Consider the following 55021-nt stretch of genomic DNA (forward strand, 5'->3'; position numbering starts at 1 on the left):
AAAGCCATTTCATTGCAGGCTGATTATGAAACAGCTCCTTGTAATTTCCGAGATATATATACTTAGGAAACCAGTCAGGCGGCATTTTATATATATCTGCCGATGTTTTTACGGAATTTAGTATCAGCCATACCAATGGCATAATGGCAGCTATTGCCAATACGAATACTGTAACATTTGCAATCACATCATAAATACCCATTCTTTTTATTTTAGCTTTTAAGTTTATCATTCCAAGCCTCCTTATTTTTTATTTCCAAATGCTTTAAACTGCGGTATCGACAACAATACTGCAAATATAAACATCAGTACTCCCACTGCCGCTGCTGCTCCTCTATTGTTATAAACAAAGGCATTCTGATAAAGATAATACATCATAGTAACCGAGGCATTGTTCGGTCCTCCGCCTGTCAGCAACTGGATTACTACGAATATTTTCAACACTGCGATTATATTTATGACTGTCAGATAAAGAGTCGTAGGCTTTACAAGAGGGATTAATATTTTTGTTATTCTCTGCCATCTTGATGCACCGTCTATTTCAGCAGCTTCAAAGTAATCAGCAGGAATTCCTATCATTGCAGCAATATACAATATTATCGATTGACCGACATTTCCCACAAAGGTTACGAATATTATCGTATATATTACAATTTTAGCATTTCCCAATAAATTCACATTTTTTATTCCTACTTCATTCATGAGATACGTTATAAGTCCATTGGCAGGATTTAGTAAAAAGTTCCATACCATACTCATTACAACCATTGAAACCATTACAGGTAAATAATAACTTCCCCTTATAAAGGAAATATATCCGGGATTTTTGTCATAAACCGTGGTTGCTACAAAAAGTCCGAAAATAATTGTTAAAAATACTATTCCTATTACAAATATCACAGTATTTATTATGGATTTTATAAATACGGGGTCTTGAAACAGTTCCCTGTAATTTTCAAAACCTACAAAAATTTCATCAGCATAAGTGGCTCTGAATAGACTCATTTTAAATCCTTCAAATATCGGATATAGTATAAACACTATAAATAATAGTAATTGAGGCAAAATGAAAAGATATCCCGTCAATGGATTTTCAATGCCTTTTGATTTTTTTAAAATTCCGCTTCCAACTTTTGCCATTAATAAACCTCCTTCAATTTTTCGGTGATTTTTAAAATTATTTATTTTAGAATTTTGAATAATTCATTACTGATTTACAGTGTCAATCTCTTTTACAAATCTTTGGGCTATTTCAAGCGGTCTTGTTATCGCTCCTCCCACAACTACTGCAAATGCTCCTAATTCCAGCATTTTTTTTGCCTGTTTAGGCTCATGAACTTTTCCTTCGGCAATCACGGGAATACGGAGTGTTTTAGCTAAATTTTCAACTAAATTGAAATCAGGTCCGTCAGATTTTTTGCTGTAAGGAGTGTATCCGCTGAGAGTCGTTCCTACAAAATCCACTCCCGCTTTTTCGGCATTTACTCCCTCTTCAAAAGTCGATATGTCAGCCATTAACAGTATATCGGGATACTTTTCTTTTATTTTTTTTATAAACTCATTTATTGTCTTTGCTTCGGGTCTTTCCCTCATCGTACAGTCAAGAGCAATGATGTCGGCTTTTGCTTCGACCAGCTCATCAATCTCTTTCATTGTAACGGTTATATACTGGGGAAATCCGTCATAACTCTTTTTTATCAATCCTATAATCGGCAAATCTACAACCTTTCTTATTTCTTCCACATCTCTTTTACTGTTTGTTCTTATTCCCACAGCTCCTGCCTGTTTCGCAGCAACAGCCATAAGAGGCATCATCGTCCCGTTTTCAATATATAGAGGTTCTCCCGGTAATGCCTGACATGAAACAATCAGTTTTCCTTTTATTTTTTTTAATAATTCTTCTTTGTTCATTGCTACACCTTTTAAACCTTTCAGTTGTAAAATCTTATATAACTATTTTACCTCATTTTTTTAATTTGTAAATAGCTAAATGAAAAAAAATTTTATTTTTTTTATATTTTTTGAAATTTTTTTTATTTTGCTATCAGATATTGTCTATTTTCAAAATCGTGTTATACTTTATTAGGGATTGTTTTAAAAGTAAAAAAATAGACACATAAAAAATTCTGAATTAAAAAATAAGGGAGATATTGATTATGGAAAAAACTGAAAACAAGAAAAAAACTTTTTGGGAAAATTATTCTTTTCCTATCCTTTTATTATCGGGAATAGCTGTAGGAAGTATTATCGGAGTTATTCTAAAAGAAAAAGCTACTGTTTTAAAACCTTTTGGGGATATTTTCATCAATCTTATGTTTACTGCCGTAGTTCCTTTAGTTTTTGTAACAATTTCAAGTGCTGTGGGCAGTATGATTAATATGAAAAGACTTGGAATGATTTTAGGATATATGCTTCTGACTTTTGTCGTAACAGGAGCCATTGCTTCAGTAATAATCATTATTGTTGTCAAGATTTTTCCTCCTGCTGCAGGGACAAATATAACTATTCCCACTCCTGAAGCTGTAGAACCTGTAAGTCTGGGAGAACAGTTTGTAAAAGCCATTACAGTTTCTGATTTTTCAGGCTTATTTTCAAAATCCAATATGCTTCCTCTAATAGTTTTCTCGGTGTTATTCGGAACATGTGTAAGTTTGGTTGACGATGAAAACAAATCTATAGCAGCAGGACTGGAAAAATTGTCAAAAGTTATGATGAAATTCATTGAAATCATTATGTATTATGCTCCTATAGGTCTCGGTGCCTATTTTGCCTCACTTATAGGGGAATTTGGTCCACAGCTGCTCGGTTCCTATGCCAAAGCTATGGTTATTTATTATCCTATATGTATATTCTATTTCTTTGCGGCATTTGCAACTTATTCCTTTTATGCGGGAGGAAAAAAAGGAGTCGGAACTTTTTTCGGAAATATTTTAAATCCTTCCATTACTTCTTTGGCAACTCAAAGTTCTATCGCCACTCTGCCTGTAAATTTGGAAGCTGCTAAAAAAATGGGTGTGCCTAAAGATATAAGAGAAATTATATTACCTATCGGTGCTACAATGCATATGGACGGAACCTGTCTTTCTTCCATACTGAAAATATCTTTTCTGTTCGGTATTTTTGGAAAAGATTTTTCAGGAATAAGCACATATTTGATAGCTATCGTCGTTTCAGTGCTGGGAGGCGTAGTTATGTCAGGTGTTCCCGGCGGAGGACTTATCGGAGAGATGCTTATTATCAATTTATTCGGGTTCCCTATGGAAGCATTTCCTATTATCGCTACTATCGGATTTTTAGTAGACCCTCCTGCCACATGGCTGAACTCCACAGGAGACGCTGTCGCTTCAATGATAGTTACAAGAATGGTAGAAGGGAAAAAGTGGATGGATAAAGCGTTTGAAAATAAGGAATAAATTTATATTTTATATTCAAATCTTTCCAAAAATAAGTTATAATAAAATAACAAGTTATAATATAGTTTGATAATTTATAATAGTATAATAGAATGATGAGTTATTATAAATTACAAAAAATAATTATATTAAATATTTTATTAAATTCTAAAAAAGGAGAACCTATACAAAATGAACTTTCCAAAGCCTTTAAAAAAAGGGGACAATATTTTTCTGCTATGCCCTTCTTCTCCTATTGTTCCCGAAGAAGATATTGACAGGTGTATCAAAGCTATAAAATACTTAGGGTATAACCCTGTACTTGGAAAAAGTCTTTATGAAAATTACGGCGGATATATGGCAGGAAGCCTTGAAATCAGGGTAAATGATATACACAGAGCCTTTTCGGAAAAAGATATTAAAGGAATATTCTGTGTTAAAGGAGGCTATTCCTCTTCACAACTTTTAGACAAGATTGATTATGAGCTTATCAGACAAAATCCTAAAATTTTTGTAGGTTACAGTGATGTTACAAATCTCCATATTGTTTTCAATCAAAAATGTGATTTAGGGACTTATCACGGACCTATGGTAAAATCCAATATGTTTGATGATTTCAATGAATATACTGAAAATTCTTTTTTTGAAGCAGTTCAAAAAGAGAGTTGGGATTATAAAGAGCCTGAAAACAGCAAGCTTTCCATATTAAATCAGGAAATATTAAATCAAAAAATATCTCAACTAAACAAAGAAAATCATAAAAAGTTAAAAACAGAGATTAGCGGTACTCTCATTGGCGGAAATTTAGCTATTATCGTTACTACTCTGGGTACCGAATATGAGATAGATACTAAAGGAAAGATGCTTTTCTTTGAAGATGTGGATGAGCAGATAGGCTCTCTCAACAGAATGCTTACTCATTTAAAATATGCAGGAAAATTTGATGATTGCAATGGAGTTATACTTGGAAATTTCGCCGACTGTAATAACAGATATATTACTTCGGATAAAAAAGATTATGGAGTAATCGAATTGCTGACGGATTTTTTTAAAAGTTATGAAAAACCCGTTATTTCAGGAATAGAATCAGGTCACGGTAAACCTTTTATGGCGACACTCCCTTTGGGAGCTGACTGTACAGTGAATATTGAAACAAAAAAAATATCATTTAAAAAAAACTGATATAATTTTGACAAATAAAAAATTTGTAATAACCAAATTTAAAATAATTAACAGAAAAAAAGAAAGGTGATGAACATTTATGTTTTTTGATATGCACTCTGATTTATGGACCGACAATCTTTGGGAATATGAAAAAGGTTTAAATGATGTAATCAGAAGAAAATATAAAGATAAATTTATAAAAGGAGGTCTTTTTGGAGCAATTTTCGTAATTTATCTTGATGCTTTCAAAGATCCTAATCCCGAAGAAACTTTTTTTAGAAGCCTTAGAGCCATGAGTGAAGAGCTTTATCATTCGAGAGATTTAGTACATATTATAAAAAATCTTGAAGATTTTGAAAAAGCAAAATCGGAAAATAAATTTGCTACTCTTTTAGGAATAGAGGGACTTCCCGGTATAGGTTCAAATCTTGATTATATATACCTTTTGGAAAGACTGGGAGTAAGACATATAGGAATGACTTGGAATGAAGAAAATGCTTTTGCTACAGGACAGAAAGGTGATATAAATAGAGGACTGACAAATTTAGGGATAAAAGCAGTGGAGATTATTGAAAATTTAGGTATATTGCTTGATGTTTCCCATGCCAACGATAAGACTTTTTGGGATATTGCCAAATATTCCAAGAAACCTTTTTTTGCTTCCCATTCAAATGCAAGAACTCTTTGCAGCTCAATGAGAAATCTTACAGATGATCAAATTTTATGCATAGGAGAAAGAAACGGTATGGTCGGACTGAACAGCTGCCATTATTTTGTCAGTAGGGAAGAAAAAGAAAAAAATCTGGAAATGCTTATAAATCATCTGGAATATATTGCCGAAAAAATAGGACTTGATAAAGTAGGTTTCGGATTTGACTTTGCAGAATATTACAGTACTCCTGACGATGAAGATGAGGGATTGGAAGGTATTCACGATGTAACGGAAATTCCTAATGTAAAAAAAGCTCTCGAAAAACGCGGATATTCCAAAGAAGAAATTGAAAATATTTCATATAAAAATTTTATTTCTTTTTTTGAAAGAGTGAGAGGAAAGTAGTAAATTTATTTTATTTTTGACTTTATTTTTTTATGTCATTTAAGATTATAGACAGATGAAATGATACAAAAAATGTAATTATGAGTTATATTTTTTGTATCATTTTGTTTATTTTTCTTACAACATTATTCTTTTCATATGTTATCATCTCGAATTTATTAATTTAGACAAAAAAAACTACACCCTCTATCTTGTATCCAAGATTTTGGGTGCAGTTCACTTTGTCTTTTTTAAAATTTATTTATTTTTAGATAATACTGCCTGTGCTGTATTATGTTTCATTTTTAATGCTTCTTCCTTGTTTTTCAGTGCATACCCTGTACATAAAATATCAGCAACATACAGTTGGGATATTTTGGCAATCAACGAACCGCCGTCAAGCAAAGTTTCTCTTCCTGCTGTAAGCAGTACATAATCCGCGAGCTGAGCGACGGGAGATAAAATATGATTTGTAATGGCTATTATTTTTGCCTTATTATTTTTTGCCACTTCCAAAGATTCGATGATATCATTTGTTGAGCCTGACAAGCTGATAGCTATTATTACGTCTCTGCTTGTAGTTATTGCAGCATTCATTATCTGAAAATGACTGTCTGTATACGCCGTTCCCGCTTTACCAAATCTCAGAAATTTATTTTGCAGTTCCCTTGCTACAATTCCGGAAGCTCCCACTCCATAGAAAAAAAGTCTTTCACACTTTCCTATGGCTGAAATGGATTTATCAAGATATTTTCTGTCAATAAGTGATTTTGTATTCGTTATTGCGCTGTTTATATTTGCCTGTATATTATCTATATAGTCCTCATATCCCGTTTCTATTATGGGGAAATCTTCTTTGGCAATATGCAGCTTCAAATCCTGAAATCCGTTAAATCCTATTTTTTTTACAAATCTTACTATTGTCGCCTCTCCGACTTTTATCTGCTTTGCAATTTCCTGTAACGACTGGTAACTGATTTGACCTTTTTTTTCAAAAATATAATCAGCAACCTTTTTTTCCTGTTTACTCAAAGACGGATAAAATGATTCTATAATATTAATATATTTCATAAGTATCCCCTTCTATGAGACTTTCTCAAAAGAGAGAAAATACAGTCTCATTTTTCTAATTCTATAAACTGATATTTTCTTCAGTTTCAGTATCAAATATATGCGCCTTCTCAGTATCAAATCTGAATACTCTCTGACCTTTCTTCGATACCGAATCTCCTACATGCTCTATATTTATTCTGCATGTCATCTGATGTCCGTTTAGTGTGAAATATATATATTCCTCATTTCCCATCTGTTCTACTACACTTATTTCCCCTACTTTTGATACCTCATCTTCATTCTCTGCTACACTTATATTTTCCGGTCTTATTCCGAATGTTACCTTTTTTCCTAAATGTCCTTTTACTTTCTCTCCTTTTTCCTTAGATAACCTGATTTCCGCTCCGTCTATATCTATGTATACACTTCCCTCTTTCTCTTTCAATACTCCGTCTATCAGGTTCATCGTAGGCGACCCAATAAATCCTGCTACAAATTTATTCGCAGGATAATGATAAAGATTTAGAGGTGTATCTACCTGCATTATTCTTCCTGCTTTCATTACTGTTATCCTGTCTCCCATTGTCATCGCTTCCACTTGGTCGTGCGTTACATATATCATCGTTGTCTTTAGCTCCTGATGTAACTGTGTTATCCTTACACGCATTGATACCCTAAGTTTCGCGTCAAGGTTCGATAGAGGTTCGTCAAACAGAAATACTTCAGGCTTTCTTACTATCGCTCTTCCCAGTGCTACCCTCTGTCTCTGTCCCCCTGACATCTCTTTTGGCTTTCTGTCCAGCAGCTCTGTTATTTCAAGTTTTTCAGCCGCTTCTCTTACTCTTTTATCTATTTCGTCTTTTGGTGTCTTTTTCAGTTTCAGTCCGAATGCCATATTCTGATACACTGTCATATGAGGATATAGTGCATAGTTCTGAAAAACCATTGCTATCCCTCTGTCTTTAGGAGGCACATCATTTACAAGTTTATCTCCTATATATATTTCTCCGCCTGTTATTTCTTCAAGTCCTGCTACCATTCTCAATGTAGTGGATTTTGCACATCCTGACGGTCCTACAAATACCATAAATTCTCCGTCTTTTATTTCCAAATCGATTCCATGCACCGCTTTAAATCCGTTAGGATATTGTTTTTCAACTTTTTTAAGTACCACTTTAGACATTTTTGCCCTCCTCAATTATCTTTAATTTTTTCGACAAACTTATTTATTATAAGTATACTTCAATTTTTCCTTTTGTCAATAAAGCCATTAAAAATTTTATTTTATTTTTTCAGTTTCTAGATATGTATATCTCGTTGCATTCTGTTTTCATATGTTTTTTATTAATATATTTTTTCAGCTCTGTTTATGTCTGATTTTTATATTTCTTAGCTGACTTTTTTAATTAAACTCAATATTTTATCATTTAACCCTTTTAAAAATTCTTTTGTCTTATCGTCTGTTATCGGCAACATAGGCAGTCTCGGAACACCTGTTTCTACTCCTCTCAAATGGAGAATATATTTACATGCACCATACAGTGAACCTACAGAAAGCAGTCCTTTTATAATTTCATTTACTTCATTTTGTAATTCTCTCGCTTTGTTGAGTTCCTGATTATTTATATATTCATTCAGTTTCATAAACAGTTCCGGCATTACTCCGTAAGTTCCTCCTATTCCTGCATCTGCTCCTATAGCTCTTCCTGCCACAAACTGTTCGTCAGGTCCGTTAAATACTAAAAAGTCTTTTCCTCCTACTGCTTTAAATTGCTGTAATTCAAATGTACTTTCAGAAGAACATTTTATTCCTATCACTTTTTCCTGTTTCGCCATTTCTTCAAAGAGACTTATAGGCAAGTTAAATCCTGTTGTCTGTGGAATATGATAAATTATAAAAGGCAGATTTGTACTGTCTATCATTGCCTGCCAGTGGGCTTTTACTGATTGAGGAGACAGTCTGTAATATACTGCGGGAATTGACGACACTGCATCTGCTCCCACTTTTTCCGCATGTTGTGCCAGTCTTACGCTTTCAGGTGTCGAATTTGCTCCTACATGGACGATGATTGTCAGTTCTCCTTTTACTTCTTCCATTACCGCTTCAACTACCTGTTTTCTTTCTTCCTCGCTCTGAAGAACTCCTTCTCCTGAGCTTCCTCCGACATATAGTCCTTTTACTTTTTTATCGGCATAATATCTTGCCAGCTTTTTTACTCTTTCCTTATCCACATTTCCATTGTCATCATAAGCCGAATACATCGCCATAAATATTCCTTTAAATTTTTCCAGTTCTTTTCCCATTTTTCTATCCTTTCATTTTTTATTTATTTAAATTATTTATTTAAATTTATTTCTTTTTGTCAGGAAATGATATAATGCACCTAACATTCCTGCCTGATTTCCTTGTTGTGCCAGTTCTATTCTCGTTTTTCTGAATATTTCACTTATCATATTATCATTTATTTCTTTTCTCATTTTTTGTTCGAGATATTCTTTCTGGGCAGTTATTCCTCCACCTATTACTATTATTTCAGGATTTAAGAGATAAATTATATTTCTTATTCCTACGGAAAGATTTTTTATCATTTCATCTATAGCATTTATACAAATTTTATCGCCCTGTTTTGCCAGCTCGAAGATATTCAAGCCGTTTATCTTTCCTTCTATTCCTTCTTTTTCCTTTTTTTCTTTCTGAACTTTCTGTACTAAATATTTGGATGAAGCAATATTCTGAATGTAGTTGCCGTTCACATCCATATATCCTATCTCTCCTGCCGTATATCCTATTCCGTTCAGCAGTTGTCCGTCCAGTATTATTGAACCTCCAATTCCTGTACCTATAGTTATGCAGACCATAGATTTTGAGTTTTTTCCTGCTCCTTTCCAGTATTCTCCAAGACCTGCACAATTCACATCATTTTCTACTTCACAGGGTAGGGAAAATTCCTTTTCCAGTTCTTCTTTCAATTTAGTTCCCGTATATTTAGGAATAGTAGGTCCCGAGTAAATTATTTCTCCTTTTTTATTATCCACAACTCCCGCAGAAGAAATACATATTCCCTCTATAGTATACATACTGTACTGTTCAAGAATATCTCCAATCATTTTTTTTATATCTGTAAGAATATAATTTTCCTTAGAAGTAACCCTTGTTATAATTGTACCGTTTACCACAGTATCGCCGTCTTTGGTCAGAACTCCGTATTTTATTGATGTTCCGCCTATATCTATACATATATAATACATTAACAGTTCACATCCGCCCTTTTCTGAATTTTTCTCACTATAAAAATTATAGAATTATAAAATATACTTGCCATAACTGTAGGAATATAATTAAAATACATTGCATAAGTCATATTTTTCATATTCAGTCCAATTCCTACAAACAGTAATATTATGCTTACTGCATTAATTATAAGAGGAGGAATATAGAGTTTGTTAAAAACTTTATTTAGCATTGCGGTTACTATTATTGAACCTAACATAAATACCGCTCCGTAATAAAACCAACCTATAATCATTACTCTAAAATTTTCAATCATTTTATCCCGACTCCTATCCTTTTACAGCTCCCATTGTTACTCCCTGCGTAAAGTAATTCTGGAACATAAGAAATACTATTATCATAGGTAATGAAGCCAATAATGCTCCTGCCATCAGCAGTCCGTAATTCAATGAAAATTCTGCACTCTGTGCCATTGCGGCAACCCCCAGAGGTAATGTTTTCATCATTTCACTGTTTGTAAATATCAACTGTGAAAAATAGTCATTCCAGCTGGCTATAAATGTAAATATTGCCAAAGCTCCTATTCCCGGTTTTATAATAGGCAAAACAATATTGATAAATGTTTTTAGTTCTCCACATCCGTCTATTCTTGCAGATTCCAACAGTTCATTTGGCACGGATTGGGAAAACTGTTTCATCAAAAACACTCCAAAAGGCCAACCTACAGCTGGAAGTATGAGTGCCTTATAACTATCTATCCAACCCAATTCGGTAATGAATTTTAGCAACGGTATCAATATTACTTGCTTAGGAAGTGCCATTGCCGCTACAAAAGTTATAAAAATAATCCCCGCTCCGGGAAACTGCTTCTTAGCCAGAGCATATCCCGCCAGTGAGGCAGTTATGCATACAAGTACGGTCGTCATAAATGATACAAATACCGAATTAAAAAACCACCTCGTTGTCAACGGTACTAAAAGTTTATCAAAATTTTCCAGTGTCGGTTTCAGAGGGAACCACTCAGGAGGTATACTTATTGCTACTTCCTGTATTTTAAATGCTCCTGTCGCTATCCAGTAAAAAGGAAATATAAAAAATATTGTAAACATTATTAATATCGCTATGAAAATACTCGAAAATATTGATCCTTTCTTGTTATTTTTCATGTCTCCCCTCCTCCTAATCTATATCTTTTGATAAAAATTTAAACTGTAATACTGATATTATACCTATTATAATTGCAAGGACTATCCCCATTGCCGATGATACTCCGAAACGACCTTCCGTTATTGCAGTCTGATAAACGAGATACATAACTGTAGAAGTGCTGTAATTCGGTCCTCCGTGAGTAAGCAGCTGTATTAATGCAAATATCTGGAAACTATTTATAGTCGTCACAACTACTATATATAATGTTGTCGGCATTATCAGAGGCCATGTAACATCCCTGAAAGTATGCCACTCATTAGCACCGTCTATTCTTGCTGCTTCCATTAAATCCTTAGGCACATTTCCCAGTGCAGCTACATATAAGATTATCGGCTGTCCTACGCTCGTAGTTATAAGTATGGCTATAATTGCAAATATTGCTGTTTTAGGGTCTCCGAGCCAGTCTATCGGCTTGGAAATCAAATGTGTCTTTTGAAAAACATAATTTAATATCCCGTATTTAGGATGATATATCCAGTTCCATACAACAGTAATGGAAACTACCGAAGATATTGCAGGAATGTAAAAAATTCCCCTGAAAAATGACCTCACAGTAGCATTTTTCTCATATATTACATAAGCTACAAATATAGAAAATATCACTACTACAGGTAAGGCAACAAATGTTATGAATACTGTATTTACAGCTGATTTTAAAAATATATCATTTTTAAATAAGTCTATGTAATGTTTCAGCCCTACAAAAGTTGTATTTCGTCCCCTAAATCTATATAGAGATAAATGTACCCCCTTTATCATAGGATACAGAACAAAACTCAGAAAAAATATCATTACAGGTAAAATAAACAGATATGCACTATAATCAACTTTTTTCCAGTTCCATTTATATTTTCCCGCAATGCTGTTACTACTGCTCATTATTCTTTCACCGTTCCTTTTAGAAACTGCCTTAAACCAATAAATTTCCATATATGATAAACTGAAAAATATTTTTTAGTTTATATCAAATAATATTTATGACAATTTCTTTATTATACAATATGATTATTATTTAGCGTCGGATATTGTTTTATTTGCATCTTCTACAAATTTATCCAGCCCTGCTTTAGGAGCTGTCTGTCCGTTCAATATAGCCTGAACCATATTAAACCACAGAGGTCTCATCTGAGCAAATCCGTCTATTGTATTATAATATGACCCGTAAAACTGAGACAATGATTCCAAATACTTAATTTCAGCATCATTACCGTATAATCCTGTCTTACCTACAGGTGAGAAGTTATTTGTAGCTTTCAGATTTCTTTCTCCCCACACAGGGTCATTTACTACAAAGTCTACAAATTTTTGTGCTGCTGCGATTTTTGCAGGGTCTCCATTATCAAATACTGCTGCTCCTGCCAATAAAAATTCAAATTTTGCCTGTCCCGAATTGTTAGGCAGAGATACAAACACAGGTTCAAACTCTCCTTTTGCGATTGTTTCCTTATCCTGACCTTTTAGTCCGGGAGAATAAAGTATTGTTGCTACAGCTTTTCCGCTTCTGAATGCTTCGAGGGCATCTTTAGCTTCAGCTGAAACTCCTTTTCCCAGTAATCCGTCATCGTACGCTTTTTTTATCCATTCCATTGCTTTTACGCCATTCTCATCATTTATTATATATTTTGTTATTCCTTCGTCTGTTATCCATGTATTATATAGATTTGAAACAAATGCTCTCGGTCCTTGGTCTCCCGCCTGACTTTTTGTATAAAACAGTACAGGGTCGACAGAAGGGTCTTTAGCTTTTACTGCTCTCAGAAATTTTTCAAATTCTTCAACAGTCCAGTTTCTACCGGGTTTATTTAGCGGCAACAAATCAGTTACTCCAAGTTTATCTGTCAGTTTTTTATTTACTGCCATTACGAAAGGTGCTGTTCCCAAAGGGTACAGATATAATTTTTTATCAAAGCTGCTTGCTTCTGCTATGACTTTGGAATATTTTGACAAATCCGCATTTTCAAAAGGTGCTAAATATCCTTTTTTAGCCCAGTCTATAATCCTTCCCGGAGCATCAATTACAACGTCAGGATTTGATTTTGCCTGAATTGCTGTCTCAATTTTTGCAGGCCCGTCAGTAAAATCTATTTTTTGATATTCAACTTTAATATTAGGATATTTTTCTTCAAAAGCTTTAATTAGAGCTGCATCATATTCTTCGGGTGTTTTAAATTCTCCGTCCGAAGTAAAATTGGGAAATGACCAGTATTTTATAGTTACTTTTTGATTAGGATCCAATTTTTCTCCATTAGATTTTCCATTTTTACCTCCACATGCCACTAAAACAAAAGCGAATAATACTCCAATTAAAAATTTCTTCATAAAATTTTTGTTCATTACATTACCTCCGTTTTCTATTTTTTAAATATTATTGAAATTTTTTATTTTTTTCTCAGCAATATATTGTACCTCATTTTTTCAAATTGTAAATAGGTAAAAATAAATTTTTTTTTATTTTTTTTCTTGTTTTTAAAATTTTTTTTCATTTTTTATTTTAAAATAAAAAATGCTGATATCTTTTTTAAAATTTACCGGATACATTAATATTTAAACAGGACATTTAAATATTATGAAAAATTTTGAGTTATTTAAATGTAATGACTGCAATGCCCTTTTAAATATTGTAGATTATAATATTTCATAATCTGTTTAAATAGAAGACTGTTTTGGATATTTCAAAAACATATTTACTTTCTTTATAAAAAAATATAAACCGAAAAATATAATTACAAGTTAATCAAAACTTCACAGCTTAAAACATTTAAGACGGCAAATCCCTGTCAACTCTAAAAATATAATTTTCGGTTTATTTATTTTATTATTATATTTATCCATTAATACATAAATTTACTTAACGAGTATATGTTACATAATTTTATTACTTATCTATCTATAGTTATCTATTATTTCATTTCTGAAATATTTTTTATGTATAATTTTTATTTTATCCTTTATTCTGCCATTTCAGAAGCTCTTTCTTCTTCCAGTTTCTTCTTATCCCATATTTTAAAGAAAGGATAATATATTATTCCTGTAACAAAGAAATTTACTACTTGTATTATCGCTCCTGAAATATGACCCGTTACGAGCCATCCCAAAATAAATGGCGGTGTTGTCCATGGTACTGCAATTCCTGTAGGTCTTGCTACCCAACCTATTTTCATTGCCCAGTATGTTATCGTTACCGAAGCCAGCGGTGCCAGTATAAACGGTATTATCAACAGAGGGTTCATAACTATAGGAAGTCCAAATAATATAGGTTCATTTATATTAAAAAGTCCCGGTCCTATGGACAGTTTTCCTATTTCTTTCAGCTGTTTACTTTTTGACCATAGTAACATCATTATGACTAAGGAGAACGTTGCTCCCGAACCTCCCATTGACGGGAACACGTCAAAAAACTGTCTTGTAACTATATTAGGCAACTGTGTCCCTCTTAATCCCTGTTCAAATGCAACCCTGTTCTGATCCATTAATACATAAAGGGCAGGATCTACTATTCCTAATACTATATTTGCTCCGTGCAGTCCGCATGTCCATAATAAATGAATAAGTAATGTTATAACCATAAGTCCGAAATATGAACCTCCTACCGCTGTCAGAGGTTTTGTAAGGATAATAGTCGCTACATTATGAATACTCTTAAATGGTGTAACTTCAAGTCCTACTCTTATAATCAGTGAAACTAATACTATAAAAAATCCCGGTATCAAAGCTATAAATGTTTTTGCAACTGCCGGAGGTACCATATCAGGCATTTTTATTACTAAATTTTTCTTTACTATATAATTATATATTTCAACTGATATAATTGCCATTATCATTGCTACGAAAAGTCCAGAACTGCCCATTAAACCTAAAGGTATTCCTGATGTTGAAAGTTCTCCGTACTGTTCATGTTTAAATACAATTTCAAAAGGTGTTACTAATAAAAATGCTACTAAGCTGAATATTGCTCCCGATATGCCGTCCACTTTGTAACTATTGGATAATCGATATCCGACCCCCATACATGTTATGACTGCTATCAGTCCGAAAGTAACGGAAACAGGATAAGATAGCCATTTCTGTATAGTTCCTCCCAGTTCTGTAGCGTAAAATTTACTCAATGCAGGTATAGGAAGATTAGCCAAGATTAAGAATATTGACCCGACTATAATAAACGGTAATGTTATTATAATCCCGTCTCTTATTGCAGCCAAATGCCTTTGATTTGCAACTTTTGCAGCAATAGGCATTAATTTTTCCTCAAGAGTTTTCGTAAATTTATCCATAATATTCGCCATAATTTATTTCACTCCTTCAATATTTTATTTTTATTTTCTTCCTTATGATATTTATAATACTTCCAATATCTGATTATATTTAGTTTTGATAATATATAAATTTGATAATATATAAATTTTTTTATTATGTTATTTATCTCAACTTATCTTAATTTATTTTATTTTACTTATTTTTTATTTTAAAAAATTTATCCTAAGAGTTTCAGAGCCGCTTCCAAAACTTTTGCACCGTTCATCATTCCATAATCTGTCATATTGATAGCATCTATTTTTTTACCATGTTCATCAGCTATTTTTTTCAGCTCAGGCATAGCATATTTAACTTGTGGTCCTAATAGCACTATATCCGATTTTGGTATTTCCTCAGGAGCCTTATCAAGAGGCTCAGCCCATATTTCCACTTCTTCCCCTTTTGCTTCAGCTGCCGCTTTCATTTTATTTACAAGTAAACTTGTAGACATCCCTGCTGCACAGCACAATAAAATCTTTTTCATAATTTTCATTCCTTTCATAGTTATATTTTTTTATAATATAGTTTAACACTTTATTTCATTTTGTCAAGTGTCTAATTTCACATTTTTTTCAATTTACTTTTCATCTTCAGGTACCTGATAGGCTTGATTGCAAATAGGGCATTGTAAATATTCGTGTGTTTTGCTTATGGGAAATACGGGTATAAAGAACAGTGTAAACCATGTTCTATATTGCATAAACTGCCATTCTGATGTGTTATTACATCTTCCGCAATGATATGACCCCACTGTTCCCATATTTTTATAGATTGTTTTACTTCCAAATAAAATTATCATATTTTCTCCTTTTATATCAAAATATCCGTATTATATTTTTCCTTTAGCTTAGTTTTTCATAATTTAATTATTATGTGATATATTCAGCTAAATTCTTTGCTATTTTCCTGAACTTAACTTCTCGTAATTTGATTATTATCTCCCTATATCCTGCTTCGTCTAATATCTATTTTGCTAACTTAACTTCTCATAGTTTGATTATTATCCTTTTTTATCATTAATTTTTTTAATTTTTAATTGATATAAATTAGTCAATATCAATCAATATTCATCTTTAACCTCTTACAATATCATTATAGAATTGTCTTTGTTTATTGCAATACCAATCAATATTCATCTTTAACCCTTTAAATTCAAATAAATATTTAAAATTTTGCATTCTATCTTTTAAAAACAACAATAATTATTTTGAATTTATTTTCATTTGAACTTATTTTCATTAAATTTATTTTTCTATTTTCAGAAGTTTTAATCTCAAATCTTCTTCCAATATGCTTTCTTCCACTTCAGCAGGTGCACCTGTCATTAAGTCCTGTCCTTTATTTGTTTTAGGGAATGGAATTACTTCTTTTATTGACGCCTCTTTCAACATTACCATAAGCCACCTGTCTATCCCGAAAGCAAGTCCTCCATGAGGCGGAACCCCATATTTCAAAACTTCAAGGAAAAATCCGAATTTTTCCTGCTGTTCTTCTTTTCCAAGACCTAATTTTTCAAATACTTTTTCCTGTAATTCCTCATCGTGAATTCTTATACTTCCTCCGCCAATTTCATATCCATTTAATACCATATCGTAAGAATCCGTTTTTATTTTATCCAGTTCATTCGTATTCAGATATTTTCTGTCTTCGGTTTTTATAGAAGTGAAAGGATGATGTTGAGCCTTGTATCTGTTTTCCTCCTCACTCCATTCAAACATTGGAAAATCCACTACCCATAAAAATTTATAGGCATTTTTATCTATCAGTCCCAATTCTTCCCCTAACTTCAGCCTCAATGCTCCCAACCCGTCATGCACCGTTTTATAGTTATCAGCTAAAATCAATGCAATTTCATTATTTTTAATATTCAATTTCTCAATAATTTTTTTCATAGTTTCTTCATTGAAAAATTTAGCTATAGGGGAATTTATCTCTCCTTTTTCATCTATCTTTATATATGCCAGACCTTTTGCTTTGAAATATGTTTTTACATAATCTTCCAAATCTTTAATATGCTTTCTTGAAAATCTTTCACCGTCAGGTGCTACTATTGCTTTTACATTTCCTCCGTCTTTTATGGCATTTTCAAATACTGAAAAACCGCCATTTTCCGTTTCTTTGGATAAATCTATAAGTTTCATATCAAATCTTAAATCAGGTTTATCGGAGCCGTAATTATTCATAGCATCATCATAGGACATTCTTTCAAATTTTTCTTTTACTTCCTGTCTAGTTACATCTTTAAATACTCTTTTTGCCAACTCTTCCATTGTATTTATTACATCTTCCTGCTCCACAAAAGACATCTCCACATCAAGCTGGGTAAATTCAGGTTGTCTGTCTGCTCTCAAATCCTCATCTCTGAAACATTTCGCGAGTTGATAATATTTATCTATTCCTCCGACCATGAGTATCTGTTTAAATAGTTGTGGCGACTGGGGCAAGGCATAAAAATCTCCTTTATTTGTTCTGCTCGGAACTATAAAATCTCTTGCTCCTTCAGGAGTAGCTTTTGCAAGTATTGGAGTGTCTATATCAAGAAATCCGTTTTCATTCATAAATTTTCTTATGGAAAAGAGCATGTCATTTCTTTTTATAAGATTATTCAGCATTTTAGGTCTTCTTATGTCAAGGTATCTATATGTCAGCCTTATGTTTTCATTGAGATTTCCCGTTTCATCTATTTCAAAAGGAAGTTGTTTTGCCTGACTCAGTACATCTATTTCCTTAGGCTGTACTTCTATATCTCCCGTAGGAATGTTGGGATTTTTACTGCTTCTTTCCACAACAGTACCTTTTACTTTTATTACCCATTCATTTTTATATTTTTTCACTTTTTCGAGCATTTCTTTACCTGAAATTTCTTCATTCACAAATATTTGGGTAACCCCATATCTATCCCTCAAGTCGATAAATACAAAATGCCCTTTATCTCTTATTTTAGAAATCCAACCCGATAATATTACTTCTTCTCCGATATTTTCCGCTCTAAGTTCATTCAGTTTATAGTTCCTATACATTTTTTTCTTCACCTCTTTTTTTATTCTTTAACTTTAAACTATTTACAGTCATATTTTACATAATTTTAAATTCTATATAAATACTAATCAACTATTAGCAATCAATCTTTTAAAATTTTCAATACTTTTCCTAAAGAATATTTTTCCTGTTCTCCCGTGCTGAATTTTTTCAATGTAATAACATTTTCCTGCTGTTCTTCTTCACCTAATATCAGGACATATTCCGCATTAATTTTATTTGCCTTTTTCATTTGAGCTGAAAAACTTTTCGGACTGTAATCAAAATTTACCCTAATATCATTTTTTCTTAGCTCTTCTACTATCTTTACAAAATATTCTTTCGTATCATCAAAATATACAACATATACTCTATCTTTTTCCTGCTCAATCAAACTTTCATCCATAAGCATACTTATTCTTTCCATTCCCGCTGCAAACCCTATTGCAGGAATTTTTACATTATCAAGAATTTCGAGCAGTCTGTCATATCTTCCTCCTGCGAGAACCGTCGCCTGTGCCCCCAGTTTATCGGACTTTATTTCAAACACAGTATCCGAATAATAGTCTAATCCCCTTACAAGTTTTGGATTTTCGACATATTTTATGTTTAACAGTTCCAAGTATTTTTTAGTATCCTCAAAATATTTTTTACTTTCCTCGTCCAAATAATCATATAATTTCGGAGCATCTTTAAATTGCTCCTGATCCCCCTTATCTTTTGAATCCAAAGCTCTCAAAGGATTTTTTTCATATCTTCTCTTGGAATCTTCACTTAATTTATCCAGTCTTTCTGCCATAAATTTTTTTAAATCATCTATATATTTTTTTCTTGACTCCAAATTTCCTAAGCTGTTTAATTCTACTGTTAGTCCTACTATGCCTAATTTTTCTAAAAATTCACAACCCATTTTTATAATTTCTGCATCAATATATGGACTTCTTATCCCGAATATTTCCGCTCCGACTTGATGAAATTCTCTGTATCTCCCTTTTTGAGGTGCTTCATATCTGTACATCGGTCCATTATAAAACCATTTTACAATAGGATCCGACTTATGAAATCCCGCTTCAAGGTAAGCCCTTACAACTCCTGCCGTTCCTTCGGGACGCATTGAGACACTTCTGTTTCCTTTATCCTTAAATTCATACATTTCTTTGGAAACTACGTCAGTTTCATCTCCTACACTTCTTCTAAATAATTCAGTATCTTCTAAGACAGGAGTTATTATTTTTTCAAATCCATACTTTGAAAATATTTTTTTTGCAGTATGAATTATAAAGTCATATTTTTTTATATCATCTGAATATCTGTCTTTCATTCCTTTTAAAATATTTATCATTTTTCTACCTTTGCCTTTCTTTTTTCTGATTTTTTTGACTTACCTTTCTTTGATTAGAATTTCATCATTAAACTTTTTATTACATTTAGATTTTAATATCTTTAGTGTTAAATATTATACAATATTTTTTCCATTATTTCATTATTTATTTCTTCTATTGATTTGAGTTTATCGTCTTTCACACAGGATATTATTATCCAGTTATATTCTTTTGCCGGCTCTTTTGAAAGGTCGTAGGCATTTTTCAGATATTCTTTATCGCTTTCATGTATATCTTTTTTTTCTTCACCTGTTATTTTATTATTTCTCTCTTTGATAAGTTTCTGACTGAATTCAAAAGGAACATCCAGAAAAAATACCATATCAGGCTTGGGAAGTCCTATTTTATCCCATTCTAAATCAGTCAGCCATTCAAGATACTTCTTTCTTTCCTCTTCATTATTTATTTTTGGAGATTGATGTACCATATTTGAGGTAGTGTATCTGTCGCTTATTATTATTCCTCCATTTTTGTAAAAGTCTTCCCAGTCTTTCTTATATGAAGCATATCTATCTACAGAAAAAAATAATGACGCCGCATAAGCATTTACACTGTCTATATTTTTACCGAATTCTCCTGCAAGATACATCTTTACAGGCTCGGAAGCTTTACTTTCATAATTGGGAAAAGATAATTTTTTTATATTTTCTTCTCCTTTTATTTCACATAACTTTTTATATAATAATTCAGTCTGCGTCTGCTTTCCGCTTCCGTCAGTTCCTTCGATAATTATCAATTTTCCCATTTTTCCTCCAAAATTGTATTTTGTAGAATGATCTTTATAACTTTACATGTAGTATGTTTACATTATTTTTAGATTATAACATAATTTCATACTTATTTTAAGTAGAGAATAAAATTACTGAAATCATTAAAAATATTTTTAAACTGTCTGTATATTTAAGATTTTGACTTTTAAAAAATAAAAAGCAGAGTTTAATATTTGTATTCTCTGCTTTTTTCTTTACTTTCTTCTTCGTTCTTTTTTCCTATTTCCTTAATAAATAACTAAATCATTATTTTTATATCTTTTTATAAACTGACCTGATCTTATGTCAATAAAAAGAAGAAGTTAAACATAGATTTTCTTTTTTTATTTATCCATATCTTTTTTAATATTTGTTTGATGATAACATATTACATAAATTATTATTCATATTTTTGTTTTCAATTCTCAATTCAGATGCAAATTCAGTATAATTTACTTTGACAAATCCTATTTTATGCATTGAAGTTTCTAACATTTCTGTTATAAAGCCTCTTGTGTCTCCATTCAGATATCACAGATTATATATACTTACCGGAATATAAAGGAATTAAAAGTCGTTATAAATAAATTAGTTTACTAATATTTCTTTTAATTTAATATCAAAAATAGTTTCCATTAAGTTACCAACAAAATTTTAATTAGAAAAAAATATATGAAGCAAAATGAAACCATTTAAAACTGCAAAGTATTGTAAAATAAAGAAAAAAGTGCAATTCAGTATAAACACTGATTTGCACTTTTATATAATTTTTTTATCAATTTAGTGGTGCTCAGATGTGAGATAAAATTATGTCCACTTTTCTTTTTATTTATTGATTTAATATCTATTTTACTGTAGTTAATTATGGTGCCCAGATACGCATTAAAAAAATACACTGATAATATATTGCTTTTTTATTAATTATATGTTAAAATAAATTAAGGTCGAATTATCGACTACTTCAATTAACCCCCCCTTAAGTTCCGGAGAATATGTCGTCGGAACTTTTTTCATTTTATTGTTGTGCTGTCATTTTATAGGCAATTTTAAAAGATAAGTATAGTTGATTTTATAGACTGTGGTTTTAAAATTTGTTATACGGCTGTTTTCGGAGAAAAAGAAAAGAGCCGTTAAGGCTCTTTAATAATTAATATTCTGAACTTTCCTGATACTCAACATCGGCTATATATTGCCCACCTTCGTTATATACCCTTCCATATTCGTCAACTACCAATTCTATTTCATTATCCCAAGCTTTCTCGCAAGCTATTTTATCTTCCTCAGTTTTATATTCTTTTACATTCCAGTAGTTTAATGTTTTCATTTTTCTCACTCCTCAGATTTTTATATTTTTATTATACCTCGTTTTTTATCATTTTCAATAATGCTTCTGTTCTATTTCCACCTATTTCATCTAATTTTTTATATATAAGTTCTTTTTCTTCCTGTGTTACCCTAAAACTTATATTTTTGTTCCGTTCTCTTCCAGTTGCTTTTCTGCCTACTTTCCAAGTGGGCGTTTGTCCTTTTTTCACACCTCTTGATTTTATGCTTTCCATTTCTCCTCCCTCTTGCCTTGTATATCTATTTGTGATATAATTTTTGTGTCAGGAGGGCTGGCAAGCTACCCTCCATTATAAATGTTTTGTTTTGCCCTGCTATTTGTCCAGCAGGGCTTTTATTTTGTCCTCTGCTTCCTGCAAATCTTTACTTGTTCTTATAATTTCAAGTATCATTTTCAGGACTTTGTCAAATTGTTTATCTGTCATACCTTCCATTGTTCCTCCTTTCTGCTACTTGCCTTAGCTGTTTTCCTCTTCCCCCTTACAAAAATAGTATACTATATTTTTATATAAATGTCAATACCTTTTTTATAAAAATATTTATTTTTTTACAATTTTTTATTTTATATATTATACCTCAAAAAATAAAAAAGGCGGAATTTTCTCCGTCTTTAATTTAATAAGTCTTTTATCTGTGCTATAAGCTCATTTTCTATTGTCTGCATATGAGCTTCGACTATTCTTATCGCTCTTTCGTATAATTCTTTTTCTTTTGTTCCATCTTCTTTTAAATCTGATAGAACGTCCATCAGTATTTTTTTTGTTTCGACAAACTCTTTTTTTAGTATATCATATACAATTTTAAAAGTTGTATCATCGATTATATCGTGCATATCTGTTTCAAAATCAATCAATTTTACATTGAAAAAAGTTTCTATTTCTTTATTTATAACAATCCAATTCTCTTTTATGTGATTGTTTTTTATATATTTTATTACTCTTTTCTGTACAGCCCATCTTATATCCTGTATTTTGAGAATAAGGGCTATTTCAAGCCCTTTCCCTCTTAGATGGTCATTGTTAAGCTGATTTTCTAATTTTGCTAAAACAGATATTACTTTTTCCTGTTGCTCGAATAACTTTTTTTGCTGTGCTATATAAATACTGCTTATAATTGCCATTATTCCGAGTTCTGTTATATTTTTTACGGTATTAAAATCTATTCCCACAGTTGCCCCCTACTTTAAATAATAAATAAATCCTGCCCTTGCTATAAGCTCCCTATCTCCTCGAAAATTATCCCGGTAATTAATATCAGCATAAATGTTAGACCGAGAATAATCCCTTTTATAATCTATGATATTAAAATTTAGCTTATTATCAGTAGCGGAGAATTTGCCACTCTCCACTACTTTTTCCACAGTTTTATCTACTATCTTGTCAGTTGTCTTTTCAATTATTTCTTCTGTTTTCTGCTCCAGTTTTTCTACTATTCTTCCACTCCTGGAGCTTTTGCTAAACCCTCCTGTTTCTCCTCGTTCAATTTTCTTTCAATTTCTCTCGCTATTGCATTTTCATCAATCAGCTTATCAACAGTCGGTCTTAATCTTTCAGGGAACATTTTTAAAACTGAATTTTGTACTGTTAAAACAGCTTGTACTAATCTTTCCCTATTTGGTTTAACTCCTTTTAATATATCTCCAAAAGCTATTCCGTTTGGGATAAATTTTATTATTAATTTTCCCACTTTCCATTGTAAGATTTTTTTGTATATCCAGATTAAAAATTTAACTGAATATGTTACTATTATACCCCCAAGTGTTACTCCTAATAAGTTTATTACATTTTGTCCTGCTCCATTTAAAATTGTTTCTAATAATCCTTTTAACATTTAAATCATCTCCTATTTTATATATTTTTTATAAATTATTCTAAGTTTTTATTTCTTATTTACATACCATTACTACTTTACTCTATTAGTTATAATTATATAAATTATATAATATTTTTATAATTTTCATTTTTAAAAATTTTCTTTTATAAATTTTTCTTTCCTATCTACTCTATTTAACCAACCTTTTAAGAATGCTCGTTGTGTCGGTCTTGCTGCAACTACACTGTGATAAAAGTCTCTTTGTAGCTCATGATAAATCTTTAAAAATTCATCAGGATTTACCTTATTTAAAGCTTCGATAGTTTTATTCCCGATTTTACCGTCTACTGTCAGATTAAATCCAAGCGAATTCAAAGCATATTGAGCTTTTTTAGCACCCCAATTACCGCTATTAACAATCCAGTCGCATATTGATAAGGCTACTCTATCATCATTTACTTCATTAAGCCTATTTCCGTGATAATATTTTCTATCGTAAATACTTCTCGCAAACGGTATATCTAAATCTCTCATGTCTCCTTTAAAGCCATAGGCTCTTGCTTCCTTTTCTATGATGCCATATTTTGTTTTTCCTCCTGAATCGTATTTGTCATCTGAATATCCTCCTTCTACTCTCAGCAGATAATCAAATATCTTTTGAAATCTTTCCATTTACATCACCTCTTTCTAATTTTTGAAAAAATCATTTACATCAAGCTCTAACAGTTGCTCAATTGTGTATCTTTCCAACCCTGTTACAGCTGTTTGTTCAGCTATGTCTGCAATTTCTATAATGTCCTGTATTTTTCCAGCTAAAACTTTTAATTCTGCTTTACTTAATTCTATAAATTCAACCAATCCTTTATCATTCTGTGCTTTTACTTTTTCTATTTTATCCTGATCCAGCACCCACATCAGGGATATTTTAAGTGATAGCCTATTCCTATTTTTTTCATTGTTTTCAAACGTATATTTCTTCCCTGCTTTTTCAATTTCTATCGTCTGATTTAAGTAATTAGACTTTGCCTCCGACAAGTCCTGCAACAATCTGTCTTTAAGTTCTTTTTTTCTTTCATTCATTAAAGCGTTATCCACTTTCCATTTTTTGTTTTCTCTATCCCAGATACTCCAGTCGTTCGGCTTTGAAACTCTTTTGACAGACTTAGTCTTTTCATCTAAATACTCTCCATCTGCTAAAAAGAGTTTTCCATTAATAATTTGCTCATACTCATTCATTTCCCTTAATTCTCCAGTTTCTGTATCGATAACAGGATTTACAAGGAATGATGTTGAGAAAACCATCGTTTCTGAATTCCAGTCTGGAAAAAATAAAGCTGGGTCTTCCTTAAATTTTTCGACACCGAGTGTCATTGGCTGTGCTATTAACTCTAAAGAGTTTTTGTCATAAATGTAAATTATCATTTTTTTACCTCCTAATATTTTTTATTATTTATTTTTTTGTTTCCAAATTTGTATAAATTGGAAAATTTATACAAAGTACAGCAAACAAAATTATACGTACATGCTGAAGCGACAGGACAAGGCAGAACAACATGCAACATTGTTCAAAAATTTAGTAATGTAGTAACTATTATTTTTGATAGCGGAGACACTTTGAGAAGCATTAATGATAACACTTTAATTTTTAGCATTCCTGAGGGTTATAGACCCCGAACTTTTCTATCGGTAAATGCTTCACAATTTAATGGAACTACAGGAACTATTTATATTCAACCAGACGGAACTGCTAAATGGAGAGGTTCGGCAGTAACGACAGCAAGTATAATATTTTCAGTTAGTTTTATTACGAATTAATCTACAGAAAATAATAAGGAGTGTTGTGTATTTGACTAAGTATTTAAACTCCAATTGCAAACCATGTGAAAAGTCCAGGGGCTGTTGCAGTTATGTTAGTAGTTCGATTACAATACCATGAAAATTTTGTTTTGTCCCTTGGAATGCCTTTCAATATTCCGTCAGTAAATCCTTCGGCATCGTCGTTAAAAAATACTCCGAAGCAACTATTTTTAAACGGCTTTGGGAAAATAATTTCTCCTGTAGCATTTACATTTTCCCTTACGCTACCCCACTGAAATATCAATCCCGATGGAAATTCAACATAATTGTTTCCATTTCTGTGTAAATTTTCTAATTTATCTAGTATCGGTTTATTACTTATTGCCCTGAATTTTGAGCCGTCATTGTATGTTAAATTATTGTTAGCGATGCATTCATAATAATATTTCAAAGCCTTATCATAATAGAATTTTCCTGTAACTTTTGCTCCTGTATCCTGTATGTTTCCACCAAATTCAAGTCCAATAATTTCTGATAGTCTTTTCCCCTCTAAAACTGTGTCTGTTTCTGTTCCAAATTCTGTGATGTTAATAACAACAAATTGATTTCCATTGTAAGCCAATTCATATGACTTGTTAGGTTTAAAGTCTCCAGCCTCTATCTGCTTTAAAGTTCCGTTGTATTCTTTCAGCAATGTATAATCAACATTATTTAGCCTTAATTTTGCTGTTGTATTTGTGTTTTTGGTATCAACATTTATTCTTAATTTCAAGTCATTGTTTACTCCAAATTCTGTTAATCCCTCTAAATTGCATACATAATAATCTATATTCAAATTTGTTGTTTTATTTGCCTGTAATGTATGCACATTTCCAAGCTGTAATCCATTATAAATTTCCTCAGTCTCAGGAGTTCCGTTTTCCCTTATAGTTCCAAAAGCTGGAATTATATTTTTAATCTTAGCATCTCCTCTATTTGTATCTTCCACTTTATAGTGAGTTGGAAATTCAACTTGTTGTGCCTTGAATTTTGTCAATTTAGCCATTATTACCTCCTATTTTAAATTGATTATATTTTCCTCTCCTATATCAAATTGTCCTAAATTATTTCGTCCAAACCGTCCGAATCTTGAATATGCAAAATTGCAAACCGGATTTCTTTTGACTTCGTTTTTAATTACATTCTGTCCTAATGATTTACTTCCAAATCTCATTCCAACTATGTAATTATCCAAACATTTTGAAGTATTTACTTTAACTCCGCCACCAACAATACTATTTAAGTCAAGTTCGTCAATCAAAGAATAATCATAATCTCTGTCACTTACAAATTTGACATCATAAAGCGCAGGTTCGTTATTAGTATTTAATTCGATAACTGGAGTTATTCCTGTAAACATTTCGCCAATATTACTTATTGTTTCTAAGTTTGGAATCAGCTTATATTTTCTCACAGCAAGTTTGATTCTGTTCCTGTATCTGTCATCGGTTTGTCCGTTTCTGCTGACGTTAAATTTAATGCCTAAGTCGTCCAAAAACTCTCCTGTCGCATAATCTATTAAATGCTGTTTCTCCAGCAAATTATAAATGTTATCAATTTCATCAAAAAGTTTTGCAACAGCTTTATAAAACGCCTGTATATTTTCGTTCTTTTTAAGCCACCAGGGGCATTTAGACAGTAAATAATCATAATTATTCTGCATACTCCGCCACCTCGTTAAAGCCTAATTTCAATACTTTGACAAAATTATTCCCTGATGTCTCCTTTAATTTAAAAGAAACATCTATATTTAAAAGCTTTTCAGCCGAGTAAACTTTTCTTATAAATTCGCTCTCACACTTATAAGAAGTTATATACTCCCCTACTTTTACAGATTTCATGTATTCCTTGACAATGTCTCTCAAATTTTCTTCAAGAATATTTACTCCGTCAGCTTTTTGGAATTCGATTTTCACTTGCACCTCTTTCTTTTTTGGTCTGTAAAATCTTACTTCCCTGTCTATTCCTTGATTATCCTTGACAGTTATAATAGTATCTCCGTTCATCTGAATAGCCTGATCCTTTTTCTTCCATATTGCTTTAGCTATGTCCTCATTTCTTCCACCGTCTACTATCAAGACAATTGATTTCGGCTCTAAGCCTTTACTGTCAACTGACATTGTCTTATTTTCGTCGGCATATACAGATTTGACACCTTCTTGCTTTAGAATTTCAGCTCTTATTCCATCCAGATTCCATTCACTTTCGTTTCTGCTTAAAAACCAACGTTCTATATATGCATTATCTGTTTCCTGTTCCTGTCCTCCAGCTGCAACTTCATTTTGTTTAAAGTCATAGACACCGTTAACCACTTTAACAAGCTTTATAATGCTACCTGTTTCTTTGTTCCCTTGTTCTCCAGCAATGTCACATTCAAATTTAAAATTAGTCTTATTATTGAGTGTCCCATTTTCTGAAAGTGTATATCTTGTTCCGTCATTTGCTTCAACAATAACATCTCCTATTTCAAGAGGAACATTTAATCCGCCTATAAGTTCTATATTTACAGTAGCCTTACTTTCCTGTTTTCTCTTAAAGAAAAACGGACTATTTGCTAAATGTTCGTCAATTTCTATACCCTCACAATTAAGCAGATTCATTTTATCTATTTGTATCTGTTGCCGTTCCATTTTTACCCTCATAAGCCTTGCGACTGGATACATAAGCATAAACCAAGCCGAACGCCTATCGTTTGTATAATCGTCTTTAAGCAATGTTTTTAGTTCATTGTTTAAGACGTTCATATTATCATCTACAGTATTTACTTTCGTTCTTGCCAACCGATACCAACTCCCTCCAGTACGTATTTTTCTTTGTCCTTAAATTCAAGCCCGATTCTCACTTTCAAACGTCTATTTTCAAAACTATACGTTTCCACATAGCATTTGCTTAAATGGTCTTTAAAGTTGTTGTATATCTTATCTCGTATATGTTCTAATACTTCATTTTCATTCCCGTGAGTTCCGAATAACTTTTCAAAGTTCAAACCGTATTTTACATCATATTCAAGTTCTCCCTCCCGAATATGTAGCATTAATACGATTTGTTGTATTATCATAAAATTTTTTTCGTCCGGCTTAAAAAATTCAATATCTCCGTTAAATACGTGTATTTCTCCTTTATTATTTATTAATTTTATGTCCATTTTCCCAACTCCTACGGGTGTATATACGCGGCTCCGCCTTTTGTTATTCCGTTCTTGCTTTCTATACTATCCGTTTCTATTGATTTAACTTTCAATTTACCGCTTATTTCAGTATCTCCGTTTACCGTCAAATTTCCGTTCAATGTCAGATTCCCGTTTGCTATAATATCCCCGTTTATTTCTATGCTTCCCGGTATAGCAACATTATTAATATCTGTAGCAATTAATACGGGTAAGGCGATTGCATTCGTTAAATTGTGCCGTTTATTAGTGTTTACAACTGTCGTTTCTTTTGTTATATAACCGCTAATATCTCGGCTACATATCAATACCGGAATCACATCTCCCGGCTTGAAATTAATTTTAATATTTATATTCTTATTTCCAATTTGACACATAGGAACGTGTAAAATTGGCGGAAGCATTATATCTTTAAATTCAGCCAACGGCTCGACATCTACAAAACCATTATTATCAACTTTAGTTACCTTAGCAATGACAGATGTATCAATACGTCCTAACATTGTTTTTATCAATTCTTCCATTATTTTTTTCCTTTTCTTTTTGTTTTTTGAGTTTTACCTTTTTTGTTCACTGCTTTATCCCGTTTTTCAAGTTCATTTTTATTGTTTCTCACGTCAGATTGATTATTAACCACTCTTACTTTAAGTGTCATTATAAAATCACTTATATCCGTAATTTCGACGATTTGACATACTGATGAAATATCGTTGCTTATTAATTCGATTAAATCTCCTTTTTTCAGCAGATATATAAGCAGACACTTAATTTCATAATCGTATTTGAGTTCTTCTTTCTTCTCCGTCTTTGCTTTCGAGCTTGTTTTTGTAGATTCTTTTTTGCTTTTTTTCTTGTCTTTTTTATCATCTTTCTTTTTATTACTCGTGCTTTTGCTTTTCCCTGTTGCCTGCTTTGGCTTTTCGACTTTGTAGCTTATTTCTTCAATGTTTTGCGACTTAGGCTCTTCAAGTAATCCGCTCTCATAACTTAGCTTGATTTTTCCTTTATCCTGCGGCTCGTTATTATAGATATAAATAAAATCGTTTTTAGTCGTCATCTTGCTGTCGCAATCCTTGACTATTTGACCGATTTCATATAGTCCACTGCCGAGAATACTTTCGCCTATGCTGTAAACTTTATCCGTTTTTAAATCGCATTGCTTAACTGTAAATCCGATTTTCCCGGCTAAGTCTTTAATTATAAAACTTGCCGTAGTACCGGGAGCATATCCTGCACTAACTAATTTCTTAAAGTCTGCCGGAACTTCACGACATTTTATTTTTAGAACTCCTTTGTCAACTTCCTTACGACTTATTATCCCTGCCGCAATCGCGCCTATATCTGTTCCATATCCTGCCGTCAATTTAACTTTATCTTTTAACTGTATTTTCGCTATTGTTGTTACAGTCAATCCCTGTATTTCAATGTTAAATTCGTTAGGCTCCTCACTAACGCTTTTATAATCCCACTTTATTTCAACACCGTTTATTATTTTCGGGTCTGTGACTTTATAATCTTTAGGAAAAATAAAATTTAGTGAATCCTCTGATGTTTCAATAAGCAATTCAGTTCTTTCTAAAAATAACTTATTCCTCATCTTCATCACTCATTCCAATGTCGAAATATTCTAAGAATACAGTATCGCAAAAACTTTGCAATGCGACAGACTCGGCTATTCCTCTATTGCTTAACGGAACGATTTGACAATTAAGAAAATCATTGTTTATATTTCCGTTCTCATCTTTAGCTATAAACCAACCAAGCGGACGACCATATATAAGTTTTTCGTTTTCGAGCAACATTTCTCCGTCCTCGTCCATTACATCAACATATATACGGTTGTTTTCTTTAAAATGCTTTATTCTCAACAAATATACTTTATCTTTGCTTTTGAGAGTAAAGACATATGGGATTTTGTTTTTATCAATTTCTAATCTCATTCAATACCCCCAAATCAAAATTCTTTAGTCTACCTGCTTTATTCATATAGTCTTGCCCTTTTTCCAAAAAGCCTTTAAATTTATGTATTCCGCTATCTTTAGTACCTGCTACACCCGTTTTCTGCTCTTTATTAAGTGTCGTTTTTTCGTCCTCTTTGACTTCTCCCTCTCGCAACAAATAAGCAAATTCAAGCACTTCAAAGTCCAACGAAAATTCAAATGTGGATTCATTCCTGTAGCTTCTTGATACTTTTGTGATTATCATATCTTGTATAGTTTCAACCGTCGAAATAGTGCAAAGTGTTTTATTTTGCCATAATTCAACGATTTCATCGTATATCTGTTGTCCGTTTTTAGTATCAAACTCCGTTAAAATAACGTTTATGCTATATTTTCTGTTGCCGTTCGACACATTACTGCTGATTAAAGTGTTATCTCTATCTTCAAGTGAGTGAGTTTTAACTGTGCTGCTTCTGTCATCATTTGTTACCTGCACCCATTCGAGTTCTATGTCGTTTATCTTGCACCGTTCTTCATCGTTTTCAAAAAGATTAAAACCGAAACGGGAGGAAAAGAAATTATTGACCATATCTTTATTCGCTAAGCCTATTCCGTAGAGCCTTGTGCCGAAGCTACTTACCGAACTCCCGAAATTCTTTAAATTATCAAATTTCATTTTATCCTCCCATTCCAATTAATTTTTCCTCGAAAAACTTATTCAATACTCTATTTATTTGACTTTCTATATTTTCCTCATTTTTGTCGCTATTATAAATGTGAAATACCGGAGAAAACACAACCTTTTTAGTTCCTCCACTTTCTTTCTTAACTGATGTCGTACCTTTGCTTGACAGTTTCTCATTAGCACTTCCCATTTTATTAACCATTCTTCGAGTAGATTCTGCCGTGTCTATAGCCGTTCCCTGTGGTAAATCCAGCGTCATTTGGTTAGGAATCATAAACGGCTTAGCGTTCGGAGGTGTAATTAATTCAGGACCTTTTTCTGCTACTGTAACTGGTCCACCCTCCCAGCTTCTATCTCCGATATATCTTCCTTTGACAAAATTCCCGATTGCCGCTACACCTTTATTCATCCAATCAGGCATTTTAATTTTAAAAGCGTCTGCTATTGCTTTCCCAACGTCTTTAGCCTTATTTACAATTCCATCAAAAAATCCTTTGATTTTATCTATTGCCGTTTTTACTACATTTTGTACTGCGTCAAAATTTCCTGTAAATAGTCCAACAACCCCAGTTAATACAAGTTGAACAAACGACCCTATTAACGAAAATATAGTTTGTACCGCTGATACAAATCCTGATACGATTCCAATTATAATCATTAACACGGACGAAACGACTGCCGAAATACCGTGAAGTACCATAGTAACAAACGAGAAGCCCACTACGAATCCGTTTACTATAAACTGCACCGCAGGCATTAGCATTGACAAAAGCATTCCGGCTATTTGGATAATCACAAGAGCAATCGGCTCTAATCCCGGTATTATTTGCATTACTAAATTAACTATACTCGCTATCATTTGCATTATAGGAGCTAAATAGGGAGATAATGTCGAAACTAATTTCAGAATCACTCTAAACACTGTGCCTATAGCATTTCCTATCATTTTAAAATCTAAAGTTTTATAAAATACACTTACGGCATTTCCGATGTCACTGAATATCTTAGAAATTTGTCCCATATCAATACCGGACATAATCCCCTTAAATATTTCATTGATTCCACTAAATATCCCGCTAAAATCAATAGCGTTATAAAATCCCCCAAGTGCTGATAACATTCCGCTGGATAAACCTTTTAAGTCTATTCCGTTAAACACAGTCTTGAAAGCTCCTGTTATCTTTCCACTATTTGCGATTACATAGTCAATTCCTTGTCCTACGCTATCAATAATCTTAGTTCCTAACTTCTCAACAATCGGTATTGCCTGCAATATGTACGGGGCAAATTTCCCCTTTACATTGACTGCGGCTTCTCCGATTTTTTCTTTCATATCCCCCCAAGCATTTTCTGCCTGTTTAATCTTTCCAAGCGGTGTTTTTGCAAGTTCTTCATTAATGTTTCCTACGTTTTTTGATAATATCTCTTGTAATTTCGCCGCTCTTTGAGTTTGATTTAACGTCTTAAATTGCTTCATCTCTGCGTCTGTCAAGGCAATTCCAACTTTTCTCAACGGAGCTAACATCCCTGTTGACATTGCCTTTCCAATCATATTAGCTGTACCGAAAAAGTCCTCTGCTGTTCCATTCATTCCTTTTTGATTCGCTACTATATCGGCAATTTTAGGCATTAACATATTGATTTCTTTATTAGACAACTGGAATGTGCTTAATTGTGCCTGTGCGCCAACTATCATTTCGTCGCCAAACACTCCTATTCCTTGTATTCTGCTCGCTTCTGATTGAAACTCTTGAAACACTTTATTCATAGTTGTAGGGTCATTTTTGTATGCCTGCACTATTTGAATATTAGATTTTAGCTTTGTAGCGTTTATCATATCCGCCTTATAGTCCTCTATCGAACTATTGACAAAGCTAAATGCCGCACCTATCGAAACAATACCAGCTGCCATTCCTATTAATGAGCCAATTTTTCCTTTTAAAAAACTAAATCCCTTTCCTGTGTCTTTTGCTTTATCTTTAAGAGATTTAAGTTTTTCTCTTAATTTGTTAACTGCCCGCACCGGGAAACTGTTAAGCACCTTGCTTTTTATTTGATTAAAAGCTGGTCCGAGTTGGGCTTTCATAGTTGTAACTACTTTAGATACAGACGATTTAAAAAGTGCTAACTGACGGACAGGGAAACTTCGTTCAATCCGTCTTTTGATATTATTGAACAAATTCCCTGTTCTATTAACTATTCCCGCTGTTTTTATGATAGCGTTATTAAGCTTATCAACGCCTTTAGTGTTCATTTTATACGTCAATTTATTTAATTTCTGTTCTAATTTTCCGCCTATTCCAGTTATTTTCTTTAGCTTCTCCGAAATTCTATTAAGCGGAGAATCCTGTGTTTTGAAACTCATTAAGACTTCTAATTTATTGCCTTTTCCCATTACTTTTTAACCTCCGCAAAATCTTCGATTGCTTGTAACCATTGATAAAACTTGACATTGTCCATATTAAGTACGATATTCGGGTCTTTTATATCATTCTTAATAATGAAGCACCATTTACTATTAATAAACGGGTCTTCATACTGTTCTTTTGCTATCTCAATGTCATGTTTAATTTTCTCTTCTTGTTCTCTTGATACTTTCCCATTATTTCAATAATCAACGTTACTAATTCCGTCAATGCCTCCGGGTCAAAATCAAAAAACTCGACTTTTCTTGCTTCCGCAGGCTTATTTATCGCCTTTGGTAATATCTTTTGTGCAAATTCATAAACATTTTTATTTGCCGCAAAATCCCAGTAAGCCTTGTTATACATAGCCAAATTTTGTGGCTTGACGATTTCAAAGATAACCTCTTTTATAGTTCCTTTATCATCAATAAATATTTCTTGAAAAGGCGTTCTATAACGCCCTGCTCCGTCTAATGTTACAAACTCATCTTTTTCCTCTTTTTCTATTTCCTTAACTTTGTTATCTTCCATTTTCTACCCTCCTAAATTTTTTCATCATATTTTGCACATTGAATAGTGTATTCAATATCAATGTCTTTAGTATTATTTTTTCTTTCTGCCGCTTTCTGAATCGATACTCCTTGTCCTGTTCCTGTTACTTTGTTATCTCCTGTATCATCTATGTATGTCAAAGTTCCAAGTGTTCCTTGTGGGTTTTTGAGACATTTTGCAAGGAATATGTCGTCATCAGAGCCTTTTGTTGTTGTTACTTTTATTTCCCTTTTTGTTACTTTTGTTCTTATAGTTCTTACTCCCCCTTTAATATCAGGGTCCGTCATTGAGTGACTGTCTTCTGTTGCCGCGTTCACAATCTCTTTAGCTTCTTTAATTAAATAAGTTCCTATGCCGGGATAATTTATTTCTAAATCGACTTTGTCTAAGTCAACTGATTTTTCTAAAAATTTATTACTACTCATTTTCTACCTCCTTATTATTTTAATGGTCCGTCGTGCCATACTAACTCAACTTCGATTTCTTCGATTTCTGCACTCATCATAAAGTCGACTTTTACGTTTCTTAAAACCCTGTTTATAAAGTCATCATCAGTCAATCCTGTTTGTGGATTATCGTCTTCTATTGACGGTACTGTGATTTTATAAATATAGTTACCGTTGGAATCTCTTGCGATTGCTCCCTGTTTTCCCATAGCCAACATTACTCTATCCAGTAAGCCCTCAACTTTAGGTATTCCTCCACCGTCCATTGTCAAGTTTCTCTCGTTGATTAGTAACTTTTTCAAATTGCTATCAATACCATGTACAATAGCGTCAATCTTAATTGTTTGGTCTGCGTGTCTTTCTCCGTCAGCACACCAAGAGCCGCTTGTTACTGCGTTATATCCGACTGTTGTATAAGTATAATTGATATGTGCTTCCGACAAATCAGATTGTAATGTTTCATCGTTTGTCGACGGCTCAACTCCTAATATTCTTCTATCTGCCCAACGTCCATTTATTCCTTGTATAAACGTCCAAGCAGGCAATCCGAATATATCTAAATTTTCTCCTGCCGCTTTTCCGTGCATAAAGTAGATTCTTGTGCTTTCTTTTAATCCTGCTTTATTGTTTTTTCCTAAACTGTTTGCTACAACTCCAAATTTAACGTTTCTTGTAAGCCATTTCGCTAACGCTAATGTAAATGTTTCATCGAAAAAGTCTACAACTACACCGTAAAAATCACCCGTTGGTAATGTGTCCAAAAATGCGGCGTCTGGTGTTGCCTTGCTCACGCAGTACCATTCGGACGGTTGTATTACATTTCCGTCAAAATCCTCTTGACTTAAAAATACTTCTATCCCTTTATACATTTTTGAGTTTTTTCCAAAGTCTTTTCCGACTTCCTCTAAACTCGTATATTTCTTATAGTCCTTATCGGCTTCTTTTGTTATAAATAACACTTTCCCGAAATCGCCTAATAAAAGCGGTTTTTTCGGTCTTACAACCGTTACTCTGATTTTCTTCTTAGCCATTTTCTACCTCCTAATTTTGTTCTTTTACTTCGACTTTTACGTCTTTCATTAACATTCTTTTTCTTTCGCTTAATTCTCTCCAGTTCATCTGTATATCAAATCCAAATCTATAAACGTATGTTTTATTTTCTAAAAATGTTCTGTCTGTTACTGTCATATCATCGCTTGACAATCCGAAACCTGCCCGTATTAAGTCGTATTTGTTTTCATAGATAATTTTATTAAGCAACACATCAGCCATTTCCTCTGCCCGTTCCTGCGTCTTTGCATAACAGTCAAATTGTAAATATGCTTCAACTCGTCTTGCTGTCTGTTCTATAATATATTCATCTGTTTTTTCTATTATTCTTTTACCGCTATAAGCCGATCTATCTTTACTGATTATCTGCATTACTGCACATTCTCTCGGTACTTCCGCTACATAGTCATCTCTAATGACTTGAAAGTCTACAAATTCAGCTATTTTAAGCCTTAATTTCTCTGCTTTATTCATTTTTCAACCTCTCAATGTAGTAAATCCGTAGTTCGTCGTGTTTCATATACTCCTTGCCTGTTACTACCGTATATTCTTTTCCGTCAAATTCGATAGTCGCTTTCAATTCGATATCCCGGTAACAATATATTTTTTTGCTGTCCAAAGTTACATTGATTCCTTGTTCCGTTAGAAAACTCACATCTTGTCTTCCAAGATTAAAGACAGCTCCCTCAAATTCGATATTTTCTTCTGTTTCGACTTTACGGCTATTCACCCACTTGTTCACTTTCTTTGAGATTTTACACTTGCTGAAAAATCTTTTCGGAATAAATGTTTTATGTACCACTTTACACCTCCACTATTTCATAAGAGATTGAATTGTAAAGCGAGCCAGTGTCCATAAGCGGTTTCGATTGATTCTTTTTCTTGATTGTGTATGGGTTGTTAGGCTTAAACCCATATGAATATATTGTTTTTTTAATTCTTTCGACGACGAAAGTTCCAACATTTTTATAATATTGTTCTCCCGTTATCTCTGTACTTATAACCTTTTCTATCTCATCAGCCATAAAATCCTGTATTTCCTTTTGAGCCCTTGCTGTTGCCACTGACAAACGGAAGAATGGTCGAGGGGGTATATGTCTCATACCTTTATTTTTACCTTTTGATATAGTTGTCCCGTACTCGTTGTGAACAGCATATTCCTGTATAAACGTTATCTGATATTTCATTTCCCCAGCTCCCTCTTTCCCAAGCACTCCGACTTTCACGGCGTGGGTCTTAAGATATTCCAGCTCTTTTTCCAGATACTCTAATCCGTCAAGTGTGAAATTAATTTCCATATATCAACCTCACGATACCGTTTATTTTCTCACTTTTGCTTTTCATCAAATCCCGCATTGAATAAGCTATATCATCTATCTTGTAACTCGTGTATTTGCTCATTTCTTCGTCAAAACTGTTTATAAAGTCCTCTATCAAGCTACAAATTTCATACTTAAGCCAATCAGGAATTTCCTTATATCCTTTCACGTATGTTATTACGACCTCTCTGTCGTTATCACAACATGGACATTCCTTAAAATTCGGGAACTCTACGAAGTTTTTACCCTCTCGCCAATGTTCATTTAAGCTAACTTTCTTAACTTCCTGTATAGGGCGAAAATTTAAGTATACAGTCTTTCTGTGCGGATATACTTCAGTTACTTCTCCCTCATCAAGTGTATAGCCGAGAATGTTTTCGATGTAACTTATAGCAACTTTTAACAAAGCTTCAACCTTAGCCGCTTCATTGTCAGCTAAGGTCTTGCCTGTTATTTTCTTATAGTCTTCTATAGTTATAAGCATTGCTTATCAACTCCTATTTTACTTTCAATACCGAGAATGCTTTCGGTCTCATTACTTTTCCTCCAAGTCTGATTCTCGTGTAATAAGAAGTTATTCTTTTGTCCGGGTCTCTATGTAATTCTTGTTCAAAGTCTTTTTTCATCGCATAAGCATATCCTTGTTTAAAGTCACAGAATACCGCAGGGAATTTATCTTTTTTAACTTCGTCCAAAAACTCTTCGACAACCACAGGATAACCATTAAACATCATAGTTGCCCCGTCTTTTATCGTATTCCATAACGGAATACCGTTGGCGTCTTTCCACAACTTCATTTCTTCGTAAAGTTTAGGCGACACATAGTAAACTGCTTTTTTTCTATATGAAGTTTTCAAGTTAGTTTCGAGCCTAACCATATCTTCCCAAACTACAGTATTTGCTGTAGCGGTTACAACTGGACTTGCTATTACGTCGGCATTCGTTAAGAATCCCTCTATAAATTGTCCTGTTGTTGTGTTGTAAACACCTTTTACAGTCAAAGCAGATAAAGTTTGCCCAAAATCTTCCGCTATCGCTTCTTTGATTTCACTTACTAAGTCAAAAGCAGAATCTTCCCTCGCTTCATCTGTAACAGGATATCTCACTTGTCTGTATCCTGCTCTTAATTCAATTTCAGTAAAGCCTAATCCACCGTCTTTTGTATTTCCTGCTCCCTCAAGTACGATTTCATTTGCTTCTGTTATTGCATTTCTAACAGGAACTTTTAAAAACTCTCCACTTATTGTAAAGATTTTTCCATTCATAAGGAAATGACTGTTTTCTTTCGTTTCTTTCAGTATTTCATCATGTAATTTATTTGGTATTAATACAGCCACATTCCCTGTATTGATTGCCGCTTTTTGTACGCTTAATCCCTCTATTGTGCTATCTCCAGTTACAAGATACTTTCTAAATTTTTCAACTGCTTCATTATCTCTGTCATCTTGACTTTGTATTCCTTTTTTCATCAATTCATCTAATGTTTGAGCCATTTTTTCAATCTCTTCATTAGTTTTGTTTGATTTTTCCTCAAATCCCTCTACTGATTTTTTTAAGTTTTCGACATTCTCATCTGTTTTTTTAATGTTTTCATTGACTGTTTCAATTCCTTTTTCCAGGTTTTCAAATTCTTTGTTTTTTTCTGACATATTGTCCTCCTCATTTTTATTAATATTTTCGTTTTTTACTGTTTCAACCGTTGCTCCGGGTACTGCTCCTTTCAAAACCACACTACCCTCGACAACTTCTATTTCTTTTATTACTCTTACCTCGGTATCCCCTTTGCCTGTCTGTATATTTCTAAATTCTCTTTTCCGAATATATCCTCCTACAGACATTTCATAGTTTGCTCCATTTTTCATCATCGAATAAACTTTCTGCGCGTCCTTATTTATTGCATTTCCATTTTCATCAGTAGATAAGTCAAGTTTAGCTGTAAATTTTAGATTTCCTTTTTCGTCCTGATATACTTTCAGCGTTCCAAGCTCTTTACTCCATTCATGCATATGCAGCAAAAAATAAGTTTTATCTTTATTTACTTTATCCAATGCTTGTTTATCAAAATAATCTCCGTAACTATCAATAACGCTGTGAGTTATTAATTGTCCTTCGATTATTCCTTTTTCTTCCGCGTCTTTCTTTAATAACATTTCGACACTTCGCTTAAATTGTTCCATTCTTACCTCCTTTATACTAATTCACAGTGGCAATTTATTAAATCTTCGGGTCCTGCATCAGGATCATGTGGATGTTTCAATCCGCAGCTAAATATTTCATCAGCCTTGATTGTTTCGCCGTCACAAGCCAAATGACTTTCCCTGTCCTGTTTACCTCCTCCGACGTGCCACCAAGTTTTCTCAAATCCTGCTTCTACTAATCCCGTGTGATACGTTACCGTACTTGTCTGTGCTGTTTCTGTTCTTGCGATTCTCATTGCTCTGTTTTTACTCATACCATTTACGGATTTCTGTATTTCCTTAGCTATATCCTTAATATTTTTTCCTGCTTCCTGTCCGTTTGTTATGATAGTGTTTATCTTTTTTCTTGTTGTTTCCGTTATATTTGTTACTTTCTTCGCCGTAACTTCCTTACTTAACTTTTTCAAAGCTTTATTTTGAACGGTCGGAATTAATGATTTATCGACTCCCCTTACCGTTCTCAAAAACTCTGATGTTTCCTTTATTGTCTGTTCTACACCTACTCGAAACACCGAATACAGTCTTTTTTCAAAAGTCTTAAAAGCTGCCGCACTTACGAAAATTGTTGAAATTTCTATTTTAAGCCCGAGTTCTTGAAAAACTTTCCTCACTCTTGAATACTGTTTCCATATCAGCTTATTTCTCATTTTTAATTGCTTTTTCGCTATCTGTTTAGCTGTTTTCTTCGTCAGTTTCTTCATCTTGTGTTCTGTCCTCCTCTTCCGGCTTTACTTCATCAAATATTTCGTTTAGCGGTGTTTTCGAGCCGTCAATTAAGACAATATCTCCGTTTTCAACTGGAGGATATTCAAGCTCTGCCCTTTTCTCGTTAATAGTTAAGTAGCTTATATTGTTCAGTCGTTCCATTTTGACGTTTTTATCCTCTTTCAAAACCTCTATATCGCTTGTATCAAAGTCTATATACTCGTTGACTTCTAACTTATCAGCAAATATATTGTTTAGATGTTCGGCTATTTGTTGAGCTATCGGAATAATATTTTCGGTGTATAGGTCTTTCTTAGCTTCCTTGTAGTTGCTAAATTTACTATTAGTCCTATCTCCGATTAATATTGACGGTACGTTCATAACTGCCGCCGTTATATTCCTTATCTCATCAAGTGCCTGTAAAAAGTCAAACTCTCTCGGGCTAAAATCTCCGTTTACAATACTAATATCCTGACCGTCTAAAATAAGCACATCCCCTGCCGCTTTCGCTCCAGATTGGGATTTGATGTCATCTTTCAATTCCTTACGTTTCTGCGGATTTAAAAAAGCTTTAACGAGAGCTATAATATCCCGCTTCCCACTGTTTTTTAAAAGGCTGTTGTTCCACTTTGTTATATAACAATAATAATCGTGTAAAAGTGAAAGTGACTGTATTTTGCTTATTCCAGCTCCAGCTCCAGCTATATTGTCGTAAATATTTACCCCTTTTACATAAAAGAATTGTTTTAATTCTTCTCCTCTATACGTTTTCATATTAATTTGAATACTCTTGATGCCGTTAAGTACGTTGTCATTGTCGTATTCAATGTAATAAGTGCCTTTTTTGAATAATACGAGTTCAGACTTTGTAAATAAATCAATCCGCATTACTAACAACTCGCCGAATAACATATAATAGAGTGCAAAATAATTGATTAATTGGTCTATGTTTAAGATATTGCTCGGCTTTTTTAACGTCCTATTTACGAACGTATTTTTCATTTCCGTTACATTATCGCTTCGACCTTTTTTATATGTACTCCATTTAAGATTATTCAAGGCTTCGTTGATTCTTGTTATCCCGGCAGATGTAAAAGGATTTTTATATAATTCTTTTAAAAATTTTTCTCCATTTTCCTTATATCCCCAACCGTAATTATTTATAAACTCTCTTACCGTCATCGGAGAGCCTTTATTCTTTCTTAAAAATTTAAACATTATCATCCTCCTTTCGCTTGTAGTAGTCTTTATTTAATATGTACGGCGTGTAGTCATTTAAGCCGTACTTGATAGCGTCAAAGCTGTGTGGGTCAATATTAAACGGCTTACCAACTTTAGGATTTTTAGCAATTAATCCGTTCTTATCAAAATGCCACTTTAACGTTGTTAGTTCCCTATATGTATTCGGACAAACATCAGGGTCAATAAATATGTTCCGGAAAGATTGTACTTTCCTCACTCCTGCCTTGCTTATATCAGGCGTTTTCTTTGCTCCCATAATGCTAAGACCGTTAAGGTTGTAAAATCCTATTGCCTTTGGCTCTGCACTGTCGGCGTATATAACCTCTCCGTATGCTATCATTTTTTGAATGATTTCTGTTTCCAACATTTCGGGGTCGGTTATTTGATTCTGATAAAACTCCTCGTATATGTATAAGTCGTTCAATTTTTCATCTATTACCATTCTTACAATTGCGTTGTATGACTTACTGAATCCGAAGTCGAATCCTGCATATCGATTAAATTTATCTTTTATAATTTCCTCTATCCGTTCTTGTTCAAGTATCTGTATATTGTGAAAAATAACTTCTCCCGAACTTCCGAATTTACCCTCTGTTTTTATAGCCTTTAAAAACGGGTCTTTTTCGTTTTCCAAGTCTGCTATAAAATTATCAGGCAGAAATTTATTATCGGTATAGACTGAATGATGTAGATATATTTTTTCGGCATATTCTGTGCCGTTTTTTAGCTTCGTTACTTCCTTTAGCTTTAGAATCCTATTTTTATACAAGTCATTTTCCTCAAGTCCTGCCTTGCCTAACATTTCCATTAAATACTTGTATGTCCACGTCCCATATTCATTTGGATTAGTTGTAAGAATGATAACATTTCTATTTCTAACAGAACGCAACCTTGCTTTAAGTTCTTTGAATGATTTAAAATCAATTTCGTCTGCCTCTTCTATCCAGATTGTGTCAATATCCTTTATTGACTTTATCTTTCTTACATCATCTAATCCTCTAAAAATAAATTCACTGCCTGTTATCGTGCATTTTATGCTCAAAGGACTTGTTGTTCTGTAAAAGTAGTTATTTAATTCTAATGTTTCAATACTACTTTCCAGGTCTGCAAAACAACTCCCTCTTAAATTCTCTTTTACCTGTCTGACTACTAATATCTTTCTTTTTTCCATAGCAGACATTATTATCAATTTAAGCGCAGCGTTGTATGACTTACTACTTCCGTATCCACCAAGCATGAAATACACGCTCTTCTCGTTGTCCTTGATAAATTCTTTAAAGTGCTTATTGATTTCAGTTTTTATCCTCATACTTCGATCAACTCAATTTCTATCTTTGTATCTTCATTGTTGATTTTATTCTTACTCTTTTCAACTTCTATTTTTTCCAGCTGCAATTCCTCATTTGATAATTGCTGATCTATTTCAAGCAATTCATAAGGAGTTAACATTTTCCCTGTTCTCATTAAATCCATACCCATTTTCTTAATAGTCTGATACGCTTTTTCGTATTCCTGTATCTTTTTAATATTCGTTTCTTCTTTGTTGCTTAACTCATTAGTAGTTTTTATTATCAGATTAGCTTTTGCAACCTCTGTATTTTTTAATATCTTGTAAATGTCGCCTTTGTATACCTCATCTACAATCTTTTCGAGATATTTTTCAGTACGTTCTTTTCTTAATTCTCTTGCATTTTTTGTCTTCCTGCTGTAAGTACGTTCTGAAATGCCGTACTTGGACATTATTTCTTGTTTGCTTTTTCCATTTAAAATATCCCTCTGTATGTTTATTTCTTTTTCGTTTGCAACCACTTTAATCGGTTGCTTTTTCTTTTTGCTGGTTGTTCCTCTTTTGGTTGTAGTATTCTCTTTTTTTTTAATCCACTTCTCTTTATAGCTCCAGCCTTTTATCGTGTTTAGTTTTACATTATATTTTTTTGATAAAACACTCATGCTAGTCCCGTTCTCATATTCATTTTTAATTAACAGTTTTATGTCTTCATTGCTCATGCTCCTGTCTCCATTTTTCTTTTTTTAACTTTCCCACCAAACGCAACCGACCCTTGTTAAACTAATGGTCTCGTATATATAAATTAAGGAGGAGGCTAAATAAAAAAGCCGACCTATAAATAGACTATCTCTAATCTACGTACAAGTCGGCTCACAAATTTTATGTTCTTGCCTTTATTCAATTAACAACTTTTTTTTCTTTATCATCTTTCCATTTTTTAAAACGGCTGTCATTTCGACTTCTCTAACTTCTGATTTCAATTTCAAAAGTTCAATGATAAAGAAAAATAGTTTTTTGTCATTTTCAATTTGTCTTATCTGCTCTTTAGTAAGCATTTTATCACCCTCTTATTATACCATATTTCCTCTGTTTTTCAAAACTTTTTATCGTAGATTTTCTTTTATAAAGTCGTCTAAAAGCAAAGCAAAAAAGCTGAAGCTATAAAGTGAATAATATGTTATTTCGCCCCATTCGATTTTGTGGCTGTTCCATCTACCAGTTCTTTTGTACTCACTTATTTTCCTTATTGTTCTTCCTATTGTTAAAATTGCAAAAACTATTATAAAACCTAATAAATATATTTTTAAAAATTTTACCATTTTATTTTCTCCTCTCTATCGTTTTCCCAACATCAGCAAAACGATTATTATTTTATTCTTTCATAAACACAAGCCAGTGAGTTTTTGACCTCTTATTTCCAAACAAAGGTTTAAAATCAATAGTGGCCAAAATCTCATTTAATTTTATTTGTTCCTCATTCCATTTAAAAATCAATGTTCCGTTTGGCTTTAAGACTCTCATGCATTCATTAAAGCCCTGCCTTATGTCGTCTTTCCATGTGTCCAATTTCAACTTGCCATACTTTTTGGCCAACCATGAATTTTCTCCTGCTTTTAATAGATGTGGCGGATCAAATACAACTAGATAAAAACTTTCATTTTCAAAAGGCATATGTCTAAAGTCAGCAATAATGTCAGGATTTATTTCTAAAATTCGACCGTCGCATAAAGTATCATTAAAGTATCTATTGTCCATAAATACTGTATTTTCATTCTCTTTATCAAACCAGAACATTTTTGAGCCACAGCATGCATCTAATATTTTCTTCATTTCTTCTCCTTCCTTATCAGTCCGTCATAATATCCTTCCTTTAAGCGTTTTCTAAATAGCTTAAAGTGATTCGGATATTTGTCAAGCAATTCATATACTAACTGTTCATTTAACCATACAGGCTCAAGGATATATTTTTCTATAAATTCCTTTTTAGGTATATTATGTATTTCCATATGATGTTTTCTGCATAAAGTTAAAAACCTGCTCTGTAGTCCATCATCTAGATCATAAGTTGTAGCTGTACTGGAAATATTATCATAATGTTCCAAGTCCACTATTTTTCCATTCTTAAAGTCATGCTTTTCTCCACATACGCAACATACTCTTTCCCTTAAGCATCTAATTACATATCTTTGAATATCAGGTACTATCTCCCTTATATGTCTTTTAACTCCTGTATTTTTATCCTGGATATAAAGATTTATATTATTCTCAATTCCATGTTCTATTATGAACTGGATAAATTCAGTAGCCTGATCCAGCGTCAACGGATTTTTCTTAAATGGACTTAAACTGAACTCTCCAATCTCATATATACTACTGAACATGTCTTTTAAATAGTCTTTTGTATATCCTAAATCGTACCACTCTATACCCTCACTGAACTGTTTGAAAAGCACATATAACAGTTTCATTTGCTCCATTGTTATTGTATTTTGAGGAATAATTTTAATCGGATAGTTGTTTATTTCCTCCTGCCATTCCTCAAGTTTTTTGACACTTTCGTTAGTCGGATATAGCAACCTTATTTCACAGTTCAGTCTGTCTATTTCTACTGTTGCCATTTTTTCATAGCTCTCCTAACTTTCTTAAATTTTAAATTTTCAAAAATTCTTGTATTCATTCTGCAAAAATCATGCTCATCTTTGCTTAAAACTTCTCCTGTTCTCAGCTTGTTTTTAATGCTTCCATTATTCTAACTCCTCTATCCATATATGAATTTCGTCTCTTAACATTCCAATTTCTTTTTCTCCTGATAATTTGTATATTTGACAGTCATCTTCAAATATTAAACCTTTCATACTGTCAATTAGCAGCTTAAAACCATTATCAATATCTATTTTTTTACGATTTTCTTTGTATTGAAACAAGATTTTAACTTTTAAATTATTTCCCAGAGGCTGCTCTTCTGTGAATTGTTCTTTCAAAAATTCTTGGCAGTCTTCTTTAAATTTTTTTCCTTTTCTGCTTAAAAACATTTTTTTCTGGGACATCCTATAAGCAGAATTCCAGCTCAAAGCTTTCAATGGTATTATAAATTTATACATAACTTACCTCTTTGAATTCCCAATCAGTTTTTCTTCTGAAATCTCCTTTAAGATATCAGATACTAGGTCATATAACTCAATACTTTCCAAATCCAGCTCTTCGATTTTTTTCTCTATTTTTATTCTAAATTCAGAAAAAGTTATCTTGTGTTTTTCAATATAATCCTTGAAGCTCGGATTACTGTTCACTGTGACATTCCAGTAAGTTAATAAATTATCCCTTGTTTCTCTCTTAATAGTTACTGTATCACCATATTCTTTAACTATAATCTGTATGAATTTTTCAGTTATTTTTTGTTCTGTTATAGCTCCATTTTCTAAATTTCTATCACTTAACATTGATTTTTTAACTACTCCGAATATTTTTTCATTGATCACTATTTTTCCTCCTGATTTTATATATATTTTAGATTTCATCCCCAAAACTATCCCAATTTTTCCTTTCATTCCTTGCAAATAGTTCTATTTTTTCAGTATTTGGAAACATTTTTTCAATTATCTCGTAAGCTATTACTGGCTTTTTAGAGTGTTTTGTCGACTTTTCTCTAAAAACTGTTGTAAATTTACCTCTCATTTCAGAAATTGGTTTTAGCATATTCCCTTTTTTATAAAACCACAATAAATATTCGTGAGAATACCTAATTGTGAATGCTGGAGCAATGCCATTTTCTTTGTCCCAAATAAGCCTTGCGTGTAATGTGTAACCAAATTCTTTCATCATTTTTTCGCACTCGAATAAAAACTCATCAATAGTCCAAACAAAAAAATTATGCTTTTCTTCTGTTTGAATGTTAGAAAGAATGTTTTTAATTTCTTCGATAGTAAGAGTTTTGTAATCTAAGTTTCTCGACTGATTTGGACGGCTTTTCCTTAATCCGCCTTTTTTCTTTTGCCAAGGTGGATCGGCATAAATTACAGAATACTTTTTATTATTGTTTTTCAAATCTTGTATTATCATTTCTCCCTTTCATCTTAACTCTCAATATTTTCTCAATTTGCCTAATTCTCTTGTTGTTCTCCTCTATCTGAACACCATTTTGTTTTATCTTTTCAGACTTTTTCATCATCTGTTCTTTCAGAATTTCATTGTTGTTTTCCAACTTTTTCTTTTCTTCCTGTAATTTTTTCATTTATCCTCCTATCAGCATTTTTTGATTATTTTCAATTAGATTTTTGTTTCCTATTCCCATATTTGAATTTCCTATGAATTTTATATTTTTCGTGTTATTGCTGTTATCTGTAATCCCGAGGTAATAAGGATTTACATTGTATGGCATTTCCCAGTATGCTTTATAAATTTTTGGAAATTCAAATGTCAGAAACTTATCAAAATCGTCTGTTAACATTTGGCATACTTCATGCCATCCGCCTAAGCTATCAACAACTGCATGTATTCCTTTGTCATCAAATTCTATGGATCCGTAAGCTCCATATTTTGATATTGCCATTTTTAACTTTTCCTTTGCCAGATTTATACGGACATTTATATCAGTCTCTGTTGTTCCCAGTGCATACTGTCTGATTTCCGCAGGCTGTGGAAAGTTTTTCCACACCCTGTTTTTTATCATTCTACTAAATGATAAATTTATTTGTTCCAGTGACAAATCAGAAAGCCCAGCAAAGTAAATATTTATTTTTTCTTTTGTCATATTGTCAGTTGGAAAAAAATCTAGAAATGGCTTAAATCCTTTGTTAAATTCCTGTAATGTCATTATTTATACCTCCCAAATGTTTCAGCTAAACTTTCCTCTGTGACTATAAAATCATTGTTGTTTTTGCTGTTATTTCCATAGCTATTATTATTTTTCTTTTTTTCTATCCAGCCAGGCTCTGCCGTTTTCCAGTTATATAAATCCATATATTCTAAAGCTTCTCTCAAGTCTGCTTCAGTTTTAAAATGTTTCAGCAATAATTTAATGGGACCTGTTGTTTTTACAGTGTCTCTTATCTTTTTCCTGTATTTTAAAAATTCAAATAAAAGCTTCTTGTATTCCTCGCTCTTATCCTGTGAATTTATAAAGTCATCAATATCACTTTTTGATGTTTCTTTATTTAATTCAGTATTTAGTATATTTCTTTCTTTAGTAGTATTCTTTCTTTTGTATACGTCGGGAAAATCCCGATTTGGGTTTTCCCGATTTGGGTTTTCCCGATTTGGGTTTTCTTCTTTTAAAGAAAAATCCTCAATGTCATTTTCGCTTTTATCTTCAAAAACATAATAATCTACCCTACCATCAGCATACCTTTTTCGGCTTACATATCCTGCTTCAATTAGTTCCTTTAATCCACTGTATACTGAATCTAACCCGTCTTTTGAATTTGCTGCTATTTCTTTCGGATTATATTTCCAGTCATATGGTTTTGAAAGCATATATAACAATATTCCTTTAGCCTTTAAAGATATACTTTTATCGTTTATCAGTTCATTTTGTATTGTCGTGTAATTCCCCTTTTTATTTATTAATTTTTTTGCCATATTCCGACACCTCTTTTAATCTTCTAAAATTTTTCTTATTTCCTGTTCCGTTTTCATATCTTCTCAATTCTTCCCCTGTGATATATTCAGCGAAATTCTTTGCTTTTATTCGGTTGTTATGTTCCTTAAACATATAACCTCCTTTACAAATAGCGTTTTTTATGCTATAATTAGCTATAAAATTAAATAACCAATTCCTTTTAAAGACGTTTTTTAAGCGTCTTTTTTTAGCTTATAAGCATTTTTAAATTAGGATTTATTTTTGTATATCCTAATTTCAGCAACAATCTCGAAATTGCCTCTATGCCTTTCATATAAGCGACAACTTTCATTTTTCTGTTTCCAAAATTATCAACATAATTTGTTGGAATCAATTTAAAATATCCTCTATTCACGTATTCCTGATAAGGTTCATTATTAGAATTTAATATTCCTTGCTGTCTCAAAATAGCAAACAAATTATTTCTTCCAACACCTTTAAAATTTAATGTTTTTGATACTTCTCCAATATCAACTACAGCATCGCTTTCATAAAGCATTTCGTAAGTTTGTACTTTTGGAGCTTGTATTTTCAATTGTTCTTTTGCTTTTCCATACTCAATAAGCATTTCTCCGAGTTTCACAGGATTTTCGAGTAAAGCTTCAACAGGATTTTGGATTGAGTAACTTCCTGTTTTACGGATTGTCGGAATAACCTCATCAAATACCCAGCGTTCAAACGGCTCTGTTTCTGACAAATCAGAACGAACTATCAATCTATATAAATTTCCCTCGTCTATAAACTTCTTTTGTTGCGTTCTTCCTAATCTGTCGATGACTGGGCGAATTACCCACCCATCCTCTCGGCAATGTGTACTTATTGCTTTGTGTGGGTCTTTATATCCTAATATAACCGCAACTTCTGTCGCTGGAAAATATTCTTTCCCGTTTTCAATCCAAATTCCTAATTTCCCAAACTTCTCATTTTCAAATATTTGTAATTCATTCATCCTTATCCCTCCATTTCTTTTATGATCCAGTCCATATATTTTCTGGCTTTTTTAATATCTTCAAGTCCATTTTTGTTTTCTTCCCGAATTAAGTATTTGAGTATATTCCCTTTGCAAAATCCGATAAACTTTTCTTTTCCTAAAATGGACCGTACAACATCAATACTCTCTATATCCAATCCGTTGAATTTGTAATGCTGCGGATTGTTGATGTTGTCTACGTTTCCTATTATTTCTGATTTTTCTCCCACATTTCCTCCTAAAATAATTTCATTTGTTTGATTTTTTCTTCTTCAAATTCAAACGTTATCTTAGTTTCAACGTTCTCTTTGTCGAAAATAATAAATATACTATGAAAATTACTTCCGTCCCGTTTCTTCCAATTTTTATCGTAATAATTCACTCTACGGGTTGGAATATATATTTCAAGCTTTGTATTATATTTCTCGAAAATTTCGTGTCGCTTTACACCGCCCAAAGCTTCTATCGGTAATACTAAACACGTCCTTTTCCCGCTTTCAAGGCACTTTTCAATTACAGCGTCCTTTATAGAAAAAGGCGGATTTGTGATAATATAATCAAAATTATATTTATTACTTTTGAGAAAATCGTTTATTCCGTATATAACTTCGTGCCCTTGCTCTTTCAACTGTTTCACAAAATTTGAGTTTTCAGTGTCGAAAGGACATAAAATTTTACTTTTTGGCAGCGGATTTAGAAGTTCAATCATTTTATTAACTGTTTTAATATCCGTATACCACTCATCTGAATAAAAATTTTTGGTTACGTTATTTAGTCTTTTGCTTACTTTTCTCATTTTTTATATTTCCTCTTTTACCGCCCTGTAGCCGAAATACAAGGCGGATATAATAAATTAAAATTTCAAGGGAGGTTTTACACCTACCTTTCAAAATATATTCGGACTGTGCAGGAGTCGAACCTGTCATATAGGATTTACTCGAGTTTACCCATGCCTTAACCTTTCAGCCATACAGTCCATACAAGCAGACTTCATCGTCTGCTAAAAATATAGTTTTAAACCCCTTTGAAATTGGGGTAGTCCGAGTTGTCAACTATTAGTTGACAGTTCAACCGACTTCATCGTCAGCAAGTTTTAATGAGTTTCTTCTCTCAAAAGAATTATTTGAAATTCTCTAATAAAATCTTTCTTCTTCTCCACAAAATTGAATATCCCCTATTACTAACATAAATTTGATGTTTACTTAAATGTTCTGTTTCCATGTTATATAATAGAATATATCCTTTTGTCTTTTTTCCGTGCTGTTTACTAACTCCTCCAATTTCTTCTTTATTTCCACTTTCTTCAATAAGAACAAAGTCCTTATATTGTCTGCATTTTTCTAAAAATTCTTGAAAAGTCATTTTCTTTTCCCTCCTATATTTAGTGATATTTTGCTGTTGAAAAACACAAAATCTTGTGCTATAATTTATTAGTAACCTATTACGTATGTTGCTAATAAGACTTTAAATAATTATATATACACGTAAACTCCAATCTACCAAATATATAATTATTAGAAAGGAGTAAAATATGGCGAAAGCTACATCCGGAAAATCTGGAAACAAGGTTAAAATTGTTTCAGTAGGTTCTTACACCAAGAAAGACGGCACAAAGGTTCCTGCTCATAAACGTTCAACACCAAATTAATCTTCAAGAGCCTGAAAGGGCTCTTTTTCACTTTCGGGGTATAATATATTGCCAAACATCACATACGAAAGGAGGTGTTTTTATGCGTTTAAATCCTGATTGCATTCGTGATATTCTGCTTCAAACTGAAAATGGCAGTTTTAGAATTTATCACTCTTCACGAAATAACGAAGCTGCTTTTAATGACTTAGAATTTCTCAAATCATACTCATTTGAAGAGGTTACTTATCATATAAAGCAATGCGTTCTAATGAATTTTATTGAAATCTCTGAATCTATAAAATATATTGATATCCATGACTTGTATCCAGAGGGACATACTTTTTTGGCAAATATACGTGATGATAACAACTGGAATAAGACTAAAGATATAGCTAAAAATATAGGTTCATTTTCATTGGGAGCCTTAAGAGATATAGCCGCCAATATAATTTCAAATTTAATCACTAATAATTTCAAGTAGTTGTGTTTCTATAAATTCAATTTTCAAAATCATTGTATTCCCAGTTTTAGAATTTACATTTTCGGAGTTTTGGATTTCATATCCACAAACTCCTTCTAACTCTAAATCATCAATGAATATTTGTCTTGCTTTTCCATCTGATTGAACAATTTTTATTTTGTGTTTCTCCATTAAACAGCCTCCTTTCTTTTAATTTCCAACATTTAGCCATACAATTTGTTTATCCTAATGAAAGGAGTGATACCGTATGGCTGATAATGAGAAAAAAATTGATAAAATCATTGATTTATTGAGAAAAATTCTCAAAAAAATGAAATAATTTTATCCGTTTTAATCGGAATTTATAACTAAAAATTTAAACCTAAGTCAATTTTTAATTCAGACTGTACGTCTAATAAAAAATCCAACTTAGGAAATATCCCATTTGCCAATCTTTTCATATTATCTGAAAAAGTTTGAGGGGTCATATCTATCTTTTTAGCTATGATTTTTTGTGATAACTTTTTTCTTTTAAGTTCAATATTTATTTTTGAATAAATATCTATTGCAATTTTTTCTTTTCTATCCATATCTACTCACCTCTTTTTTATTTTATCCGATAAAATCGGAAAAGTCAAGTTATTTTTATAAATAAAAAATAAAGACCTACTAAAAGTCTTTATTTTATCTATTATCTAATCTTATATTAGATCATTTTCTAAGGCTTGAGAAAATACTATATCTTACTTTAAATTCTCAATTTGTATCTATTGTTAATAATATTACCATTGTTCTAAATAAGAATAAAAATACCAATGCTGCATGTCCACATATTATGAATGATAGTAATTCCATCCATTTATCTTTTAAAAAAAACAAAAATATTATGACAACAAAAGAAAAAAATAGCACCAAAATTTCATATATTATACTATCATATAGTTCAACTAAAATATCTTTCTTACTTTTTTTTTGACTCTTTTCAATCATTTCAGATACTCTAAATAAAGCATTTAATAAAAAACCAATCATAAGTGCCAAAATTGTTGAAATAGTTGATAAATATTCCTTACTAATTGAAACATTTAATACAAATTTCATAATTATAGAGATTATAATTGGACTAACAAAATATAATAAAATTCTTCTCTTTGATATAACATAACTTTCATTTCGATATATTTTTAAAATCTCCCAAAAATTAAGCAATATTCTATTAATTCTTAATTTTAATAACTCTTGAATCAATAATAATAATAAAAATAAAACTATTAAAGCTGTCAAACTTGATATAATTAATTCTTTATTTACCATCTCCAACACCAACTTTTATATCGTTATATTCTTCTTCAAACAATTTCAATACTTTTTCAAAGTTTTCATCACATTTTTCGTATTTTTCCGTTACATCTAAAGTAGTTTGGTTAGCTTCTATTTTTCCATATTCTTCTTTCAAATTTACTGTTTTAATTTTACCATTAACTTTGACGTTTGTACAGATTTTTTTTATATTCTCCTCGTCAAAATTATAATGAAATATTTTTTCTGAAATTTCATCTAATCTTCCATTTATCTTTTTTATTTTTATAATATTTTCTATTTTAGTTTCCTTTGTTTCATACATTTTCTCTATCTCATTTACTGCTCTTATATCAGGAAAATCTTTTATAAAAACAGTAATTTCTCTTACCATAGATTTCTTTAATAACTCTTGGTAATTCTCATAATTAAAGACTTTTATTTCCAAAACATACCCTGCTGTTTTCAGCTGACTATCAACAATTTTCTTATAAACTTCAACAACAGAAGATTTTATCCCTAATTTGTTTGTTTTTTGAAGCAACAATAACAAATACTCTTCTTTTTTACCATTTTCTGTTATTGCTAAAGGTCCCATATAAAAATGAAAATTAGGTGCTACAACACCATTTTTCTTATTAAGAGTAATTTTTTCTATTTCTATTTTTTGTTCTTTTCTTTTTAAAATATCAATATCCGTATCTACAGTTTCTCCATAAGAAATTTTCCCAAATATATTTCCATTTTCTAACTTTTTTAATCTTTTAACATTATAAATTTTAGAATCATTTATTTCTGGATGACCTATCTCTTTATCCTTTCCAATATCATTTGAAAATTTTTCATAAAAAAGCTCTAAAATATTTTGCTCAAATATATTTTTTTCTTTTATTGACACGAATCTACCATTTGATTTATTTTTTAATCTGATTCCATACAAAGCAATACTAACTCCCATTTTAAGATAACTCCCTTTATATAATTTATATTTTAAAATTTTACATATACTTTTTTCTTATTCACTTTCCACATATTTTTTCAATATATTTAAAAGTTTCTCTTCATAATCATACAAATCCTTTAAAGAATTAATTTGTATTTTTTCTTCTATAACAGCTCCTCTATTCTCTCCTTAAATTCCATAGTAATATACTCTCCTTTATAAATTATTTATTTCTTTTTTCGTAATTTCAATTAATTTTTCTACTTCGCTAATTTTTCCACTTTTCATGCTTAAATATTCTATTTTTTCAATTATATAATTTAAAATATTTTTCTGTTCTTCTGTTCCTATCAATTTTAATAATACCGATAAACTATCAAGAAACTCATCACTTTTATCACTCAACAGCTTTTCTCCAATATCCTTTGGTAGCATGCTGGCAAATAACTGTTCTCTTTCTTTTTTTGTTAATTTTAGTGTTTTAGATAGTAAATCTATAGTAGCTATTGTGGATTTATTTTTCCCTGTTTCAATATCTCCAACTGTTCCTCTTCCTAATCCTGCTTTATCAGCAAGTTCTGTTATTGTTAAATTTCGACTTTCTCTCAATTTTTTTAAAGTTACACCTAATTTTTCCATTTTTCTTCCTTTCTTAAAGGCTATTTTATTATATTATACTTCATTTTTAAAATTTTTATCAAAAATAACTTGACTTTTCCGATTTTATCGGATATAATTATTTTGTAATAACAAAATAAAGGCTATTTTATTTTTTTTAATCATTATTTCCGATTTAATCGGAATAAGTGAAATAATTAAGGAGGCAACTATGAAACAATACGCAGGAACAGGATATGATAGAAAATACGAAGCAGCGGCTTCAGACTGGAGAGATAAGGAATACGACAATTACTGTGCAGCCCAAGATGAGTATGATAGGCAGATACAAGAAAAGTTTGAGGAGCTATTCAATGAATTAGAAACTTATCATACAAGCAATTATGACGAGTTATCCGAAAATGAATGGGTAGCTTTAAAGGATTATTTCAGAGAATATAGTTATAGTTTTGATACTACATTTTCGGAAGTAATAGAAAGCTATCAGGAAGAACTTATAGAAAAATACAATTTTATGATTTAAGGAGGAAAAATGAGATGAAAATAAGAGATTTACTACAGGGATTAGGCGTATTTTGTATGCTTGCAGCAGGAGGAGCAGGGAATATATTTACAGCATTATTATTAATTTCTATAGCTTTTCCGTTAGTTTATTTCACTGGCGGATTTAAAGAGGAGGAAGAATAATAATGAATAAAAATTTAGGAGAAAAAATAGGAACTTTTGAACATATTATTACTAAAGGAGTATGCATAGAAACATATGTAGACTTCTATAATGACGGAGGGAAAATAAACTTACAGATATATCATTCCAACCCTCATTACGAGTATTGCAGAAAATTCTACAACTGGAAAGGAGTTAAGTTCCCAGCTGATAAAAGATTCCGACTAGTTTGGGAGAATGACTACAAAGAATTCTACGAAAAATTTGCAAATGAAATAACAAAAATAAGAAATAAAATTCAG

Annotated in this window: 73 protein-coding genes and 1 tRNA gene (2 of these 74 running past the window's edge); 8 read left to right on the forward strand and 66 right to left on the reverse strand. The window is 32.1% G+C overall.

Annotated elements, in window-relative coordinates:
* The 3 genes from ACO5J6_RS00775 to ACO5J6_RS00785 all read right to left on the reverse strand — a co-directional run.
* Positions 1-232: the 5' end (the start) of a carbohydrate ABC transporter permease gene (locus tag ACO5J6_RS00775; RefSeq protein ID WP_485641438.1), read on the reverse strand. The gene continues 614 nt to the left of window position 1, outside the view; the window shows 232 of its 846 coding nt (coding positions 1-232); it begins with the start codon at positions 230-232; its stop codon lies beyond the left edge, outside the window.
* 11 nt (positions 233-243) lie between these two features.
* Complete coding sequence (locus ACO5J6_RS00780; protein WP_485641439.1) at positions 244-1140, reverse strand: carbohydrate ABC transporter permease; 897 nt, start codon at positions 1138-1140, stop codon at positions 244-246.
* Between the two features lie 66 nt (positions 1141-1206).
* Complete coding sequence (locus ACO5J6_RS00785; protein WP_485641440.1) at positions 1207-1911, reverse strand: N-acetylmannosamine-6-phosphate 2-epimerase; 705 nt, start codon at positions 1909-1911, stop codon at positions 1207-1209.
* A 245-nt stretch (positions 1912-2156) separates the two neighbouring features.
* Here ACO5J6_RS00785 and ACO5J6_RS00790 point away from each other — a divergent pair, with 245 nt between their 5' ends.
* The 3 genes from ACO5J6_RS00790 (at position 2157) to ACO5J6_RS00800 (ending at position 5613) form a co-directional block, all read left to right on the forward strand.
* Entirely contained in the window at positions 2157-3413 is a 1257-nt protein-coding gene (locus tag ACO5J6_RS00790; RefSeq protein WP_485641441.1) for a dicarboxylate/amino acid:cation symporter, read from the forward strand.
* A gap of 171 nt (positions 3414-3584) precedes the next feature.
* Positions 3585-4574, forward strand: a complete 990-nt coding sequence (locus ACO5J6_RS00795; protein WP_485641442.1) for a S66 peptidase family protein — start codon at positions 3585-3587, stop codon at positions 4572-4574.
* A gap of 79 nt (positions 4575-4653) precedes the next feature.
* Positions 4654-5613, forward strand: a complete 960-nt coding sequence (locus ACO5J6_RS00800; RefSeq protein ID WP_485641443.1) for a dipeptidase — start codon at positions 4654-4656, stop codon at positions 5611-5613.
* A 237-nt stretch (positions 5614-5850) separates the two neighbouring features.
* Here ACO5J6_RS00800 and ACO5J6_RS00805 read toward each other — a convergent pair whose 3' ends face one another.
* From ACO5J6_RS00805 to ACO5J6_RS00905, 21 genes are all read right to left on the reverse strand, one after another.
* Complete coding sequence (locus ACO5J6_RS00805; RefSeq protein WP_485641444.1) at positions 5851-6663, reverse strand: MurR/RpiR family transcriptional regulator; 813 nt, start codon at positions 6661-6663, stop codon at positions 5851-5853.
* A gap of 61 nt (positions 6664-6724) precedes the next feature.
* A complete protein-coding gene (locus ACO5J6_RS00810) occupies positions 6725-7828 on the reverse strand; it encodes an ABC transporter ATP-binding protein (protein WP_485641445.1) in 1104 nt (367 codons plus the stop codon).
* Between the two features lie 206 nt (positions 7829-8034).
* Positions 8035-8949: a dihydrodipicolinate synthase family protein gene (locus ACO5J6_RS00815; RefSeq protein WP_485641446.1), complete on the reverse strand. Its 915-nt coding sequence runs from the start codon at positions 8947-8949 to the stop codon at positions 8035-8037.
* A 36-nt stretch (positions 8950-8985) separates the two neighbouring features.
* A complete protein-coding gene (locus tag ACO5J6_RS00820; protein WP_485641447.1) occupies positions 8986-9894 on the reverse strand; it encodes an ROK family protein in 909 nt (302 codons plus the stop codon).
* Positions 9894-10193, reverse strand: coding sequence for a hypothetical protein (locus tag ACO5J6_RS00825; RefSeq protein ID WP_485641448.1), 300 nt, complete (start codon positions 10191-10193; stop codon positions 9894-9896). Before ACO5J6_RS00825 ends, ACO5J6_RS00820 begins: the two co-directional genes overlap by 1 nt.
* Positions 10194-10206: 13 nt before the next feature.
* On the reverse strand, positions 10207-11043 hold the full coding sequence (locus tag ACO5J6_RS00830) for a carbohydrate ABC transporter permease (protein ID WP_485641449.1): 837 nt from the start codon (positions 11041-11043) through the stop codon (positions 10207-10209).
* Between the two features lie 13 nt (positions 11044-11056).
* Positions 11057-11965: a carbohydrate ABC transporter permease gene (locus ACO5J6_RS00835; RefSeq protein WP_485641450.1), complete on the reverse strand. Its 909-nt coding sequence runs from the start codon at positions 11963-11965 to the stop codon at positions 11057-11059.
* Positions 11966-12094: 129 nt separating this feature from the next.
* Positions 12095-13420: an ABC transporter substrate-binding protein gene (locus tag ACO5J6_RS00840; RefSeq protein ID WP_485641451.1), complete on the reverse strand. Its 1326-nt coding sequence runs from the start codon at positions 13418-13420 to the stop codon at positions 12095-12097.
* A 614-nt stretch (positions 13421-14034) separates the two neighbouring features.
* Entirely contained in the window at positions 14035-15369 is a 1335-nt protein-coding gene (gene celB / locus ACO5J6_RS00845; RefSeq protein WP_485641452.1) for a PTS cellobiose transporter subunit IIC, read from the reverse strand.
* A gap of 188 nt (positions 15370-15557) precedes the next feature.
* Positions 15558-15863, reverse strand: a complete 306-nt coding sequence (locus ACO5J6_RS00850; protein ID WP_485641453.1) for a PTS sugar transporter subunit IIB — start codon at positions 15861-15863, stop codon at positions 15558-15560.
* A gap of 93 nt (positions 15864-15956) precedes the next feature.
* Positions 15957-16178: a zinc ribbon domain-containing protein gene (locus ACO5J6_RS00855; RefSeq protein ID WP_485641454.1), complete on the reverse strand. Its 222-nt coding sequence runs from the start codon at positions 16176-16178 to the stop codon at positions 15957-15959.
* A 445-nt stretch (positions 16179-16623) separates the two neighbouring features.
* On the reverse strand, positions 16624-18399 hold the full coding sequence (gene aspS, locus ACO5J6_RS00860; RefSeq protein WP_485641455.1) for an aspartate--tRNA ligase: 1776 nt from the start codon (positions 18397-18399) through the stop codon (positions 16624-16626).
* 101 nt (positions 18400-18500) lie between these two features.
* Positions 18501-19739, reverse strand: coding sequence for a histidine--tRNA ligase (hisS, locus tag ACO5J6_RS00865; RefSeq protein ID WP_485641456.1), 1239 nt, complete (start codon positions 19737-19739; stop codon positions 18501-18503).
* Between the two features lie 107 nt (positions 19740-19846).
* Positions 19847-20524 carry a dTMP kinase gene (locus tag ACO5J6_RS00870; protein WP_485641457.1) on the reverse strand — a complete coding sequence of 226 codons (678 nt, stop codon included), beginning with the start codon at positions 20522-20524 and terminating at the stop codon, positions 19847-19849.
* A 367-nt stretch (positions 20525-20891) separates the two neighbouring features.
* Positions 20892-21023 carry a hypothetical protein gene (locus tag ACO5J6_RS00875; RefSeq protein WP_485641458.1) on the reverse strand — a complete coding sequence of 44 codons (132 nt, stop codon included), beginning with the start codon at positions 21021-21023 and terminating at the stop codon, positions 20892-20894.
* A gap of 652 nt (positions 21024-21675) precedes the next feature.
* Positions 21676-21852, reverse strand: a complete 177-nt coding sequence (locus ACO5J6_RS00880; protein ID WP_485641459.1) for a hypothetical protein — start codon at positions 21850-21852, stop codon at positions 21676-21678.
* A gap of 31 nt (positions 21853-21883) precedes the next feature.
* On the reverse strand, positions 21884-22087 hold the full coding sequence (locus tag ACO5J6_RS00885) for a hypothetical protein (protein ID WP_485641461.1): 204 nt from the start codon (positions 22085-22087) through the stop codon (positions 21884-21886).
* A gap of 395 nt (positions 22088-22482) precedes the next feature.
* Positions 22483-23040, reverse strand: a complete 558-nt coding sequence (locus ACO5J6_RS00890) for a hypothetical protein (protein ID WP_485641463.1) — start codon at positions 23038-23040, stop codon at positions 22483-22485.
* Positions 23041-23300: 260 nt separating this feature from the next.
* Positions 23301-23702 (reverse strand): hypothetical protein, encoded by a 402-nt coding sequence (locus tag ACO5J6_RS00895; RefSeq protein WP_485641465.1) that lies wholly within the window; start codon positions 23700-23702, stop codon positions 23301-23303.
* A 132-nt stretch (positions 23703-23834) separates the two neighbouring features.
* Positions 23835-24356, reverse strand: a complete 522-nt coding sequence (locus ACO5J6_RS00900; protein WP_485641467.1) for a glycoside hydrolase family 108 protein — start codon at positions 24354-24356, stop codon at positions 23835-23837.
* Between the two features lie 15 nt (positions 24357-24371).
* On the reverse strand, positions 24372-25106 hold the full coding sequence (locus tag ACO5J6_RS00905) for a hypothetical protein (RefSeq protein WP_485641469.1): 735 nt from the start codon (positions 25104-25106) through the stop codon (positions 24372-24374).
* 57 nt (positions 25107-25163) lie between these two features.
* On the opposite strand from ACO5J6_RS00905, the gene ACO5J6_RS00910 reads away from it, so the two are divergent.
* Positions 25164-25499, forward strand: a complete 336-nt coding sequence (locus ACO5J6_RS00910; RefSeq protein ID WP_485641471.1) for a hypothetical protein — start codon at positions 25164-25166, stop codon at positions 25497-25499.
* 43 nt (positions 25500-25542) lie between these two features.
* On the opposite strand, the gene ACO5J6_RS00915 is transcribed toward ACO5J6_RS00910, so the two are convergent.
* The 37 genes from ACO5J6_RS00915 to ACO5J6_RS01095 all read right to left on the reverse strand — a co-directional run bounded on the left by ACO5J6_RS00915 (position 25543) and on the right by ACO5J6_RS01095 (position 50465).
* Entirely contained in the window at positions 25543-26526 is a 984-nt protein-coding gene (locus ACO5J6_RS00915; protein WP_485641473.1) for a gp53-like domain-containing protein, read from the reverse strand.
* A 9-nt stretch (positions 26527-26535) separates the two neighbouring features.
* Complete coding sequence (locus tag ACO5J6_RS00920; RefSeq protein ID WP_485641474.1) at positions 26536-27183, reverse strand: hypothetical protein; 648 nt, start codon at positions 27181-27183, stop codon at positions 26536-26538.
* Positions 27173-28300: a baseplate J/gp47 family protein gene (locus tag ACO5J6_RS00925; protein ID WP_485641476.1), complete on the reverse strand. Its 1128-nt coding sequence runs from the start codon at positions 28298-28300 to the stop codon at positions 27173-27175. Before ACO5J6_RS00925 ends, ACO5J6_RS00920 begins: the two co-directional genes overlap by 11 nt.
* Positions 28282-28665, reverse strand: coding sequence for a hypothetical protein (locus tag ACO5J6_RS00930; protein WP_485641477.1), 384 nt, complete (start codon positions 28663-28665; stop codon positions 28282-28284). The genes ACO5J6_RS00925 and ACO5J6_RS00930 overlap by 19 nt, the downstream gene beginning before the upstream one ends.
* Positions 28666-28676: 11 nt before the next feature.
* On the reverse strand, positions 28677-29210 hold the full coding sequence (locus ACO5J6_RS00935) for a hypothetical protein (RefSeq protein WP_485641479.1): 534 nt from the start codon (positions 29208-29210) through the stop codon (positions 28677-28679).
* Positions 29210-30283 carry a hypothetical protein gene (locus tag ACO5J6_RS00940; protein WP_485641481.1) on the reverse strand — a complete coding sequence of 358 codons (1074 nt, stop codon included), beginning with the start codon at positions 30281-30283 and terminating at the stop codon, positions 29210-29212. The genes ACO5J6_RS00935 and ACO5J6_RS00940 overlap by 1 nt, the downstream gene beginning before the upstream one ends.
* Complete coding sequence (locus tag ACO5J6_RS00945) at positions 30273-30626, reverse strand: phage baseplate plug family protein (RefSeq protein ID WP_485641482.1); 354 nt, start codon at positions 30624-30626, stop codon at positions 30273-30275. The genes ACO5J6_RS00940 and ACO5J6_RS00945 overlap by 11 nt, the downstream gene beginning before the upstream one ends.
* The gene (locus ACO5J6_RS00950; RefSeq protein ID WP_485641483.1) at positions 30610-31302 is read right to left on the reverse strand and encodes a phage baseplate protein; all 693 of its coding nucleotides are present in this window, start codon (positions 31300-31302) and stop codon (positions 30610-30612) included. Before ACO5J6_RS00950 ends, ACO5J6_RS00945 begins: the two co-directional genes overlap by 17 nt.
* A 1-nt stretch (position 31303) precedes the next feature.
* Positions 31304-33676, reverse strand: a complete 2373-nt coding sequence (locus tag ACO5J6_RS00955) for a hypothetical protein (RefSeq protein ID WP_485641485.1) — start codon at positions 33674-33676, stop codon at positions 31304-31306.
* 184 nt (positions 33677-33860) lie between these two features.
* Positions 33861-34247 carry a hypothetical protein gene (locus ACO5J6_RS00960; RefSeq protein ID WP_485641487.1) on the reverse strand — a complete coding sequence of 129 codons (387 nt, stop codon included), beginning with the start codon at positions 34245-34247 and terminating at the stop codon, positions 33861-33863.
* 11 nt (positions 34248-34258) lie between these two features.
* Entirely contained in the window at positions 34259-34693 is a 435-nt protein-coding gene (locus ACO5J6_RS00965; RefSeq protein WP_485641489.1) for a hypothetical protein, read from the reverse strand.
* 14 nt (positions 34694-34707) lie between these two features.
* The gene (locus ACO5J6_RS00970; RefSeq protein WP_485641491.1) at positions 34708-35745 is read right to left on the reverse strand and encodes a hypothetical protein; all 1038 of its coding nucleotides are present in this window, start codon (positions 35743-35745) and stop codon (positions 34708-34710) included.
* A gap of 10 nt (positions 35746-35755) precedes the next feature.
* Positions 35756-36238: a phage neck terminator protein gene (locus tag ACO5J6_RS00975; protein WP_485641493.1), complete on the reverse strand. Its 483-nt coding sequence runs from the start codon at positions 36236-36238 to the stop codon at positions 35756-35758.
* Positions 36231-36566 carry a hypothetical protein gene (locus tag ACO5J6_RS00980; RefSeq protein WP_485641494.1) on the reverse strand — a complete coding sequence of 112 codons (336 nt, stop codon included), beginning with the start codon at positions 36564-36566 and terminating at the stop codon, positions 36231-36233. The genes ACO5J6_RS00975 and ACO5J6_RS00980 overlap by 8 nt, the downstream gene beginning before the upstream one ends.
* 1 nt (position 36567) lies before the next feature.
* Positions 36568-37062, reverse strand: coding sequence for a hypothetical protein (locus tag ACO5J6_RS00985; RefSeq protein WP_485641496.1), 495 nt, complete (start codon positions 37060-37062; stop codon positions 36568-36570).
* Positions 37052-37489 (reverse strand): hypothetical protein, encoded by a 438-nt coding sequence (locus ACO5J6_RS00990; protein WP_485641498.1) that lies wholly within the window; start codon positions 37487-37489, stop codon positions 37052-37054. Before ACO5J6_RS00990 ends, ACO5J6_RS00985 begins: the two co-directional genes overlap by 11 nt.
* Positions 37490-37580: 91 nt before the next feature.
* On the reverse strand, positions 37581-39260 hold the full coding sequence (locus ACO5J6_RS00995) for a phage major capsid protein (protein WP_485641500.1): 1680 nt from the start codon (positions 39258-39260) through the stop codon (positions 37581-37583).
* Between the two features lie 11 nt (positions 39261-39271).
* Complete coding sequence (locus ACO5J6_RS01000; RefSeq protein ID WP_485641502.1) at positions 39272-39982, reverse strand: phage minor head protein; 711 nt, start codon at positions 39980-39982, stop codon at positions 39272-39274.
* Positions 39954-41204, reverse strand: coding sequence for a phage portal protein (locus ACO5J6_RS01005; RefSeq protein ID WP_485641503.1), 1251 nt, complete (start codon positions 41202-41204; stop codon positions 39954-39956). The genes ACO5J6_RS01000 and ACO5J6_RS01005 overlap by 29 nt, the downstream gene beginning before the upstream one ends.
* The gene (locus tag ACO5J6_RS01010; protein WP_485641505.1) at positions 41197-42537 is read right to left on the reverse strand and encodes a PBSX family phage terminase large subunit; all 1341 of its coding nucleotides are present in this window, start codon (positions 42535-42537) and stop codon (positions 41197-41199) included. The genes ACO5J6_RS01005 and ACO5J6_RS01010 overlap by 8 nt, the downstream gene beginning before the upstream one ends.
* Positions 42534-43178, reverse strand: coding sequence for a hypothetical protein (locus ACO5J6_RS01015; RefSeq protein ID WP_485641506.1), 645 nt, complete (start codon positions 43176-43178; stop codon positions 42534-42536). The genes ACO5J6_RS01010 and ACO5J6_RS01015 overlap by 4 nt, the downstream gene beginning before the upstream one ends.
* 231 nt (positions 43179-43409) lie before the next feature.
* A complete protein-coding gene (locus ACO5J6_RS01020) occupies positions 43410-43571 on the reverse strand; it encodes a hypothetical protein (protein WP_485641507.1) in 162 nt (53 codons plus the stop codon).
* Positions 43572-43619: 48 nt separating this feature from the next.
* The gene (locus ACO5J6_RS01025; RefSeq protein ID WP_485641508.1) at positions 43620-43835 is read right to left on the reverse strand and encodes a hypothetical protein; all 216 of its coding nucleotides are present in this window, start codon (positions 43833-43835) and stop codon (positions 43620-43622) included.
* A gap of 52 nt (positions 43836-43887) precedes the next feature.
* A complete protein-coding gene (locus ACO5J6_RS01030) occupies positions 43888-44310 on the reverse strand; it encodes an SAM-dependent methyltransferase (protein WP_485641509.1) in 423 nt (140 codons plus the stop codon).
* Positions 44311-44342: 32 nt separating this feature from the next.
* Positions 44343-45134, reverse strand: a complete 792-nt coding sequence (locus ACO5J6_RS01035; protein WP_485641510.1) for a putative HNHc nuclease — start codon at positions 45132-45134, stop codon at positions 44343-44345.
* 126 nt (positions 45135-45260) lie between these two features.
* A complete protein-coding gene (locus tag ACO5J6_RS01040) occupies positions 45261-45617 on the reverse strand; it encodes a RusA family crossover junction endodeoxyribonuclease (protein WP_485641511.1) in 357 nt (118 codons plus the stop codon).
* Between the two features lie 3 nt (positions 45618-45620).
* On the reverse strand, positions 45621-46034 hold the full coding sequence (locus ACO5J6_RS01045) for a hypothetical protein (protein ID WP_485641512.1): 414 nt from the start codon (positions 46032-46034) through the stop codon (positions 45621-45623).
* Positions 46024-46575, reverse strand: a complete 552-nt coding sequence (locus ACO5J6_RS01050) for an MT-A70 family methyltransferase (protein ID WP_485641513.1) — start codon at positions 46573-46575, stop codon at positions 46024-46026. Before ACO5J6_RS01050 ends, ACO5J6_RS01045 begins: the two co-directional genes overlap by 11 nt.
* A complete protein-coding gene (locus tag ACO5J6_RS01055; RefSeq protein WP_485641514.1) occupies positions 46547-46747 on the reverse strand; it encodes a hypothetical protein in 201 nt (66 codons plus the stop codon). The genes ACO5J6_RS01050 and ACO5J6_RS01055 overlap by 29 nt, the downstream gene beginning before the upstream one ends.
* Positions 46748-47329: a DUF6475 domain-containing protein gene (locus ACO5J6_RS01060; RefSeq protein ID WP_485641515.1), complete on the reverse strand. Its 582-nt coding sequence runs from the start codon at positions 47327-47329 to the stop codon at positions 46748-46750.
* Positions 47329-48093, reverse strand: coding sequence for a helix-turn-helix domain-containing protein (locus ACO5J6_RS01065; protein WP_485641516.1), 765 nt, complete (start codon positions 48091-48093; stop codon positions 47329-47331). Before ACO5J6_RS01065 ends, ACO5J6_RS01060 begins: the two co-directional genes overlap by 1 nt.
* Positions 48071-48226: a hypothetical protein gene (locus ACO5J6_RS01070; RefSeq protein WP_485641517.1), complete on the reverse strand. Its 156-nt coding sequence runs from the start codon at positions 48224-48226 to the stop codon at positions 48071-48073. The genes ACO5J6_RS01065 and ACO5J6_RS01070 overlap by 23 nt, the downstream gene beginning before the upstream one ends.
* Before the next feature lie 94 nt (positions 48227-48320).
* Positions 48321-49082 (reverse strand): phage antirepressor, encoded by a 762-nt coding sequence (locus ACO5J6_RS01075; RefSeq protein ID WP_485641518.1) that lies wholly within the window; start codon positions 49080-49082, stop codon positions 48321-48323.
* A gap of 2 nt (positions 49083-49084) precedes the next feature.
* A complete protein-coding gene (locus ACO5J6_RS01080; protein WP_485641519.1) occupies positions 49085-49333 on the reverse strand; it encodes a DUF3310 domain-containing protein in 249 nt (82 codons plus the stop codon).
* 8 nt (positions 49334-49341) lie between these two features.
* Positions 49342-49899 carry a hypothetical protein gene (locus ACO5J6_RS01085; RefSeq protein WP_485641520.1) on the reverse strand — a complete coding sequence of 186 codons (558 nt, stop codon included), beginning with the start codon at positions 49897-49899 and terminating at the stop codon, positions 49342-49344.
* Between the two features lie 102 nt (positions 49900-50001).
* Positions 50002-50080, reverse strand: a tRNA-OTHER gene (locus ACO5J6_RS01090).
* 142 nt (positions 50081-50222) lie between these two features.
* Complete coding sequence (locus tag ACO5J6_RS01095) at positions 50223-50465, reverse strand: hypothetical protein (protein WP_485641521.1); 243 nt, start codon at positions 50463-50465, stop codon at positions 50223-50225.
* A gap of 368 nt (positions 50466-50833) precedes the next feature.
* Here ACO5J6_RS01095 and ACO5J6_RS01100 point away from each other — a divergent pair, with 368 nt between their 5' ends.
* On the forward strand, positions 50834-51214 hold the full coding sequence (locus tag ACO5J6_RS01100) for a DUF2513 domain-containing protein (protein ID WP_485641522.1): 381 nt from the start codon (positions 50834-50836) through the stop codon (positions 51212-51214).
* Here ACO5J6_RS01100 and ACO5J6_RS01105 read toward each other — a convergent pair.
* The 5 genes from ACO5J6_RS01105 to ACO5J6_RS01125 all read right to left on the reverse strand — a co-directional run bounded on the left by ACO5J6_RS01105 (position 51191) and on the right by ACO5J6_RS01125 (position 54074).
* Positions 51191-51385: a hypothetical protein gene (locus ACO5J6_RS01105; RefSeq protein WP_485641523.1), complete on the reverse strand. Its 195-nt coding sequence runs from the start codon at positions 51383-51385 to the stop codon at positions 51191-51193. The two genes, ACO5J6_RS01100 and ACO5J6_RS01105, sit on opposite strands and share 24 nt — an antisense overlap.
* Positions 51386-51561: 176 nt before the next feature.
* Complete coding sequence (locus tag ACO5J6_RS01110; protein ID WP_006807855.1) at positions 51562-51783, reverse strand: hypothetical protein; 222 nt, start codon at positions 51781-51783, stop codon at positions 51562-51564.
* A gap of 166 nt (positions 51784-51949) precedes the next feature.
* The gene (locus ACO5J6_RS01115) at positions 51950-52507 is read right to left on the reverse strand and encodes a hypothetical protein (protein ID WP_485641524.1); all 558 of its coding nucleotides are present in this window, start codon (positions 52505-52507) and stop codon (positions 51950-51952) included.
* Entirely contained in the window at positions 52497-53450 is a 954-nt protein-coding gene (locus tag ACO5J6_RS01120) for a hypothetical protein (protein ID WP_485641525.1), read from the reverse strand. Before ACO5J6_RS01120 ends, ACO5J6_RS01115 begins: the two co-directional genes overlap by 11 nt.
* A gap of 201 nt (positions 53451-53651) precedes the next feature.
* A complete protein-coding gene (locus ACO5J6_RS01125; protein ID WP_485641526.1) occupies positions 53652-54074 on the reverse strand; it encodes a helix-turn-helix domain-containing protein in 423 nt (140 codons plus the stop codon).
* Positions 54075-54264: 190 nt separating this feature from the next.
* Here ACO5J6_RS01125 and ACO5J6_RS01130 point away from each other — a divergent pair, with 190 nt between their 5' ends.
* The 3 genes in view from ACO5J6_RS01130 to ACO5J6_RS01140 are tightly spaced (at most 14 nt apart) and all read left to right on the forward strand, a layout consistent with a single transcriptional unit that may run on beyond the window.
* On the forward strand, positions 54265-54576 hold the full coding sequence (locus ACO5J6_RS01130; RefSeq protein ID WP_485641527.1) for a hypothetical protein: 312 nt from the start codon (positions 54265-54267) through the stop codon (positions 54574-54576).
* Between the two features lie 14 nt (positions 54577-54590).
* The gene (locus tag ACO5J6_RS01135) at positions 54591-54740 is read left to right on the forward strand and encodes a hypothetical protein (RefSeq protein WP_485641528.1); all 150 of its coding nucleotides are present in this window, start codon (positions 54591-54593) and stop codon (positions 54738-54740) included.
* Between the two features lie 2 nt (positions 54741-54742).
* Positions 54743-55021 carry the 5' portion of a hypothetical protein gene (locus ACO5J6_RS01140; RefSeq protein ID WP_485641529.1) on the forward strand. 9 nt of this gene lie beyond the right edge of the window, so 279 of the gene's 288 nt are visible here — the first part of the coding sequence; the start codon lies at positions 54743-54745; its stop codon lies beyond the right edge, outside the window.

This window comes from Pseudoleptotrichia sp. (genome assembly GCF_057270515.1).

Coding starts and splice junctions, on each gene's coding strand:
- ACO5J6_RS01100 (WP_485641522.1), top strand. CDS start 50,834: ATGCGTTTAAATCCTGATTGCATTCGTGATATTCTGCTTCAAACTGAA.
- ACO5J6_RS01020 (WP_485641507.1), bottom strand. CDS start 43,571: ATGCTTACTAAAGAGCAGATAAGACAAATTGAAAATGACAAAAAACTA.
- ACO5J6_RS00915 (WP_485641473.1), bottom strand. CDS start 26,526: ATGGCTAAATTGACAAAATTCAAGGCACAACAAGTTGAATTTCCAACT.
- ACO5J6_RS00985 (WP_485641496.1), bottom strand. CDS start 37,062: ATGGAAATTAATTTCACACTTGACGGATTAGAGTATCTGGAAAAAGAG.
- ACO5J6_RS01050 (WP_485641513.1), bottom strand. CDS start 46,575: ATGATAATACAAGATTTGAAAAACAATAATAAAAAGTATTCTGTAATT.
- ACO5J6_RS00905 (WP_485641469.1), bottom strand. CDS start 25,106: ATGATAATTTACATTTATGACAAAAACTCTTTAGAGTTAATAGCACAG.
- ACO5J6_RS00950 (WP_485641483.1), bottom strand. CDS start 31,302: ATGAAATTTGATAATTTAAAGAATTTCGGGAGTTCGGTAAGTAGCTTC.
- ACO5J6_RS00960 (WP_485641487.1), bottom strand. CDS start 34,247: ATGGAAGATAACAAAGTTAAGGAAATAGAAAAAGAGGAAAAAGATGAG.
- ACO5J6_RS00800 (WP_485641443.1), top strand. CDS start 4,654: ATGTTTTTTGATATGCACTCTGATTTATGGACCGACAATCTTTGGGAA.
- ACO5J6_RS00795 (WP_485641442.1), top strand. CDS start 3,585: ATGAACTTTCCAAAGCCTTTAAAAAAAGGGGACAATATTTTTCTGCTA.
- ACO5J6_RS00900 (WP_485641467.1), bottom strand. CDS start 24,356: ATGGAAAGATTTCAAAAGATATTTGATTATCTGCTGAGAGTAGAAGGA.
- ACO5J6_RS01115 (WP_485641524.1), bottom strand. CDS start 52,507: ATGGTAAATAAAGAATTAATTATATCAAGTTTGACAGCTTTAATAGTT.
- ACO5J6_RS01010 (WP_485641505.1), bottom strand. CDS start 42,537: ATGAGGATAAAAACTGAAATCAATAAGCACTTTAAAGAATTTATCAAG.
- ACO5J6_RS01060 (WP_485641515.1), bottom strand. CDS start 47,329: ATGACATTACAGGAATTTAACAAAGGATTTAAGCCATTTCTAGATTTT.
- ACO5J6_RS00870 (WP_485641457.1), bottom strand. CDS start 20,524: ATGGGAAAATTGATAATTATCGAAGGAACTGACGGAAGCGGAAAGCAG.
- celB (WP_485641452.1), bottom strand. CDS start 15,369: ATGGCGAATATTATGGATAAATTTACGAAAACTCTTGAGGAAAAATTA.
- ACO5J6_RS01125 (WP_485641526.1), bottom strand. CDS start 54,074: ATGGAAAAATTAGGTGTAACTTTAAAAAAATTGAGAGAAAGTCGAAAT.
- ACO5J6_RS00945 (WP_485641482.1), bottom strand. CDS start 30,626: ATGAGATTAGAAATTGATAAAAACAAAATCCCATATGTCTTTACTCTC.
- ACO5J6_RS01075 (WP_485641518.1), bottom strand. CDS start 49,082: ATGAATGAATTACAAATATTTGAAAATGAGAAGTTTGGGAAATTAGGA.
- ACO5J6_RS00850 (WP_485641453.1), bottom strand. CDS start 15,863: ATGAAAAAGATTTTATTGTGCTGTGCAGCAGGGATGTCTACAAGTTTA.
- ACO5J6_RS01055 (WP_485641514.1), bottom strand. CDS start 46,747: ATGAAAAAATTACAGGAAGAAAAGAAAAAGTTGGAAAACAACAATGAA.
- ACO5J6_RS01065 (WP_485641516.1), bottom strand. CDS start 48,093: ATGGCAAAAAAATTAATAAATAAAAAGGGGAATTACACGACAATACAA.
- aspS (WP_485641455.1), bottom strand. CDS start 18,399: ATGTATAGGAACTATAAACTGAATGAACTTAGAGCGGAAAATATCGGA.
- ACO5J6_RS01085 (WP_485641520.1), bottom strand. CDS start 49,899: ATGAGAAAAGTAAGCAAAAGACTAAATAACGTAACCAAAAATTTTTAT.
- ACO5J6_RS00825 (WP_485641448.1), bottom strand. CDS start 10,193: ATGATTGAAAATTTTAGAGTAATGATTATAGGTTGGTTTTATTACGGA.
- ACO5J6_RS00840 (WP_485641451.1), bottom strand. CDS start 13,420: ATGAACAAAAATTTTATGAAGAAATTTTTAATTGGAGTATTATTCGCT.
- ACO5J6_RS01120 (WP_485641525.1), bottom strand. CDS start 53,450: ATGGGAGTTAGTATTGCTTTGTATGGAATCAGATTAAAAAATAAATCA.
- ACO5J6_RS01095 (WP_485641521.1), bottom strand. CDS start 50,465: ATGACTTTTCAAGAATTTTTAGAAAAATGCAGACAATATAAGGACTTT.
- ACO5J6_RS01000 (WP_485641502.1), bottom strand. CDS start 39,982: ATGAAGAAACTGACGAAGAAAACAGCTAAACAGATAGCGAAAAAGCAA.
- ACO5J6_RS00920 (WP_485641474.1), bottom strand. CDS start 27,183: ATGCAGAATAATTATGATTATTTACTGTCTAAATGCCCCTGGTGGCTT.
- ACO5J6_RS00940 (WP_485641481.1), bottom strand. CDS start 30,283: ATGAGGAATAAGTTATTTTTAGAAAGAACTGAATTGCTTATTGAAACA.
- ACO5J6_RS00820 (WP_485641447.1), bottom strand. CDS start 9,894: ATGTATTATATATGTATAGATATAGGCGGAACATCAATAAAATACGGA.
- ACO5J6_RS00805 (WP_485641444.1), bottom strand. CDS start 6,663: ATGAAATATATTAATATTATAGAATCATTTTATCCGTCTTTGAGTAAA.
- ACO5J6_RS01025 (WP_485641508.1), bottom strand. CDS start 43,835: ATGGTAAAATTTTTAAAAATATATTTATTAGGTTTTATAATAGTTTTT.
- ACO5J6_RS01030 (WP_485641509.1), bottom strand. CDS start 44,310: ATGTTCTGGTTTGATAAAGAGAATGAAAATACAGTATTTATGGACAAT.
- ACO5J6_RS00935 (WP_485641479.1), bottom strand. CDS start 29,210: ATGGAAGAATTGATAAAAACAATGTTAGGACGTATTGATACATCTGTC.
- ACO5J6_RS01035 (WP_485641510.1), bottom strand. CDS start 45,134: ATGGCAACAGTAGAAATAGACAGACTGAACTGTGAAATAAGGTTGCTA.
- ACO5J6_RS01130 (WP_485641527.1), top strand. CDS start 54,265: ATGAAACAATACGCAGGAACAGGATATGATAGAAAATACGAAGCAGCG.
- ACO5J6_RS01105 (WP_485641523.1), bottom strand. CDS start 51,385: ATGGAGAAACACAAAATAAAAATTGTTCAATCAGATGGAAAAGCAAGA.
- ACO5J6_RS00970 (WP_485641491.1), bottom strand. CDS start 35,745: ATGGCTAAGAAGAAAATCAGAGTAACGGTTGTAAGACCGAAAAAACCG.
- ACO5J6_RS00975 (WP_485641493.1), bottom strand. CDS start 36,238: ATGAATAAAGCAGAGAAATTAAGGCTTAAAATAGCTGAATTTGTAGAC.
- ACO5J6_RS00885 (WP_485641461.1), bottom strand. CDS start 22,087: ATGGAAAGCATAAAATCAAGAGGTGTGAAAAAAGGACAAACGCCCACT.
- ACO5J6_RS00830 (WP_485641449.1), bottom strand. CDS start 11,043: ATGAAAAATAACAAGAAAGGATCAATATTTTCGAGTATTTTCATAGCG.
- ACO5J6_RS00815 (WP_485641446.1), bottom strand. CDS start 8,949: ATGGGAAAAGAACTGGAAAAATTTAAAGGAATATTTATGGCGATGTAT.
- ACO5J6_RS00875 (WP_485641458.1), bottom strand. CDS start 21,023: ATGTTAGAAACTTCAATGCATAAAATAGGATTTGTCAAAGTAAATTAT.
- ACO5J6_RS00810 (WP_485641445.1), bottom strand. CDS start 7,828: ATGTCTAAAGTGGTACTTAAAAAAGTTGAAAAACAATATCCTAACGGA.
- ACO5J6_RS01040 (WP_485641511.1), bottom strand. CDS start 45,617: ATGTATAAATTTATAATACCATTGAAAGCTTTGAGCTGGAATTCTGCT.
- ACO5J6_RS01015 (WP_485641506.1), bottom strand. CDS start 43,178: ATGAGTGTTTTATCAAAAAAATATAATGTAAAACTAAACACGATAAAA.
- ACO5J6_RS00930 (WP_485641477.1), bottom strand. CDS start 28,665: ATGGACATAAAATTAATAAATAATAAAGGAGAAATACACGTATTTAAC.
- ACO5J6_RS00955 (WP_485641485.1), bottom strand. CDS start 33,676: ATGAGTTTCAAAACACAGGATTCTCCGCTTAATAGAATTTCGGAGAAG.
- ACO5J6_RS01110 (WP_006807855.1), bottom strand. CDS start 51,783: ATGGATAGAAAAGAAAAAATTGCAATAGATATTTATTCAAAAATAAAT.
- ACO5J6_RS00855 (WP_485641454.1), bottom strand. CDS start 16,178: ATGATAATTTTATTTGGAAGTAAAACAATCTATAAAAATATGGGAACA.
- hisS (WP_485641456.1), bottom strand. CDS start 19,739: ATGATAAATATTTTAAAAGGAATGAAAGACAGATATTCAGATGATATA.
- ACO5J6_RS00790 (WP_485641441.1), top strand. CDS start 2,157: ATGGAAAAAACTGAAAACAAGAAAAAAACTTTTTGGGAAAATTATTCT.
- ACO5J6_RS00895 (WP_485641465.1), bottom strand. CDS start 23,702: ATGTTAAAAGGATTATTAGAAACAATTTTAAATGGAGCAGGACAAAAT.
- ACO5J6_RS00965 (WP_485641489.1), bottom strand. CDS start 34,693: ATGAGTAGTAATAAATTTTTAGAAAAATCAGTTGACTTAGACAAAGTC.
- ACO5J6_RS01070 (WP_485641517.1), bottom strand. CDS start 48,226: ATGTTTAAGGAACATAACAACCGAATAAAAGCAAAGAATTTCGCTGAA.
- ACO5J6_RS01005 (WP_485641503.1), bottom strand. CDS start 41,204: ATGTTTAAATTTTTAAGAAAGAATAAAGGCTCTCCGATGACGGTAAGA.
- ACO5J6_RS00785 (WP_485641440.1), bottom strand. CDS start 1,911: ATGAACAAAGAAGAATTATTAAAAAAAATAAAAGGAAAACTGATTGTT.
- ACO5J6_RS00780 (WP_485641439.1), bottom strand. CDS start 1,140: ATGGCAAAAGTTGGAAGCGGAATTTTAAAAAAATCAAAAGGCATTGAA.
- ACO5J6_RS00835 (WP_485641450.1), bottom strand. CDS start 11,965: ATGAGCAGTAGTAACAGCATTGCGGGAAAATATAAATGGAACTGGAAA.
- ACO5J6_RS01135 (WP_485641528.1), top strand. CDS start 54,591: ATGAAAATAAGAGATTTACTACAGGGATTAGGCGTATTTTGTATGCTT.
- ACO5J6_RS00995 (WP_485641500.1), bottom strand. CDS start 39,260: ATGGAACAATTTAAGCGAAGTGTCGAAATGTTATTAAAGAAAGACGCG.
- ACO5J6_RS00880 (WP_485641459.1), bottom strand. CDS start 21,852: ATGAAAACATTAAACTACTGGAATGTAAAAGAATATAAAACTGAGGAA.
- ACO5J6_RS01045 (WP_485641512.1), bottom strand. CDS start 46,034: ATGAAATCTAAAATATATATAAAATCAGGAGGAAAAATAGTGATCAAT.